Below are 56,829 nucleotides of genomic sequence, written 5' to 3' on the forward strand. Positions count from 1 at the left end.
CGTCGCCGCGTGTGCCCGGGTCGAGCGGGCGATGGAGCTGCTCGGCGACGACATCCCCGACCACCTCAAGTACGCCGGCGACCTCCGACTGGCCCACCGCGACGCCAGCCTCGACGAGCTCGGCCACCACGCCGACCCGCCCATGACGAAGGACGCGGTCGCCGGCCGGATCCGTCGTCTCCTGGCGATGGCCGACAAGAAGGCCTCCGACCTCGGCCTCCCCGGCACGGAGGCCAGTTTGCCCTCCGACCTCGACCTCGACTGAGGCCTCCGACGCAGGCGTCGCGCCCGGGGTCACGGAGGCGGTCGACTGGTACTGTCGTAGACGGACGCGAAGCCCGGTCGCCCCGGCCGGATCGTGAGCCACGGGCCTGGTCGCCCGCCCCCTCCACGCGTCCCCGCGACGCCTGATCAACAGGAGTTCCCTTGACCGTCAAGATCGGCATCAACGGCTTCGGTCGCATCGGCCGCAACTACTTCCGCGCGGCGCTCGCCAAGGGCACCGACATCGAGATCGTCGCCGTCAACGACCTCACCGACAACGCGGCCCTCGCGCACCTCCTCAAGTTCGACTCGATCACCGGCCGCCTCGACGCCACCGTCGAGCTCGACGGCGACTCCATCGTCGTCGACGGCAAGCCGATCAAGGTCCTCGCCGAGCGCGACCCCGCCAACCTGCCCTGGGGCGAGCTGGGCGTCGACATCGTCGTCGAGTCCACCGGCTTCTTCACGAAGGCGGAAGACGCCCGGAAGCACATCGACGCCGGCGCCAAGAAGGTCCTGATCTCGGCTCCCGCCACGGGTGACGACGCCACGATCGTCCTCGGCGTCAACGAGGGCATCTACGACCCCGCGAACCACCACATCATCTCGAACGCGTCGTGCACGACGAACAGCCTCGCGCCGCTCATGAAGGTCTTCCTGGACAACTTCGGCGTCGAGCGCGGCCTCATGACGACGGTGCACGCGTACACCGCCGACCAGAACCTGCAGGACGGCCCGCACAAGGACCCGCGTCGTGCTCGCGCCGCCGCGGTCAACATCGTCCCTACCTCGACCGGTGCGGCCAAGGCCATCGGCCTCGTCATCCCCGAGCTCTCCGGCAAGCTCGACGGCTACGCGCTCCGCGTCCCGGTGCCGACCGGCTCGATCACCGACGTCACGCTCATGACGAGCACCCCCGTGACCGTCGAGCAGATCAACGCGGCCTACAAGGCCGCCGCCGAGGGCGACCTCAAGGGCATCCTGCTCTACTCCGAGGACCCGCTGGTCTCGTCCGACATCACGACCGACCCGCACTCGTCGATCTACGACTCGGGCCTCACGAAGGTCATCGGCAACATGGTCAAGATCACGTCCTGGTACGACAACGAGTGGGGCTACTCCAACCGTCTCGTCGACCTCACGAAGTACGTCGCCGACCGCCTGTAGGCGTCTGCACCACGATCGACCCGGGAGGCGGTCAGGCCCTCGGCCTGGCCGCCTCCTCGTCTCACTACCGACACCTCCCACAGAATCGAGTCCCATGACCCTCCGAACCCTCGAGTCCCTCGGCTCGACGTCGGGCAGGCGCGTGATCGTGCGCTGCGACCTGAACGTCCCGCTGAAGGACGGCGTCATCACCGACGACGGCCGCGTCCGCGCGTCCGTCGGCACCCTGGCGACGCTCGTGGCCGACGGCGCCCGCGTCGTCGTGATCTCGCACCTCGGTCGCCCCGACGGCCAGTCCGTCGACGAGTTCAGCCTCCGCCCCGTGGCCGAGCGCCTCGGCGAACTGCTCGACGCCGACGTCTCGTTCGTGCCGTCCACCGTCGGCAGCGAGGCCGAGGAGGCGGTGGCCGGCCTGGCCGACGGCCAGGTGGTCGTTCTCGAGAATCTCCGCTTCAGCCCGGCGGAGACCAGCAAGGACGCCGACGAGCGCCGCGCCTTCGCCGAGCAGCTCGCCGCCCACGGCGACCTGTTCGTCTCGGACGGCTTCGGCGTCGTGCACCGTGAGCAGGCCAGCGTCTACGAGCTGCCGCAGCTGCTCCCGAGCGCGGCCGGCTCGCTGATCGAGACCGAGCTCTCCGTCCTGGAGAAGCTCACCGAGACGCCCGAGCGTCCCTACACGGTCGTGCTCGGCGGCTCCAAGGTGTCGGACAAGCTCGGCGTCATCGAGCACCTCCTGCCCCGGGTCGATTCACTCCTCGTGGGCGGCGGCATGCTCTTCACGTTCCTCGCCGCGCAGGGCCACGCCGTCGGCGGCAGCCTGCTCGAGAAGGACCAGCTCGACCGGGTGAAGGGCTACCTCGCCGACGCCGACGAGCGCGGCGTGCAGATCGTCCTGCCCAGCGACGTCGTCGTCGCCTCGGCCTTCTCCGCCGACGCCGACCACGTGGTCGTCCCCGCGGACGGCATCGAGACCTCCGAGCTCGGGGACGGGGCCATCGGCCTCGACATCGGGCCGGACACGGCGACCCGCTTCGCGGAGATCGTCGCCGCCTCGAAGACCGTGTTCTGGAACGGCCCCATGGGCGTGTTCGAGTTCGACGCCTTCGCGCACGGCACGAAGACCGTCGCCGAGGCGCTCACGCGCGTCGACGGCCTGGGCGTCGTCGGGGGAGGGGACTCGGCCGCGGCCGTCCGTGCCCTCGGCTTCGACGACGACCAGTTCGGCCACATCTCCACCGGTGGTGGAGCCAGCCTCGAGTTCCTCGAGGGCAAACGACTCCCCGGACTGGAGGTCCTCGGATGGTGACCACACGCACGCCCCTCATCGCCGGCAACTGGAAGATGAACCTCGATCACCTGCAGGCCATCGCCTTCGTGCAGAAGCTGGCGTGGAGCCTGAAGGACGCGAAGCACGACCAGGCTTCCGTCGAGGCCGCAGTCTTCCCGCCCTTCACCGACCTGCGGAGCGTCCAGACCCTGCTCGACGCCGACGGGCTCTCACTCGCCCTCGGGGCCCAGGACCTGTCCTCCCACGACAGCGGCGCCTACACCGGTGAGGTGTCCGGAGCCTCCCTGGCCAAGCTCGACGTCCGGTACGTCCTCGTCGGCCACTCGGAGCGCCGTACCCTGCACGCCGAGGACGACGGCGTCGTCGCGACCAAGGTCGCCGCGGCGCACCGGAACGGACTCGTTCCCGTCATCTGCGTCGGCGAGACGGCCGATGACCTCGAGACGCACGGGCCGAGTGCGGTCCCGGTCGCCCAGCTCCGCGCCTCCCTGGCGGAGGTCCCGGCCACGGCCGAGATCGTGGTCGCCTACGAGCCGGTCTGGGCCATCGGCTCGGGCAAGGCCGCGACGGCCGAGCAGGCCGAGCAGGTGTGCGCCGCACTCCGCGAGGCCCTCGTCGAGCTCGTCGGGGCCGACCGCGCCGCGGCGACGCGCATCCTCTACGGCGGCTCAGTGAAGTCCACCAACATCGCCTCGTTCCTCCGCGAGCCGAACGTCGACGGCGCGCTCGTGGGCGGAGCGAGCCTCGACGTGGACGAGTTCGCCCGGATCGTGCGCTTCGAGTCCCACGTCGGCGTCTGACGTCGACCGACAGACGGGTCCCTCTCCCGCCCGCGGGTGAGGGACCCGTCGCCGCGTGCGGCAGTTATACTCGTCAACGGTCTCACCGCATCGAAAGGTCCCCCTTGGAAATTCTGCAGGTCATCCTGCAGGTGCTGCTCGGAATCACGAGCCTCCTGCTGACCCTCCTCATCTTGCTGCACCGCGGTCGCGGCGGTGGTCTGTCCGACATGTTCGGCGGCGGCGTCACGAGCAACCTCGGCGCGTCCGGGGTCGCCGAGCGCAACCTGAACCGCATCACCGTGTTCCTCGGGCTCGTCTGGATCACGTGCATCGTGGTCCTGGGCCTCATCACGAAGTTCTCGGCGGTCAGCTGATGGCCTCGGGAGGAAGCGCCATCCGCGGCTCGCGCGTCGGCGCCGGCCCCATGGGCGAGCAGGACCGCGGGTACCACGCCGAGCGTGTGACCATCTCGTACTGGGACGCCCTGGGCAACGAGGTCGTCCGCCACTTCGCGGCGAACGTTCCTGACGAAGAGATCCCCGAGACGGTGGACTCGCCGTCGAGCGGACTCCCCGCGGGGCGCGACAAGGCCAACCCGCCGACCGTCGCCAAGCTCGAGCCCTACAAGACGCACCTCGCGTACGTGAAGGAGCGGCGCTCGGAGGAGGAGGCGGCCCAGCTCCTGGAAGAGGCGCTGCAGCAGCTGCGCGTCCGCAGAGGCAAGGCCTAGCCAGACATCGCGACCGGTCCCCTCCGGCCGCTCACAGGAGAAGCCCCGCAGCAGAGCTGCGGGGCTTCTCTCGTTCCCGGGCCTGGTCCTGACGAGGACCAGGCCCGTCCGTCTCAGTACGTCGAGGCGATGAGGTTCTCGGGGACCTCGGACGCGGCGTCGCTGTCCACGAAGAAGACCGTGCGCTTGCGGCCCTTCACGCCGGCCACGGGGACCTGGTCGGCACCGGCACCCGCGAGAGCAAGGCCCAGCGACGAGGCCTTCTCCGCGCCGGCCAGGATCATCCAGACACGCTGCGAGTTGTTGATGACCGGGAGGCTCAGCGTGAGGCGGACGGGCGGCGGCTTGGGGGAGTCGTCGACCGTGAGCACGGTGGGCCCGCTCATGCGCACCTGTTGCGCGTCGGGGAAGAGCGACGCGACGTGGCCGTCGGGCCCGACGCCGAGCAGGGTGATGTCGAAGCGAGGTGCGTCATCGTCGCCCTGCGCGTGCTCGAGCAGCTCTGCCCGGTAGGCGACCGCGGCTGCCTCGACATCGTCGAAGTCGCCGACCGCACCGAACCGGTGCACGTTCTGCGGCTCGACCCCGATGTGCCCCAGCAGGTCGATCTCGGCCTGACGATCGTTGCGGTCGGCGTGGCCGCCCTCGACCCAGCGTTCGTCGGCCCACCAGAACGAGACCTTCGACCAGTCGACGCTGTCGCGCGCCGGGGAGGCGTTGATCGCGGCGAGCACGACCGTGCTGACCGACCCGCCGCTGACGACGACCGAGGCGTAGTTCTGCTCCTCCAGCACGTCGATGATCTTGGTGATGAAGCGCGCGGCGACCGAGGCGCCCAGCGATTCCTTGTCGGGGTGAACCAGCACCCGGCGTTCGTTGCTCACTGTGTCAGTCTGCCTTAGTTCTCGACGGGCTCGGCCAGCTGGCGGACACCCTGCTTCACGACCTCGCCGAAGAGGTCGTCGGGGTCGAGTCTACGGAGTTCCTCAGCCAGGCAGTCACGCAACGACCGGCGTGGCAGCGACAGGTCGTGGGTGGGCTGATCGGGCTGCGTCAACGTGGCCACGTCGACGACGGCGCGCTCCAGCACGATGGCTCCGGAGGGGCGGACGAGCCTGACTCCGTGGATGCCGCTGGAGCCGTTGCCCCGCGTCAGCTCGTTCAGGACCGGCACCTGCAGCTGCAGCCGGAGCCACGCCGCGAGCAGCAAGGTGGACGGCGAGTCCGGCGCCCCGTCGACACGGACCTCGGTGACGGGCTCGTACGGCGGCTGGTCGAGGACGGCTGCCAGCTGCGTACGCCAGAGCGTGAGACGCGTCCAGGCGAAGTCGGTGTCGCCCGGCTGGTACGTCTCGGCCAGGTCGACGATGCTCTGGCGAGGGTCCTGCTGACTGGCCGCGTCGGTGATCCGGCGCTGGGCGATGCGGCCGAGAGCCGACTCGGCCACGACCTCGGGAGCGCGTCCGGGCCACCAGACGACGACCGGGGCATCCGGCAGCAGGAGACCGGTGACCAGCCCCTCCTCGTCGCTCGCGGTGTCGCCGTAGGCACGCAACAGGATGACCTCGCTGGCCCCGGCGTCGCCGCCGACCCGGATCTGGGCGTCGAGCCGGGGCTCCTCGTCGTCGCCGCCCGGAGCGGTCGACACGACGATGACGCGCATGGGGTGCTCACGAGACGCGTCGTTCGCGGCCTCGATGGCCTCCTCCTCCTCACCGTGGCTCGTCGAGATGATGAGGGTGAGCACGCGCCCGAGCGCGACGACACCGCCCTCCTCGCGGATGGTGACGAGCGTCTTCTGCACTCGGCTGATGGTGCTGGCGGGCAGATCGACGATCACGGGCGTCTCCAGGTACGGCCGTCACGGGCCATGAGTTCATCGGCGGACTGGGGGCCCCACGTTCCGGGGCGGTACTGCTCGGGCTGGCCCTGGGTCGCCCAGAACTCCTCGATCGGGTCGAGGATCTTCCAGGAGAGCTCGACCTCCTCGTGACGCGGGAAGAGGGGCGGGTCGCCCAGCAGCACGTCGAGGATGAGGCGCTCGTAGGCCTCGGGGCTCGCCTCGGTGAAGGCGTGGCCGTAGCCGAAGTCCATGGTGACGTCGCGCACCTGGGTGCCGATCCCGGGGACCTTCGAGCCGAAGCGGAGGGTGACGCCCTCGTCGGGCTGCACGCGGATGACCAGGGCGTTCTGGCCCAGCGAGGTCTGCGTGCCGAAGATGTTCTCGGGCACCTGCTTGAAGACCACGGCGATCTCGGTGACGCGACGCCCGAGGCGCTTGCCGGCCCGCAGGTAGAAGGGCACGCCGGCCCAGCGGCGAGTCGCGATCTCGAGCTTGACCGCCGCGAACGTCTCGGTGACGCTCTCGGGGTTCATCCCCTCCTCGTCGAGGAACCCCAGCACCTTCTCGCCGCCCTGCCAGCCCCCGGAGTACTGGCCACGGGCGGTGCCTGCGGCGATGTCCTCGGGGATGCGCACCGCGGAGAGCACCTTCTCCTTCTCGGCACGGAGGTGAGACGCCGCGAACGTGACCGGCTCCTCCATGGCAGTGAGGGCCAGGAGCTGGAGGAGGTGGTTCTGGATGACGTCGCGGGCGGCACCGATGCCGTCGTAGTAGCCGGCACGGCCGCCGACCCCGATGTCCTCCGCCATCGTGATCTGGACGTGGTCGACGTAGTTCGAGTTCCAGAGGGGCTCGTACATCTGGTTGGCGAAGCGGAGGGTCAGGAGGTTCTGGACCGTCTCCTTGCCCAGGTAGTGGTCGATGCGGAAGACCGAGTCGGGCTCGAAGACGCTCTCGACCACGGCGTTCAGCTCGCGGGCGGTCTTGAGGTCGCTGCCGAACGGCTTCTCGATGACCACCCGACGCCACGCGCCGTCCTTCTCCTCGGCCAGGCCGCTGCTGCGCAGCTGCTCGGTGACCATCGGGAAGGCCTTGGGCGGGATCGAGAGGTAGAAGGCGTGGTTGCCCATCGTGCCGCGCTCCCGGTCGAGATCCTCGATCGTGTCCTTGAGGCGCGTGAACGAGTCGGCGTCGTCGAAGGTGCCCTGCACGAAGCGGAAGCCCTCCTTCAGCTGCCGCCAGACGTCCTCGTCGAAGGGGGTACGGGCGTGCTGCTTGACGGCCTCGTAGACCACCTGCTCGAAGTCCTGGCCCTCGAACTCGCGGCGGGCGAACCCGACGAGCGCGAATCCGGGCGGCAGCAGGCCGCGGTGGGCGAGGTCGTACACGGCGGGCATGAGCTTCTTGCGCGACAGGTCGCCGGTGACGCCGAAGATGATGAGGCCGCTGGGCCCGGCGATCCGGTTGAGGCGTCGATCGGAGGGCAGCCGCAGGGGGTTGTGCTCCGGCGTGATCTCGACGGGTGACATCGTGGGGGTTCCTTCAGGGTCGTTCTCTCGGGCACGGTCTCACGTCACGTGGTCGTCGTGACCACGGCGAAGGGGGCCGGCGTCCTCTCGGACACCGGCCCCCTCGTGCTCAGCGGACTGCGGCGAGCAGCGCGGGCAGTGCGCCCGCCACGTCGTCGACGGTCAGCCTGAGCACCGGACGACCGTGGTCGGCGAGCACGGTGGCGTCCCCGGCGGCCTGGGCCTGGACGAGCTGACCGAACGTGAACGGGCTCTCCGGGATCTCCAGGTCGGTCGCGGCCGTCTGGGTGATCTGCAGGAACACGCCGTTGGCGGGCCCGCCCTTGTGGTACTGGCCCGTGGAGTGCAGGAAGCGAGGTCCCCACCCGAAGGTGACGGGTCGCTGCGTGCGCGCCGCGAGAACGTCGCGGAGCTCCTCGAGCTGCGGGTAGGCCACGCGGTCGGCGTAGGCCTGGATCGACAGGTAGCCGTCCTCGGTCAGCGCCGACAGGAGGGCCGAGACGGCCGACTCGAGCGAGTCGCCGAGCTCGACGCCGCCGACCTCGCGGACCTCGACGCCCTCGGCGGTGAACGCCGGGGGAGTCGGGGCAGGACGGTCGTCGAGGAGGGCACGCGTGGCGACCTTGGCCGACTCGACGTCGGGCTGGTCGAACGGGTTGATGTCGAGCAGGCGCCCGGCCACCGCGACCGCGTACTCCCAGACCATGATCTGGCCACCGAGCGAGCCGGAGATCTCGACCTCGCCGGGCGCGACCTCACGGGTCTCCGCCGCGTTCGCGACCAGGCGGACGACCTGCACGTCGTGCAGGCCCAGGCTGATCTCAGGAGCGTCCTTGCCCAGGACGACGGGCAGGAGGCCGCGGCCCTGCTTGCCGGTCGACTCGGCGATCAGCTGCTCCGCCCAGTCGGGGAACCCGATGATGTGCGTGCCGTCGGCGACGAGGGCGATCTTGTCGCGCAGCGGCGAGGTGCCGGCGAGGACGGCGCCCAGCACGAGGCCGGGGTTGTCCGCGCTGTCCTGAGACAACTCGACCGTGACGGCGTCGGCCTCGGCCAGCAGCTCGCGGATGTCGGCGCCGGCGAGGCCGGACGGCACGAGGCCGAAGGCCGACAGCGCCGAGTAGCGGCCGCCGATGGCGGGGTCGGCGTTGAAGACCCGGTAGCCGGCCTCACGAGCCTGCCCGTCGAGGGGCGAGCCCGGGTCGGTGACGACGACGATGCGCTCGACGGGGTCGATGCCGGCGTCGCGGAAGGCCTTCTCGAAGGTCTTGCGCTGGCTGGCGGTCTCGACGGTCGAGCCGGACTTCGACGACACGACGAGCACGGTCCGCTCGAGGCGGTCGTGCAGAGCCGTGAGGACCTGGCCGGGCTCCGTGGCGTCGAGCACGGTCAGCTCGACGCCGTAGGTGCGCGTGATGACCTCGGGGGCCAGCGACGAGCCGCCCATGCCCGCGAGCACGACGTGGTCGACGCCCTTCGCGGCGAGCTCCTCGCGCAGCGCGTCGATCTCGTCGAGGAGGGGCGTGGAGACCACGACGGCCTCGGTCCAGCCGAGGCGCTTGGCCGACTCCTCCTCGGCGTCCGGGCCCCAGAGGGTGGGGTTCTGCGCCGTGATGCCGGAGGCGACGAGGTCGCTGACCAGCTGGGGCACGACGGTCTCGACGGCGGTGGCCGCGTCGCCGCTCGCGGCGATCGTGATGGTCACTTGGCGTCCTCGGCGGTGGGCTTCGAGGACTCGAGGGCCGCGGTCACGGTGTCGAGCAGCTCGTTCCAGGAGACGATGAACTTCTCCACGCCCTCCTTCTCGAGCAGCTCGGTGACCTCGTCGTACGAGACGCCCTGGGCCGCGATCGCGTCCATGACCTCGTTGGCGGAGGCGTAGGAGCCGCTGATCGAGTCGCCGCGGACCTCGCCGTGGTCGAAGGTCGCCTCGAGGGTCTTCTCGGGCATCGTGTTCACGACGTCGGCGGCGACGAGCTCGACCACGTAGGTCGTGTCGAGGACGGCAGGGTCCTTGACGCCGGTCGAGGCCCAGAGGGGACGCTGCCTGTTGGCGCCGGCGGCGAGCAGGCCCTTCGCGCGCTCGGTGTCGAAGGCCTGGACGTAGGCCTCGTAGGCGAGCTGGGCGTTCGCGACGCCCGCCTTGCCCTTGAGGGCCTTCGCCTCGTCGGTGCCGACGGCCTCGAGGCGCTTGTCGATCTCGCTGTCGACGCGCGACACGAAGAACGACGCGACGGAGTGGATCTCGCTGATGTCGATGCCCGCGGCCTTGGCCTGCTCGAGACCGGTGAGGTAGGCGTTGATGACCGCTCGGTAGCGCTCGAGGCTGAAGATCAGGGTGACGTTGACGCTGATGCCCTTGGCGATCACGGCGGTGATGGCCTCGAGGCCCTCGACCGTCGCGGGGATCTTGATGAGCGCGTTGGGACGGCCCACCTTGGCGGCGAGCTTGACGGCCTGGTCGATGGTGCCCTGCGCGTCGTGCGCGAGGCCCGGCTCGACCTCGATCGACACGCGGCCGTCGAAGCCCTTGGTGTCGTCGTAGATGCCGCGGAAGATGTCGCAGGCGCGGGTGACGTCGTCGGTCGTGATCTCGAAGACGGCGTCGGTGACGCTCACGCCGGTCTTGGCGAGCAGCGCAACCTGGTCGTCGTACGCCTCGCCCTTGGCGAGTGCCGAGGCGAAGATGGTCGGGTTCGTGGTGACGCCCACGACGTTGCGCTCGGCGATCAGCTTCTCGAGGCCGCCGGCGTTGATGCGCTCACGCGAGAGGTCGTCGAGCCAGATGCTGACGCCGGCTGCGGAGAGCTGTGCGGTGTTCGTGTCGGTCATGTCGTTCTCTTCTCTCGTGCCGGCGCTCAGAGAGCGGCCAGCGAGTCCTTGACGGCGGCCACGGCGGCTTCGGTGGTGATCCCGAACTCGCGGTAGAGCGTCTTGTAGTCGGCGGAGGCGCCGAAGTGCTCGATGGAGATGCTGCGCCCGGCGTCGCCGACGATGCCGCGCCACGGGAGCGCGACGCCTGCCTCGATCGAGACGCGGGCCTTGACGGCGGCCGGGAGGACCGCCTCCTTGTACTCGGCGCTCTGCTCGTCGAACCACTCGAGGCTGGGGGCCGACACCACACGGGCGTTGATGCCCTCGCCGCGCAGGACCTCACGGGCCTCGACGGCGATCTGCACCTCGGAGCCCGTCGCGATCAGGATCACGTCGGGCGTGCCGCCGGGAGCCTCGGCGAGGACGTAGGCGCCCCTGGCGACGTTCTTGGCCGACGCGAAGGTGTCGCCCTCAGCGTCGCCGTCCCCGCGCTCGAAGACGGGCAGGTTCTGGCGGCTGAGCGCCAGGCCGGCCGGGCCGTCGAAGCGGTCGAGGATGGTCTTCCAGGCCCAGGCCGTCTCGTTGGCGTCGGCGGGGCGCACGACGGCGAAGTCGGGGATGGCGCGCAGGGCGGCGAGCTGCTCGACCGGCTGGTGGGTCGGGCCGTCCTCGCCGAGCGCGACGGAGTCGTGGGTCCAGACGTACGTCACCGGCGACTTCATCAGGGCGGCGAGACGCACGGCAGGGCGCATGTAGTCGCTGAAGATGAGGAACGTGCCGCCGAACACCCGCGTGTTGCCGTGCAGGGCGATGCCGTTCATGATCGAGCCCATGGCGTGCTCGCGGATGCCGAAGTGCAGCACGCGACCGTAGGGATTGCCCTGCCACTCGTGGGTCGACCACTCGGTCGGCACGAACGAGCCGCCGCCGTTGATGGTCGTCAGGTTCGACTCGGCGAGGTCGGCCGAGCCGCCCCAGAACTCGGGGACGACGCCGGCGATGGCGTTGATGACCTTGCCGGAGGCGGCTCGGGTCGAGACCTCCTTGTCGGTCGGGAAGACCGGCAGCGCCTCGTCGAGGCCCTCCGGCAGCTCGCCCTTGAGGACGCGGTCGAGGAGGGTCTTCTTGTCGGGGTTGGCCGAGGCCCACTCGTCGAACGACGTGCGCCACTCGGCGTGCTGCGCCTGGCCGCGCTCGACGGCCTTGCGGGTGTGCTCGAGGACCTCGGGGGCGACGTCGAAGGTCTTCTCGGGGTCGAAGCCGAGGACTTCCTTCAGGCCCGCGAGTTCTTCGGCGCCGAGCGCCGAGCCGTGGATCTTGCCGGAGTTCTGCTTCTTGGGCGAGGGCCAGCCGATGATCGTCTTGAGGATGATCAGCGAGGGCTTGCTCGTCTCGGCCTTGGCGGCCTCGATCGCGTCGTTGAGGGCGGCGACGTCCTCGACGTACTCGCCCGTCTTCTTCCAGTCGACGACCTGGACCTGCCAGTCGTACGCCTCGTAGCGCGCGTGCACGTCCTCGGTGAAGGCGATGTTGGTGTCGTCCTCGATGGAGATCTGGTTGGAGTCGTAGATCACGACGAGGTTGCCGAGCTGCTGGTGGCCGGCGAGCGACGACGCCTCGCTGGTGACGCCCTCCTGCAGGTCGCCGTCGCCGGCGATGACGTAGACGAAGTGGTCGAACGGCGAGGTGCCGACGGCGGCCTCGGGGTCGAACAGGCCGCGCTCGAAGCGTGCGGCGTAGGCCATGCCCACGGCGGACGCGAGGCCCTGGCCGAGCGGGCCCGTGGTGATCTCGACACCGTCGGTGTGGCCGTACTCGGGGTGGCCGGGCGTCTTCGAGCCCCAGGTGCGCAGCGCCTTGAGGTCGTCGAGCTCGAGGCCGTAGCCACCGAGGTAGAACTGGACGTACTGGGTGAGCGAGCTGTGCCCGACCGAGAGGACGAAGCGGTCGCGGCCGATCCACTCGCTGTCGCTGGGGTCACGACGCATGACCTTCTGGAAGAGGAGGTACGCGGCGGGCGCGAGGCTCATCGCCGTCCCCGGGTGGCCGTTGCCGACCTTCTCGACCGAGTCGGCCGCGAGGACGCGGACCGTGTCGACGGCCTTGTTGTCAATGGATTCCCACTGCAGATCTGCCACTTGGAGATGACCCTTCTTGTTGCGAACTGCGCGGGGTCGATTCGCTCCCGCGCTGACATGCGCCTGCCGAGACGTCGTCGGCTGCGGCCGCTCGGGCACGGACCGGAGGTCGCGCGACAGGGAGCCGATGGTTCGATGTCGAGGATTCCGTCGCCGTGCGGGCGTGCGACTGGCAAGCACCTGCAAGTATAGGGACGAAAGGGCTCGCTCCGCCCGCAGGAAGCGCCCCGTTCCGCCGTCAGCGTCGCCGGTCTTCGCCTAGACTCGCTGGTTCGCCTAGACTCTCCGCGCCGAACCCCACATCTCGTCAGAGGGACCAATGACCGCAGCCATCGACACCCGCCCCACCACCGGACCCCGGGGCATCCGTCGCAAGGCTGGCGCCTACGTCGCGCTCACGAAGCCCCGCGTGATGGAGCTGCTGCTCGTCACCACGGCCCCGACCATGTTCCTCGCCCAGGGCGGCGTCCCGAACCTGTGGCTCGTCGCCGCCACCCTCATCGGCGGCGCGCTCAGCGCCGGCTCCGCCTCCGCGTTCAACTGCTACATCGACCGCGACATCGACCGCATCATGAAGCGGACACAGGGCCGGCCGCTCGTCACCGGCGAGGTGACGGACCGGGAGGCGCTGGCGTTCTCCTGGATCGTGGGCCTCGCCTCCATCGTCTGGCTGGCCCTCACGGTCAACCTGCTGTCGGCGGCGCTGTCGCTCGGCGCGATCCTCTTCTACGTGGTCGTCTACACGCTGTGGCTCAAGCGCCGCACGCCGCAGAACATCGTCTGGGGCGGCATCGCCGGGTGCATGCCCGTCCTGATCGGCTGGGCCGCCGTCACGAACGACCTCAGCTGGCCGCCGGTCATCCTCTTCATGGTGATCTTCCTCTGGACGCCGCCGCACTACTGGCCCCTCTCCATGAAGTACCGGGACGACTACGCCGCCGCGTCGGTGCCCATGCTCGCCGTCGTCCGCGGCCGGTCGTCCGTCGGCCTCCAGGTGATCCTCTACGCGTGGGCCACCGTCGCCTGCTCGCTGTTGCTCGTCCCCGTCGCCCACATGGGCGTGCTCTACACGGTCGTCGCCCTCGCGAGCGGCACCTGGTTCGTGTGGGAGTCGCACCGCCTGTACAGCCGTGCGATCCAGCACGTCGCCGAGGTCCGTCCGATGCGCGTGTTCCACAGCTCGATCACCTACCTGACGCTGCTCTTCATCGCCGTCGGCATCGATCCGCTGCTGCCGTTCTAAGGCGCCCGGTGACCTCCGGCACCGAGGACGTCCTCGACTGGACCGTCCGAGAGGGGCGACCCGACGACGTCGACGCACTCGCCGACCTCAAGCTCGCCGCCCTCGAGCCCGACCTGAAGCGTGCGGGTGTCTGGCGTCCGCCATACAACCGTGCGCGCTTCGAGCGCGAGTTCGTGCCGACCGAGACCCGCGTGGTCGAGGCCGAGGGGTGCCTCCTCGGCTGCCTGGCCGTGCACCCCGAGGGTGACGACGTCTGGCTGCGCCACTTCTACCTGGCCGAGGAGGTGCGCGGCCGGGGAATCGGTACGCGCCTGCTCACGGAGGCGCTCGCCTCGCTCGGACCGCGGCCCGTCCTGCTCGACGTGCTGACGGGCAGCCGCGCGGGGGGCCTGTACCTCCGGCACGGCTTCGTCGCGGTCGAGGACGACGGCGTCGACGTCATCATGCGGCGGGACGCACCGGACGCCCCGGACGGGCCCGACGCATCGGACGCGTCCGGCGCTCCGGCCGTCGTGGCCGCTCAGACGCGGACGGACTCCGCGGAGTCGACCGTCAGCTGAGCCTCGGACGGGCTCTGGTCCTCACGCAGCGAGAGGACGAGTGCGGTCGTCGCGGCGACCAGGAGGGCTGCCAGCACCATGTGCGAGCCGACGAGGAGCGGCGGCAGGCCCGTGCGCGCCTGGGCGATGCCCACGGCGATCTGGACGAGCTCGACGCCGAGGAGCGCGAGGGGGAACCGGCGCGGGAGACCGGTGCGGAGAGTCCAGACGACGACCGCGAGGGTCAGCGCGAGGGTCGCGTAGGCGGGCCAGCTGTGCACGTGGTCCATCACGGCAGGGTCGAGGCCGTTGCGGGGCGTGGCCGCGTCGCCGGCGTGCGGTCCGGAGCCGGTGGTGAGGACGCCGACGACCACGGTCAGGAGGACGACGCCGGACAGCACGTGCACGAGCCGGGCGTAGGCCGGGGGAGTCGCCGCGTGGTGCCCGCGCGGCCCGCGGAGCACCCGCCAGACGAGCACCGTCGACAGGGCCACGAGGGCGATCGAAACGAGGAAGTGCGCCCCGACGATGTAGGGGTTGAGACCGGTGAGCACGGTGATGCCGCCCAGCACCGCCTGGAGCGGGATGCTCATGCCCTGGGCGAAGGTCAGCCAGAAGAGCTCCCGACGCTGCTTGCGCATGCGAAGGACGAAGAGGAACGCGAGCACGACGACCGCAGTGAGGACGAAGGTGAGGAGGCGGTTGCCGAACTCGATCACCCCGTGGATGCCCATCTCGGGCGTGCTCACGAACGAGTCGGCGGTGCAGCGCGGCCACGTGGGGCAGCCGAGACCCGACCCGGTCAGCCGCACCGCGCCTCCGGTGCCGATCAGCAGGACCTGGCAGACCAGCGAGGCCCAGGCGATGAACCGGACGCGTCGGTCGGTCGTCGTCGGCAGCCACCGCCAGAGACGCGTCACGGGTCCGGGTCGGGTCACCTGTGCGTTGCTCACGAGTTGCTGCCTTTCGTCACATCCGCCGCTCTGCCCTGTAGAATCGATGAGTTCAGGGACACACCCGACACGGGCGTCGACGACGACGCCCGAGGGCCGTGGGATCCGCAGAAGCGGTACGCGGACCTCACATCAGTCTAGGCAACGCCGGCTCCGCCTCCGCTCCACGCAGGCAGCCGTCGCAGCTCGACCGGGAGTCCGTCTCGCAGCGCGAGCAGCTGGGCCCCCATCCGACGGGGAATGGTCACGACCCGACCCACGTTCGGCCCAGCAGAGAAAGAGGTAGTCATGTCAGACGTGTTGATCGACCGACCAGAGCTCGAGAGCCTGGGGCAGTACGAGTTCGGCTGGTCCGACTCCGACGCAGCGGGCGCCTCCGCGCGCCGTGGCGTCTCGCCCGAGGTGGTGACCGACATCTCGGCGCTCAAGAGCGAGCCGGAGTGGATGCTGAAGAACCGGCTCAAGGGCCTGGCGCTCTTCGAGCGGAAGCCCATGCCGACCTGGGGCGCCGACCTCTCCGGCATCGACTTCGACAACATCAAGTACTTCGTCCGCTCCACCGAGAAGCAGGCGACGACGTGGGAGGAACTCCCCGACGACATCAAGAACACGTACGAGAAGCTCGGCATCCCCGAGGCAGAGCGCAACCGTCTCGTCGCGGGCGTCGCCGCCCAGTACGAGTCCGAGGTCGTCTACCACCAGATCCGCGAGGACCTGGAGGAGCAGGGCGTCATCTTCATGGACACCGACACGGCCCTCCGCGAGCACCCCGAGATCTTCCAGGAGTACTTCGGCACGGTCATCCCGGCCGGCGACAACAAGTTCGCCGCGCTGAACACGGCCGTCTGGTCGGGCGGCTCGTTCGTCTACGTGCCGAAGGGCGTCCGGGTCGAGATCCCGCTGCAGGCCTACTTCCGCATCAACACCGAGAACATGGGCCAGTTCGAGCGGACGCTGATCATCGCCGACGAGGGCAGCTACGTCCACTACATCGAGGGCTGCACGGCGCCGATCTACAAGAGCGACTCGCTCCACTCGGCCGTCGTCGAGATCATCGTGAAGAAGAACGCCCGCGTGCGCTACACGACGATCCAGAACTGGTCGAACAACGTCTACAACCTCGTGACGAAGCGCGCCATCGCCCACGAGGGCGCGACCATGGAGTGGATCGACGGGAACATCGGCTCGAAGGTGACGATGAAGTACCCCTCCATCTACCTCGTCGGCGAGCACGCCAAGGGCGAGACCCTGTCCGTCGCCTTCGCCGGCCCCGGCCAGCACCAGGACGCCGGCGCGAAGATGATCCACATGGCGCCCTACACGACGTCGTCGATCGTCTCGAAGTCGATCGCCCGAGGGGGCGGCCGTGCCGGGTACCGCGGCGAGGTCCGCGTCGACGACGCGGCACACCACTCGGCGAACACGGTGCGCTGCGACGCACTGCTGGTCGACACCATCTCGCGCTCCGACACCTACCCGGCGATCGACATCCGTGTCGACGACGTGCAGCTCGGCCACGAGGCGACGGTGTCCCGGGTCAGCGAGGAACAGCTCTTCTACCTCATGTCGCGAGGCATGGCGGAGGACGAGGCAATGGCCATGATCGTGCGCGGGTTCATCGAGCCGATCGCCCGGGAGCTGCCGATGGAGTACGCGCTCGAGCTCAACAAGCTCATCGAGATGAGCATGGAAGGATCAGTCGGCTAGATGTCCGCCGCAGCACCCACCACCACAGACACCGCGCCCGAGGGCGTCCAGCACGGCGCAGGGGCGCACAGCGACGGCGGATGGGGCCTCGTGCCCGTCCAGACCCGTTCTGGCCGCTTCCGCTCCACCGACCCCGCGGCCTTCGCGGCCGTCACCGGCCGGGAGGTCGACTGGAAGCTCAGTCCTGTCGACCGCCTCCGTCCGCTCATCGACGGTCCGCTCGACGGCTCGCCGTACGCGTACCTCGCTCGGGAGACCGGCGGGGCCGCCGTCGAATGGCTCGACCGGGCCGACGCCCGCGTCGGGCGTGCCGGCGCGCCGGAGGACAAGGCCTCGGCCAACGCCTGGGCGTCGACCGAAAAGGTCCTCGCCGTGACCCTGACCGGGGACGAGCCGTCCACGGTCACGATCGGCCGGAGCGGCCTCGACCGCGAGCCTCGTGCCGGCCACACCGTCATCCACGCGACGGCGAACACCCGCTCGATGGTCGTGCTCCGCAACACCGGCTCGGCGCAGCTCGTCGAGAACGTCGAGATCGTCGTCGACGACGGTGCGCACCTGACCGTCGTCACCCTGCAGGAGTGGGACGACGACGCGATCCACCTGGCGAGCCACTTCGCCACGATCGGTCGCGACGCGCAGCTGAAGCACTTCGTCGTCTCGCTCGGCGGCTCGGTCGTGCGGGTCAACCCCTCGGCCCACCTGGCCGGGCAGGGCTCGGACACCGAGCTCTACGGCGTGTACTTCGCCGACGCGGGCCAGCACCTCGAGCAGCAGGTCTACGTGCACCACGACGCTCCGAACAGCCGCAGCCGGGTCAACTACAAGGGCGCGCTGCAGGGCGTGGGCGCCCGCACGGTCTGGATCGGCGACGTCCTGATCGCGCGCACGGCGCCCGGGACCGACAGCTACGAGCAGAACCGCAACCTCGTCCTCAGCGAAGGCACGCGGGCGGACTCGATCCCGAACCTGGAGATCGAGACGGGCGACATCGCCGGAGCGGGCCACGCCAGCGCCACCGGCCGGTTCGACGACGAGCACCTCTTCTACCTGCAGTCCCGGGGCATCTCGGAGCACGAGGCTCGCCGTCTCGTCGTCCTCGGGTTCCTCAGCGAGGTCGTGCAGAAGATCGGCGAGCCCGAGTTGCAGGAGCGTCTCATCGACGCTCTCGAGGTCGAGCTCACCGCCGGTGAGGGCCTCCCGACGGCAGGCGGCGCCGCCTGATGGCCGGGGTCAAGGTCTGCGGCGTCGACGACGTCACGCCGGCCCAGGCGATGCGCGTCGTCGTCGAGGGGGTCGCCGTCGCCGTCGTCAAGGACAGCTCGGGCGACATCCACGCGATCGGCGACACCTGCACCCACGGCGACATCTCGCTCTCCGAGGGCTTCGTCGAGGACGACACGCTCGAGTGCTGGGCGCACGGCTCCAAGTTCGAGCTGACGACCGGCAAGCCGCTCACCCTCCCTGCCTACGAACCCGTCCCGGTCTTCCGTGTCACCGTCGTCGACGGTGACGTGTACGTCGACACCGCCGCGTCGTCCGCCGACGTCGCACAGTAAGGAAAAGAACGCATGTCCACTCTCGAGATCCGCGACCTCAAGGTCAGCATCGACACCGACCAGGGCGTCAAGCCCATCCTCAAGGGCGTCGACCTCACCATCAACGAGGGCGAGATCCACGCCGTCATGGGCCCCAACGGCTCCGGCAAGTCCACCCTCGCCTACACGATCGCCGGGCACCCGCGCTACAACGTCGACGGCGGCAGCATCCTGCTCGACGGTCGCGAGGTGCTCGACATGTCGGTCGACGAGCGGGCCAAGGCCGGTCTCTTCCTGGCCATGCAGTACCCGGTCGAGATCCCCGGCGTGACGGTCGCCAACTTCCTCCGCACCGCCAAGACCGCCCTGGACGGCGAGGCTCCCGCGATCCGCACCTGGATCAAGGACTTGCGCACCCACATGAGCGACCTCAAGATGGACGCCTCGTTCGCGGAGCGCAACGTCAACGAGGGCTTCTCGGGCGGCGAGAAGAAGCGTCACGAGATCATGCAGCTCGAGCTGCTGAAGCCGAAGTTCGCCGTCCTCGACGAGACCGACTCCGGTCTCGACGTCGACGCGCTCAAGATCGTCTCCGAGGGCGTCAACCGAGCCAAGGCCAACACGGGCCTCGGCCTGCTGATGATCACGCACTACACGCGTATCCTCCGGTACATCAAGCCCGACTTCGTCCACGTCTTCGTCGACGGCCACGTCGCCGAGCAGGGCGGCCCCGAGCTGGCCGACCGTCTCGAGGACGAGGGCTACGACCGCTACGTGTCCGCTGCGGCCGCCGCGGCTGCCGAGACGACACCGGCGGTCAGCTGACCATGGCCGTCGCCCTCGCCCCGGAGAAGTTCGACGCCACGATCGAGGCGCTCAAAGAGGTGGTCGACCCCGAGCTCGGGGTCAACATCGTCGACCTCGGCCTGATCTACGACCTCGCCATGGACGAGGAGCACGAGAACGCCCTCATCATCAGCATGACGCTGACGTCGGCCGGCTGCCCGCTGACCGACGTGATCGAGGCCGACACGGCCAACGCGCTCGACGGAGTGGTCGACGCCTTCCGCATCAACTGGGTCTGGATGCCTCCGTGGGGCCCGGACCGGATCACCGACGACGGCCGCGACATGATGCGCGCGATCGGCTTCTCGATCTGACCCACCCCGCACACGAAGAACGCCCCGGTCTATGACCGGGGCGTCCTTCGTGTGCGGGGGAGCTGGGTGCGGGTCGCGCCTACTTGCCGAGTCGCCCCAGCGCACGCCACGCCAGCGGCAGGGCCGACGCTGCGATCAGCCACTTCGCGACCCCGCCCACGATGAACGGGTACACGCCGAGCGCCAGGACGCTGCCGAGCGACGCGTCGATGCCGAGCGAGTTCAGCACGACCGCCATGTAGGGGAGCCCCGTGGCGAACGGGATGAGGCTGGCGAGGAAGAACGCGGCAGCGGACAGGGCCCACTTCTTGTCCCAGTCGCGCTGGGAGAGCCAGCCGATGACGAGCGCGGCCGGGACGAAGCCGAGGATGAAGCCGAAGCTCGGACGCAGCACGCTCAGCGGCCCGCCGGAGAACTCGGCGAAGATCGGCAGCCCGGCGACGCCGAGGACGAGGTACGTGAGCATCGACAGGGCGCCGCGTCGGGCCCCCAGAGTGGCACCGACGAGCATCACGGCCAGGGTCTGACCGGTGATCGGCACGGGCCACATGGGCACCTGCACCTGCGCCAGCGCCGAGGTGAAGGCGACCCCGCCGAGCACCAGGGCGGTGTCGGTGGCCCAGCTGCGGGCGACCAGCCGGTCAGCGAGGACCGGCCGCGAGATCGATGCGGCGGTGTCTGTCATGCGAGTCTCCTAGTATGGGAAGGTTGATCGGCCGAGCGGCTGGTCGGCAGCGCAGTGCTGCGACCCCTCTCCACGCGACGTCCTCATCCTAGAGGCGGCCCCACGCCGGGCCCCGTTGTGGACATCTCCCCAATCGATTGGACTTCTGCTGTGCTTTCCGTGCACGATCTCGAGATCCGCGTCGGCGCGCGTCTGCTCATGGCCGACGTGAGCTTCCGCGTCGACAAGGGCGACAAGATCGGCCTCGTCGGCCGCAACGGCGCAGGCAAGACCACCATGACGAAGACCCTGGCCGGTGAGACGATGCCGACCGGCGGCAAGATCGATCGCCACGGCGAGATCGGCTACCTGCCGCAGGACCCGCGCAGCGGCAACCCGGAAGACCTCGCCCGCACGCGGATCCTCGACGCCCGTGGCCTAGGGCAGCTGCTGCTGGGCATCCAGGAGGCGACCCAGGCGATGGGCGACGCCGATCCCGACGTCGCGGCCCGGGCGATGAAGCGCTACGGGGACCTCGACGACCAGTTCAACGCGCTCGGGGGCTACGCCGCCGAGGCGGAGGCCGCGTCCATCGCCAGCAACCTGAGCCTGCCCGACCGCATCCTCGACCAGCCCCTCTCGACCCTGTCGGGTGGTCAGCGACGTCGCATCGAGCTCGCGCGCATCCTCTTCTCCGCCGCGGACACGATGATCCTCGACGAGCCGACCAACCACCTCGACGCCGACAGCGTCGTGTGGCTGCGCGAGTACCTCAAGACCTACCAGGGCGGCGTCATCGTGATCAGCCACGACATCGAGCTGGTCGAGGAAGTCGTCAACCGCGTCTTCTACCTCGACGCCAACCGCCAGGCCATCGACATCTACAACATGGGCTGGCGCAACTACCAGCGCCAGCGCGCCGCCGACGAGGAGCGTCGCAAGAAGGAGCGCAGCAACGCCGAGAAGCAGGCGTCTGCTCTGCAGAAGCAGGCTGCTCGCTTCGGGGCGAAGGCCTCCAAGGCCGCCGCGGCCCACCAGATGGTCGCCCGCGCCGAGAAGTTGCTCTCCGGCCTCGAGGAGGTCCGCGCCGTCGACCGCGTCGCCAAGCTGCGGTTCCCCACGCCGGTCGCCTGCGGCAAGACGCCCCTGATGGCCTCGAACCTGTCGAAGAGCTACGGCTCGCTCGAGATCTTCACCGCCGTGGACCTGGCCATCGACCGGGGCTCGAAGGTCGTCATCCTCGGCCTGAACGGTGCCGGGAAGACGACCCTGCTGCGCATCCTGGCGAGCGTCGACGAGCCCGACACCGGCCAGCTCGAGCCTGGTCACGGGCTCCGTGTGGGCTACTACGCGCAGGAACACGAGACGATCGACGTCAAGCGCAGCGTGCTCGAGAACATGGTGTCGTCGTCGCCGAACATCACCGAGATGGAGGCGCGGCGCGTGCTGGGCTCGTTCCTCTTCACCGGCGACGACTCGGCCAAGCCGGCCGGTGTGCTGTCCGGCGGCGAGAAGACGCGCCTCGCGCTGGCGATGATCGTCGTCTCGGGCGCCAACGTTCTGCTGCTCGACGAGCCCACGAACAACCTCGACCCTGCCAGCCGCCTCGAGATCCTCGACGCGCTGGCGAACTACGAGGGCGCGGTCGTGCTCGTCAGCCACGACGAGGGGGCCGTCGAGGCCCTGAACCCCGAGCGCGTCCTGATCATGCCCGAGGGCACCGAGGACCACTGGACGCCGGACTACTCGGACCTGATCAACCTGGCGTGACCCAACTGGCCAGAGCCACCTAGTCTGATCGATCTGCCCTGAGCACCGTAACCGTCGGGCGGTGACGTCCTCAGCGCCCGGCGGCGTCGAGCAGCTCGTCTTCTTCTTCGTGGTCCGAGCGCGGACGGGAGGCGCGTCGACGCTCTCGCTCGGCCGCCTCCTCCGGGGTCTCGTCGTCCGCCGCGTCGAGCAGCCGGTTGCGGCGCTCCTGCCGGAAGACGTAGAAGAGGAACCCGAAGGCGCCTACCGCGAACATGATCCACTGGACGAAGTACGACAGGTTGAGCCCCGTGTCGATCTCGGGGGCACTCGCCTTCACGGGAGCGGTCGCAGGCGCCGGGTCCTCCGACGCGAGCAGGCCGTAGCTCGAGTCGTAGATCTCGCCGTCGACCCGCTTCTGCACCTCGCTCAGCTGGATCGTCGCGATCTGGTTGGTGCCCGGGACGCCGGTGCGGTCGCCGAGCGCGGGCTCGCCCGGCTTGAGCCGGGCCGTCACCGTGACCTCGCCGGACGGCGGCGCCGGGACGACGTCGGGGGCGTCCTGGTCGTTGCCCGTGGGCACCCAGCCGCGGTCGACCACGAAGACGTCGCCGCCGGTCACCTGGAACGGCACGAGGACGTCGAACCCGGGCTGGCCGTTGAGGGGTCTGTTGCGGACGAGCAGCTCCTCGTCGACGAGGTACCGTCCGGTCATCGAGACCGGCTGCCACTCGAGCGCTGGATCATACGAGTCCAGTTCGGGCACCGCCTCCTGCAGGGGGATCGGCGCCGCGTCGTACCGCTGCTCGAGCTGGTGGACGACCGCCATCTTCTCTTCGTGCCGGCTCCACTGCCAGTGGGCGAGGAGGCCGCAGATGATCGCGAAGACCACGACGACGGCCAGGTAGCCCAGCCACTTCGAGGCGGTCGTCGCCCCGGGGGCGCTCAACGCGCCTCCTGCTCGACCCGGTCGACCGTCTCGCCCGCAGGCGTGAGGACGACCGGGAAGTCGCGGGCCCGGAGGAACTCGGCGAGGTAGTCGACGTGCTCGTCGCAGGCCGACCAGATCTTGACACGCTCGAGGCCGTGGATCTTGGGGTTGCGCCAGTTGACGGCGTGCACGGCGGCGGCGGTGCACCCTGCCCGGGAGCACTGCACGTCTCCGGGGCCCTGCTGCCCGATGCCGAGCATCACCGGGGCACTCCGTCCGAGCCGACGACGGGGTCGTCGTCCGGGTCGTGCGCCGCTGGGGGAGTCCAGGGCTGCTGGGGCCCCCTGTACACCTCGAGACCGCCCGGTCGCTCGACGTCCTGGCCGCTCTCGTGGCCCACGTTCGCGAGGACGACGGCCACGTACGGGATCACGACGGCGCCGAAGACGGGGATCAGCGTCCACCAGCTGAGCGGGATGACGAAGCAGAAGATGATGCAGACGATGCGGATGCCCGTGGCCAGCAAGTACCGGCGCATGCGGGCATGACGGTCGTCAGCAGGCGACGGGGGGAGCGTGGTGATCGGGGTGGATGTCTTCATGGCCTCACGGGCTCGGGACGCCGAGGGTCGGCGGTTGACTAGATCGTAATCCCGGCGTCCGACAGTAGGCTGGCACGCGGTCCACGGACATGAGGACCCGCTGACGCCCACACCGAGGAGCACCATCATGACCACCCCCCGCACCGTCCTCGTCACCGGCGGCAACCGAGGCATCGGCTTCGCGATCGCCGAGGAGTTCGTCGCCCAGGGCCACCGCGTCGCCGTCACGGCGCGCAGCGGCCAGGGCCCCGAGGGCACGCTCACGGTCGTCGCCGACGTGACCGACGCCGCCAGCGTCGACGCCGCCTTCACCGTCGTGGAGGCCGAGCTCGGCCCGGTCGAGGTCGTCGTCGCGAACGCCGGCATCACGAAGGACGGCCTGCTCATGCGCATGAGCGAGGACGACTTCACCTCGGTCGTCGACACGAACCTCGGCGGGGCCTTCCGCGTCGTCAAGCGCGCGTCGAAGGGCATGCTCAAGGCCCGTTTCGGCCGGATCGTGCTCGTCTCGAGCGTCGTCGGCCTGCTCGGCGGCGCCGGACAGGCGAACTACTCGGCGTCGAAGGCGGCCCTGGTCGGCTTCGCACGGTCGCTCACGAGGGAGGTGGGCGCCCGTGGCATCACCGCCAACGTCGTGGCCCCGGGTTTCGTCGAGACCGACATGACGGCCGTCCTGCCCGACGAGCAGCAGGCCGAGTACAAGAAGAGCATCCCCGCGGGACGCTTCGGCACGGCCGCGGAGGTCGCCAAGGCGATCACCTGGCTCGCGAGCGACGACGCCGGCTACATCTCCGGCGCGGTCGTGCCGGTCGATGGCGGCCTCGGGATGGGCCACTAGGCCCCTCGGCCGCGACTGTTGCCGGCTCAGCCGCGGAGGCCGAGCAGCGGCAGCACCTGCGACAGGTCGCAGTGCGTCACGACGACGTCGGCGTGGTCCCGCACCCGGGGCTTGGCGTTGAACGCCACGGAGAGGGCGGCGGCGTCCATCATCAGCAGGTCGTTCGCCCCGTCGCCGACCGCGACCGTGCGGCCAGGGGCGACACCCGCCTCCTCGGCCCACTCACGGAGGGCGGCGGCCTTGCCCGCCGCGTCGACGACGGGGCCGTCGACGCGTCCGGTCAGGACGCCGTCGACGACCTCGAGCCGGTTGGCGCGCCAGAAGTCGAGCCCGAGGCCCTCGGCGATCGGGTCGAGCACCTCGTGGAACCCGCCCGAGACGACTCCTATCAGGCTGCCGTGGGCGTGCAGGCCCGCGACGAGCTCGGGGACGCCCGCCGTGAGGCGGATCTGCGAGGCGGCGTCGGCGAAGACCGTGGAGGGCAAGCCCGCGAGCGTGGCCACCCTCGCATGCAGGCTCTCGGCGAAGTCGAGCTCGCCGGCCATGGCACGCTCGGTGATGGCGGCGACCTCGTCCCGCGCACCGGCCGCGTCGGCGAGCAGCTCGATCACCTCATCTTCGATCAGCGTGGAGTCGACGTCGAGGACGGTGAGGAAGCGGGGCACGCGATCACCCTAGTGTCCGGCCACCGAGCGCCAGGACGCCGCCGTCACCGTTCGTCACTCGACGAACGACGACGACGCCGTCCTGGCGGGAGAGCAGGGCTACTGGTCGACGCGCACGCCCTTGCCCACGACCGTGATGCCCGACGGCGTCACGGTGAAGCCCCTGGCCCGGTCTGCCTCGGCGTCCACCCCGACGGAGGCACCCTCCGCGATCACGACGTCCTTGTCGAGGATCGCCCGGTTCACCGTCGCGTTCGGGCCGATGTGCGCCCGTTCGAAGACGATCGAGTCCACGACGCGCGATCCCGAGTCGAGCGTGCACCACGGGCCGAGGACGCTGCGCTCGACGTGGGCGCCGGACAGGAGCGACCCGAGCGAGACCACCGAGTCGATGGTCGTGCCGAGGTTGCCCAGCCCGTCGCGGACGAACTTCGCCGGCGGCGAGTTCAGCTGCTGGCTGAAGATCGGCCAGTCGGTGTTGTAGAGGTTGAAGATCGGCAGCGCCGAGATCAGGTCGCGGTGCGCGTCGTAGAACGAGTCGATGGTGCCGACGTCACGCCAGTAGTAGCGGTCGCGCTCGGTCGATCCCGGGACCTCGTTGCGGTTCAGGTCGTAGACGGCGGCGTCGCCACGGGACACGAAGTCGGGGACAATGTCGCCGCCCATGTCGTGGTCCGAGTCGGCCTTCTCGCCGTCACGGAGCACCGCGTCGATGAGGACGTCCGCGTCGAAGACGTAGTTGCCCATGGAGGCGAGGATCTCGTCGGGGGAGTCGGGCAGGCCCGTCGCGTCCTTCGGCTTCTCGAGGAAGCGCCCGATGCGGGTCGGGTCGTCGGGATCCACCTCGATGACGCCGAACTGGTCGGCCAGCGAGATCGGCTGACGGATCGCGGCGACGGTGACGCCGGCGCCCGACGCGATGTGCGCCTCCACCATCTGCTCGAAGTCCATCCGGTAGACGTGGTCGGCGCCGACCACGACGACGATGTCGGGCTTCTCGTCACGGAGCAGGTTGAGGCTCTGCAGGATCGCGTCGGCGCTGCCGGCGAACCAGCGCTTGCCGAGCCGCTGCTGCGCGGGCACGGACGCGACGTACGCACCGAGCAGTCCCTCGATCGACCAGGTCTGCGAGACGTGGCGGTCGAGGCTGTGCGACTTGTACTGCGTCAGCACGACGATCTGCCGCAGGCCCGAGTTGATGAGGTTCGAGAGCGCGAAGTCGATGAGGCGGTAGTTGCCGCCGAAGGGGACGGCGGGCTTCGCCCGGTCGGCGGTCAGGGGCATGAGGCGCTTGCCCTCGCCCCCGGCCAGGACGATCCCGAAGATCTTCTTTGATGCCATGTCGCCAGAATGGCACGTTTCTGCGACGCACGACTACGGTGATGCTCGTGCGAGTCGATGTCATCACGAAGGAATATCCGCCGAACGTCTACGGAGGCGCAGGCGTGCACGTCGTCGAGCTCGCCAAGGCGCTGAGGCAGTCGATCGAGGTGCAGGTCCGGGCCTTCGGCGACGTGGACCCGGAGCCCGACACGACGGGCTACCCCGACCTGGCGGAGCTCGCCCAGGTGAACGGTGCACTCCGCACCCTCGGGACGGACGTCCGCATCGCCCAGGACGTCGCAGGTGCGGACATCGTGCACAGCCACACCTGGTACGCCAACGCCGCAGGCCAGCTGGCCCAGATGCTGCACGACGTCCCCCACGTGCTCACGGCCCACAGCCTCGAGCCGCTCCGCCCCTGGAAGGCCGAGCAGCTCGGCGGCGGCTACCGAGTGTCGAGCTGGATCGAGCGCCAGGCGTACGAGACGGCCGATGCCGTCATCGCCGTGAGCGAGGGCATGCGCCGCGACATCCTCCGTTCGTACCCCGGCATCGACGAGCAGAAGGTCAGCGTCGTCTACAACGGCATCGACCTCGACGCCTGGCAGCGCGTCGACGACGCCGACGTCGTCCGCGAGCTCGGCATCGACCCGGACCGGCCGTCGGTCGTCTTCGTCGGCCGCATCACCCGCCAGAAGGGCCTGCCGTACCTGCTGCGCGCGGCGAAGCTGCTGCCCGCGGACGTGCAGCTGGTGCTCTGCGCCGGCGCGCCCGACACCCCGGAGATCATGGCCGAGGTGAGCGGGCTGGTCCGCGAGCTGCAGGAGGAGCGGACCGGCGTCGTCTGGATCGAGAAGATCCTGCCGCGTCACCAGCTCAGCGCCGTCCTCAGCGCCGCCACCACCTTCGTCTGCCCCTCCGTCTACGAGCCCCTCGGGATCGTCAACCTCGAGGCGATGGCCTGCGGCGTACCCGTCGTGGGGTCCGACACGGGCGGCATCCCGGAGGTCGTCGCCGACGGCCTCACCGGTCGCATCGTGCCCCTGGACCAGGCCCAGGACGGCACCGGGACGCCCCTGGACCCGGAGAAGTTCGTCGCTGATCTCGCTCGCGTCCTCACGGAGGTGGTCTCCGACCCTGAGCTCGCCCGCCTGATGGGACGTGCCGGTCGGATGCGCGCCGAGAGCGAGTTCTCCTGGACGCGGATCGCGGACCGCACCCTCCAGGTCTACGGCTCCCTGCGTCGATAGGCTGTCCACCATGCCTACCGTCCTGCAGCTGACCGATGTCTCCCTCGTCCGCGGCGGCGTGCCCGTCGTCGATTCGCTGAGCTGGACCGTCGACTCGGACGAGCGCTGGATCGTGCTGGGGCCGAACGGCGCCGGCAAGTCCTCCCTGCTCCAGGTCGCCGCGGCGCAGACCCACCCGAGCTCCGGCACCGCCGAGGTGCTGGGCGGGGACCTGGGGTCGGTCGACCTCTTCGACCTCCGCCCCCGCATCGGGTTCGCGTCCACGACCATCGCCCGGCGGATCCCGGCCAAGGAGAAGGTCATCGACGTCGTCCTGACGGCGGCGTACTCCGTCACGGGCCGCTGGAACGAGGAGTACGAGCACGTCGACGTGCGTCGTGCCCACCGCGTGCTCGACGAGTGGAGCCTCGACCACCTGTCGGAGCGCACGTTCGGCGAGCTCAGCGACGGAGAGCAGAAACGCGTCCAGATCGCACGCGCGGTCATGACCGATCCTGAGCTCCTGCTGCTCGACGAGCCCGCCGCGAGCCTCGACCTCGGAGCCCGCGAGGAACTGCTGCGGATGCTCTCCGGCTACGCCCGGTCCGAGGGCGCCCCCGCCATCGTCATGGTCACCCACCACGTCGAGGAGATCCCGCGAGGGTTCACGCACGCACTGCTGCTCGACCACGGCTCCGTCGTGGCCGCCGGGCCGATCGACGAGGTCGTCACGGCCGAGACCCTCGGCGCCACGTTCGGAGTCGAGCTCGAGGTCACCGCAGAGGACGGGCGCTACACGGCTCGTGCGGCACGCTGACCGGACGACTCCCCAGACCGTTTCGCTCCTCGGACACGGGCCCCGCGTCTGGTATCGTTGCCAGCTGGCCCGGAGCACTCGTGCGGGGCCTCCCTGAACTCAACACCACCATCCGCCGCTAGACCTAGGACTCTCATGCAGACCGACATCCACCCCGAGTACAAGCAGATCGTCTTCCGCGACCTCGCATCGGGCGCCACGTTCCTCACGCGCTCCACGACGACGAGCGACAAGACCATCGAGCTCGACGGGGAGACCTACCCGGTCATCGACGTCGAGATCTCGTCCGAGTCGCACCCGTTCTACACGGGCAAGCAGCGCATCCTCGACTCGGCCGGTCGCGTCGAGAAGTTCAACTCGCGCTACAAGAACTTCGGCAAGTAGCAGCACTTCGGGGTCACGACCCTGATGAACGTCGAGAGGCGGTCCACCTCGGTGGGCCGCCTCTCGTCATGTCCGCGAATCGGCGCGTCCGGAGTTCCGTCCGCCGCACGCCTCAGGAGACGGGCAGCGAACGATGCGGCCACTCGCCCGACGTCGTGAACGTCGGGTCCTTGCGTCGCTTGTACTCCTGGAACGACGCCGCCTGGGTCGAGCACCAGCCGACCTGGAGGTCGTGGAGGGCGGTCGTCGGCACGTCGAGCTGCTCGGGGTAGCGCTGCGCCATCGCCTGCGCCACCCGACCCGCGGCCACGGCGTCCGCGCCGGCGTCGTGCGCGTCGTCGAGGACGACGCCGTAGACGCCGGCGGCTGCCTCGAGGGTGCGCTTGCCCTTGCGGAACCGGTCGACCGCCTTGTCGATGACGAGGGGGTCGACGACGCAGCCGATCTCTCCGACCTCGCCGAGCGGCTCGATCCCGTGGCGGCGCGCCTCGCGGTCGAGCAGCGTCAGGTCGTAGGGCGCGTTGTAGACGACCAGCGGCACACCGCGGGCGAAGACGGCGCGGACCGCCGCGACGATCTCGGCGACGACCTCGGCAGCCGGTCGACCCTCGGCACGCGCACGCTCGGTCGTGACGCCGTGGACGGCACTCGCCTGCTCGGGGATCTCGACGCCCGGGTCGGCCAGCCACTCGCCGTGGGCGACCGTCTCGCCCGTCGCGTCGATGAGGCCGACGTGGGCAGTGACGATGCGGGCCGTCTCGACGTCGATCCCGGTCGTCTCGAGGTCGAACACGCCGAGCGCCTTCCACCACGCCGACGGAAGGTCGCCCGCCGCGCCAGGTGACGCGAGGACGGGAAGGGACGGCACGGTCTCGGCAGGGTCGGTCTGGCTCACCCTCTGAGCCTAGGAGGCGCCGCCGACAGCCGGGGCCGACGCGGCGGGCACGTCGCCGACGTGCAGCCAGAAGAACTGCTGCGTCCCGAGCGTGATCGTGACCTTGCCCTCGTCGTCGAACGACGGGAACTGCGCCCCGCCGAAGAGGTCGAAGAGCGTACGGCCGGCCAGGTGAGGCGCGGTGACGGTGACGGCCGACGGGTTGTGCGCGAAGGAGAACACGCAGAGGACGTCCTCCGCGGAGGCGCCGAACTGGGTGCCCTCGCCCTCGTACGACCGGACGAACGCGAGCACCGACTCCTGGTCCGTCTCGGCCACCTCGAGGGTGCCGAGCCCGAAGACGGGGTGGGCCTTGCGGACGTGGATGACGTTCCGCACCCAGTGCAGCAGCGAGCGCGACTGGGCGAGCTGGCTCTCGACGTTGACCAGGTTGTAGTTGAAGACGAGCGACTGCACGACGGGCAGGAAGAGCTTGCCCGGGTCGGCCGTCGAGAAGCCGGCGTTGCGGTCGGGCGTCCACTGCATCGGAGTGCGCGAGGAGTCGCGGTCGGGCAGCCAGATGTTGTCGCCCATCCCGATCTCGTCGCCGTAGTAGAGGAACGGGCTGCCGGGCAGCGCGAACAACAGCGCGTGCACGAGTTCGAGCTCGGCCCGCGAGTTGTCGAGCAGGGGAGCGAGACGGCGGCGGATGCCGATGTTCGAGCGCATCCGGGGGTCGTACGCGTACCAGCCGTACATCGCCTGGCGATACTCCTCGCTGACCATCTCGAGGGTGAGCTCGTCGTGGTTGCGGAGGAAGACGGCCCAGGCCGCCCCCGGCGGCACCTCGGTCGTCTCGGAGAGGATGCGCTTCAGCTCGGAGCCGTTCTGCGCCCTCAGCGAGTAGAAGATGCGGGGCATGACGGGGAAGTCGAAGGCCATGTGGCACTCGGGCTCTTCTTCCGTGCCGAAGAAGGCGGCGGTCTCGGCCGGCCACTGGTTCGCCTCGGCGATGAGCACACGACCGGGGAACTCGTCGTCGACCATGCGACGGAGGCGCTTGATGAACTCGTGGGTCGCTGGCTCGCCCTCGCCGTTGCCCTCCTCCGTCTCGAAGAGGTAGGGGATCGCGTCGAGCCGGAGGCCGTCGACGCCCAGGTCGAGCCAGTGCCGGACGACGTCGAAGACAGCCTCCTGCACGGCGGGGTTCTCGAAGTTGAGGTCCGGCTGGTGCGAGAAGAAGCGGTGGAAGAAGAACTGACGGCGCACCGGGTCGAACGTCCAGTTCGACTCCTCGGTGTCCACGAAGATCACGCGGATGTTCGAGTACTCCTCGTCGGTGTCGCGCCAGACGTAGAAGTCGCCGTACGGGCCCTCAGGGTCCTCACGCGACTGCTGGAACCACTCGTGCTGGTCGGACGTGTGGTTCAGCACCATGTCGATCACGATGCGCATGTTGCGCTCGTGGGACTTCGTCACGAGGTCGCGGAACTCGTCGAGGGTGCCGAACTCGGGCAGGATCGCCTTGTAGTCGGCGATGTCGTAGCCGCCGTCGCGCAGGGGCGACTGGAAGAACGGCGGGAGCCAGAGGGCGTCGACCCCGAGCCACTGCAGGTAGTCGAGCCGCGAGAGCAGCCCCTGGAGGTCGCCGGCGCCGTCGCCGTTGCTGTCGACGAACGAGCGGACCATCACCTCGTAGAACACGGCACGTCGGTGCCACGCGGGGTCGAGGGTCAGTCCGGGCTGCTGGATGGGTGCAGTGAAGCTCACCCGGCCAACTCTAGGACGGCGCACGGCCGAGCGCGCGCGTTCCGCCGGGACGGCGTCCGTAGACTCGGCCCGTGATCGTCAGAGAGCCCCGTGTCCCGTCGCCGTACCGGCGCCTCCTCGAGTCCGTCTCGGTGCGCGAGGACGTCGTCCGAGTCGCGGGCAGCGACACCGCCTGGTGGACCTACGACACGCCGGGGGCCGACGACGACAGCCCGGTCGTGCTCGCGGTGCACGGCTTCCGGGGCGACCACCACGGCCTCGAGCCTGTCGTGGCGCACCTCACGGGCGTGCGGGTGGTCATGCCCGACCTGCCGGGCTTCGGCGAGTCGTCGCCGCTCGACGGCGAGCACAGCGTCGCGGCCTACGCCATCTGGCTGACGGCCTTCGCCGCCGCCGTCGGGCTCGACGAGTCGGTCGTGGTGCTCGGGCACTCTTTCGGGTCGATCGTGACCTCAGCCGCTCTCGCGGACGGGCTCCGTGCCTCCCGGCTGGTGCTGGTCAACCCGATCGCCGCGCCGGCGCTGTCCGGCCCACGCGGCGTCGTGACCCGCCTCGCCGTCTTCTACTACTGGGCCGGCGCAGCGCTGCCCGAGGCCGCGGGGCTGTCCGTGCTGCAGGCCGCGCCGGTCGTGCGCTTCACGAGCCTGGCCATGGTCAAGACGCGGGACAGGGGCCTCCGCCGCTGGATCCACGACCAGCACGACTCGTACTTCTCGCGCTTCGCGGACCGGCGCGTCGTGCTCGACGCGTTCCGCGCCTCCGTGTCGAGCGACGTCAGCAGCTACGCGGCACGCGTCGCCGTGCCGACGCTGCTGATCGCCGCCGACCGGGACGACATCACGGCGCTCCCCGCTCAGCACGACCTGCGGGCGCTGTTCCCCGACGCGCGCCTCACCGTGATCGACGGCGTGGGGCACCTGATCCACTACGAGAAGCCGCAGGAGGCGGCCGCCGCGATCCAGGGATTCGTCGCGTGAGGATCGCCGTCGACTGTCGCTACGTCCGCACCGGACGCCACGACGGCATCAGCCGGTTCACGGCCGGCGTGGTCGGCGCTCTCGCGGAGATCGTCCACGGCGACGACGAGGTGGAGCTGACGATGGTCGTCTCCGACCTCCGCCAGCTCGACAAGCTGCCCGACCTGCCGCACCTGCTCGTATGCGACCCGACGAGCCCGCGCGAGCCGCTCGTCGCCCTGCAGGTCGCGGCGGCCCGCCCCGACGTGGTGTGGTCGCCCATGCAGACGATGGGATCGTGGGGCCGCCGCTACGCCCTCGTGCTGACCCTGCACGACCTCATCTACTACACGAACAGGACGCCGCCTCCCGAGTTCGCCCTCGCGCTGCGCCTGCTCTGGCGGGTGTACCACCTGGCCTGGTGGCCCCAGCGGCTGCTGCTCGACCGGGCCGACGCTGTCGTCACCGTCAGTCGGACCACCAGGTCCGAGATGGCGCGCCACCGCCTCACGCGGCGACCCGTCACCGTCGTCACGAACGCCGCCGACCCGGTGGCCGACGCGGCGCCCCGCACGGCGCCGACGCATCGCGACCTCGTCTACATGGGGTCGTTCATGCCGTACAAGAACGTGGCTGCGCTCGCCAGGGCGCTGCCCCTGCTCGACGGGCATCGACTGCACCTGATGAGCCGCGTGTCGGAGCGGGAGCGCGCCTCCTTGACGGCCCTCGCCCCTGCCGGCTCGCTCGTGTTCCACGACGGCGTGAGCGACGAGGAGTACCGCGCGGTGCTGCTGGGCGCCACCGCCGTGGTGACCGCGAGCCGCGCCGAGGGCTTCGGGATCCCGCTCGTCGAGGGCATGTCCCTCGGCACGCCGGCAGTCGTCAGCGACATCCCGATCTTCCGGGAGATCGGCGGGGACGCGGCCCTGTACTTCGACCCTGAATCTCCGTCGTCGATCGCGGCGGCGGTGCGCCGGCTCGAGGGGGAGTGGGCGGCACGGTCGGCGGCGTCGCTGCAGCAGGCGGCCCGCTTCAGCTGGGCGGCCTCGGCGGAGGTGCTGCTCGAGCTGCTGCTGGCGACCGGGCGTGCCCCGTCGCGCGGACGCGGGCGCCTTGGCCGCCGCCGGTAGTCAGTCGGCGCCGCGTCGCAGCTGACGGCGGTGCCCCCCGCACCCCGCGCCGCGCCTGCGACTCGAGGGCGGGTGTTCCGGGTCGAGGGCGGGTCGCGGAGAACCCGCCCTCGACCCGGATTACCCGCCCTCGGCAGCACTGAAGCGCGCACGACGGGTAGAGCAGAAGCACAGGAGGCGACGGCTGCTGCAGCTCAGGCACCCCTACTTCTCGAGCGCGTTCTGCCGGTCGAACGAGGGGGTGCCGGCGCACTCGGACTCGTCCTCGAGCGGGTCGTCGAACTCGCGGAGCACGAGGGCGTCGTCGCGCAGCTCGAACGAGTGGATCGAGCCGTTGCGGATGGGCGTCCCGAGGTGCAGGACGTCGTCCCCGGCCACGTGCGTGACCACCGCGCGGATCACGGCGCCGTGCGTCGCGACGACGACACGCCCGTCCCCGCTGCCGACGCCCGTCGAGCGCGCGATCTGGACCAGGGCCGGCAGCACCCGTGCGAGCAGCTCGCGACGGCTCTCGCGACCGGGCACGGGAGTGCCGACGGGGAACCTCCGCTCGACCTCGCTGCCGGTGAGGCCCTCGGCGTCGCCGTAGCGCCGCTCGGCGACGGCAGGGACCAGCTCGGGCGCGGGCAGCCCGAGCCGTGCGGCGATGATCGAGCCGGTCTCGGCGGCACGCGAGAGCGGACTGGCGACGACCCGGTCGAAGGAGCGGCGGGCGAGCAGGCCGCCCGCGTCGGCCGCCTGGGCACGACCGAGGTCGTTCAGGGGGATGTCCGTCGTGCCCTGGATGCGCCGTGCGCGGTTCCAGTCGGTCTCGCCGTGACGGACCAGGTAGAGCAAGGTCATCGCGTCTCCGCAGTGGGGTCGGGCGTGGGAGCCGGCACGAGGCGCTCGACGAGAGCGGCGAGGGTCTCCGTCGTCCCGGCGTCGATCTTCACGGCGGCCCGCGCGTCGCCCTTGGTCTCGCCCCGGTTCACGATGACGACGGGCAGGCGGCGCCTGGTCGCCTGGTCGAGCAGCCGGATGCCCGAGTTGACGACCAGCGACGACCCGACCACCAGCAGCGCCTCGGCGCCGACGACGAGCGACCGAGCCTCGGCGAACCGCTCGACGGGCACGAACTCGCCGAAGAAGACGACGTCGGGCTTCAGCACACCGCCGCAGACCGTGCACGACGGGACCACGAAGGCGTCGATGTCGTCGACCTCCACGTCGCCGTCCGGGGCGAGGCGGACGCTCTCGGGCTCGTCGATCCACGGGTTGTCCCTGGCCAGGCGCGCGGCGACCGTGTCGCGCGCGAACGACTGGCCACAGGTGAGGCAGAGCACACGGTCGACGGTGCCGTGAAGGTCGACAACGCGCCGTGACCCCGCCCGCTCGTGCAGCGCGTCGACGTTCTGCGTGACGACGCCGTTGACGACGCCGGCGCGCTCGAGCTCGGCCAGGGCCCGGTGCCCGCCGTTCGGCGCGGACGCGCTGAAGGTCTTCCAGCCGACGTGGCTGCCCGCCCAGTAGCGCTTGCGGTAGCGCTCGCTCGAGAGGAACTGCTGGAAGGTCATCGGGTTGCGCGGCGGCGCTCCTGCCCCCCGGTAGTCGGGGATGCCCGAGTCGGTGCTGATGCCGGCGCCGGTGAGCACCGCGACGCGGCGGCCGGCCAGGACCTCCACGGCGTCGTCGACGCTGTCGCCCGCCGGGGCCGAGGAGGCGCGGGCCGACCGGGCGGGACCGGCGGCGGCCGGCGGCGTGGCCGGGTCAGTCACGGTGGGGCCTCCTTCGGGGCAGGTCGACCGCCAGGAGGGGTCGACGTCAGCCTAAACGGCGCGGCCTGGCGATTCGTTCCCCTGGCGTTAGCCTGGACCTCGTCCCTGCCCCCTCGTCCTCCCGTGCCGCCTCACGCGTCGCCGCCGACCGGACGTCCTGCCCTGGAGCGCCGTGCGCATCACCCGCATCACCGATCTCGACCGCCCCGACCTCGCGGACTACGCCCGGCTGACCGACGTCGCGCTCCGCCGCGTGTCGGAGCCCGAGGGCGGGCTGTACATCGCCGAGTCGAGCAAGGTCATCGAGCGGGCGCTGCGTGCCGGGCACGTGCCGCGCTCGGTGTTGATGACCGAGCGCTGGCTGGCGGACGTCGAGCCCCTCGTGGCGCACCTCGACGGAGAGATCTTCGTCGGCGACGCGGCGCTGCTCGAGACGCTGACCGGCTACCACCTGCACCGGGGGGCCCTGGCCGCGATGCACCGGCCCGAGCTGCCGAGCGTCGAGTCCCTGCTCGAGGGCGCGCGACGCGTCGTCGTCCTGGAGGACATCGTCGACCACACGAACGTGGGCGCCATCTTCCGCGCGGTCGCCGGCCTCGGCGCGGACGCGGTGCTCGTCACCCCCCGCTGCGCGGACCCGCTCTACCGGCGCAGCGTGCGCGTCAGCATGGGCACCGTGCTCCAGGTGCCGTGGACGCGCCTCCCGGAGTGGCCCCTCGGCGCCGAGCTGCTCCGCGACGCGGGCTTCGAGGTCGCGGCGCTCGCCCTCGCCGACGACGCGGTGCCCCTCGACGAGTACGCCGCCTCCGCGCCCGATCGCGTCGCTCTGCTGCTCGGCACCGAGGGGGACGGCCTGAGCCGGGACGCGCTCCGCGCCGCCGACCGGGTCGTGACGATCCCGATGCTGCACGGGGTGGACAGCCTCAACGTGGCCGCCGCCTCCGCCGTGGCCCTCTGGGCGCTGCGCGTGCCGCCCGTCGCGGGCGCGTCGACGCCCGGCACCGGCACCGGCACCGACGCCGACGCCGACGCCGACGCCGGGGGAGCGTCGCCCTCGTGACGAGCCGCGCCGTCCTGAGACGACGCCGGGCCGCGGTCGGCGGCCTCGTCGTGCTGGTGCTCGCCGTGGGCACCTACCTGCCCCTCACCTTGCTGAGCCCGCTCGCCCCGGCGGCGGCGGCGGCGTCCACCTGGGAGGCGCCCGCCCAGCCCGGCGCACAGCTCGCGTTCCCCTCGTACGGCGCCACGGCCGTCGAGGCCCTCGGGTTCGACGAGAGCCTGACCACGAGCGGGGACGCGCAGCCGAGGCCGATCGCCAGCATCAGCAAGGTCGTGACGGCCCTCGTCGTCCTCGACGCGAAGCCGCTCGACGGAGGCGACGGGCCGTCCGTGACGCTCACCGCCGCCGACGCGGCCCTCTACGACACGTACCGCGCGGTCGACGGGAAGGTCGTGCCGATGACGGCGGGCTCGGTCCTCAGCGAGCGACAGCTGCTCGAGGTGACCTTGATCGAGTCGGCCAACAACTACGCGACCTCGCTGGCACGCTGGGCGTTCGGGTCGGACGCCGCCTTCGTCTCGGCGGCGGCCGCGTGGCTCGCCGAGAACGAGCTCTCCGCGACGACCATCGTCGAGCCGACGGGGCTGTCTCCGCAGAACACGAGCACGGCTGCCGACCTCGTGGCCCTCGGCGCCCTCGCCCTCGCCGACCCCGACGTGGCGGCCATCGTCGGGACCGACGAGACGACGATCCCGGGCGTGGGCGTCATCGACAACTCGAACGAGCTGCTCGGCCTCGACGGCGTGAAGGGCATCAAGACCGGCACCCTCGACGAGGCCGGTGCGTGCCTCCTCTTCGCGGCCGACTTCACCGTCGCCGGCCAGACCGTGACGGTGGTCGGGGTGATGCTCGGCGGCGTGGACCACGACTCGCTCGACGCGGACGTGCAGCGCCTGCTGCAGAGCGTCACCGGCAAGTTCCAGACCATCACGCTGACCGGCGAGGACGACGTCTGGGCGCGCTACGACCTGCCCTGGGGCGCCTCTGCCCAGGCCGTGGCGGCCGGGGGCGCCGACCTGCTGGTCTGGGGCGACAAGGCGGTCACGTCCACGGTGCGCACCGACGAGGTCGGGCCCGGCGCCGCCGGCAGCGAGGTGGGCACCGTCCGCTTCGACGTCGGGGGCCAGGAGGTGGACGTGCCGCTCGTGCTCGACGCGACGATCCCGGAGCCCGGCGCGTGGTGGCGGCTGACGCACCCGCAGGACGTCCTCGCAGGACGCGGCTGACGCCTCCTGCGGGCTGCGGTGCAGCCCCTACGGCTGCTGCTCGTCGCGGTAGATGACCGTGACGGCGTCGGGCCGCTTCGCCTGCCGCCCGTCGCCCGACGACTGGTGCCGGATGCGGCGGACCACCCAGGGCACGAGGTACTCGCGCGCCCAGCCCATGTCCTCGGAGCGGGCCTGGCGCCAGGGACGGCGCTCGAGCGGCTCGGGCCGCCACGGCTCGAGGTCGTTCTCGACGGCGAGGGCGCCGAGCACGGCCCTGGCGATCGTGTGGTGGCCGAGCGGGCTGAAGTGCAGCCGGTCGGGCGCCCACATGCGCGAGTCGGCGAGCTGACGCAGGGCCCACATGTCGGCGACCACGGCGTCGTGCTTCAGCGCGATCGCGTGCACGTGCTCGTTGTAGATGGCCACCTTGCCGCGGAGACGCCCGAGCACCGGCGTCAGCCCGATGTCCGGGCCGGTGAACACGACCACCGTGGCGCCCTGCGAGCCCAGCTTCTCGACGAGGGCGTCGAAGCCCGCCGCCACCTGGTCGGGGTCGGTGCCGGGGCGGATGATGTCGTTGCCGCCCGCCGAGACCGAGATGAGGTCGGGCCGGAGCGACAGGGCGGCGTCGGCCTGCTCGTCGACGATCTGCTGCAGCAGGCGCCCCCGCACGGCGAGGTTGGCGTAGGCGAAGTCGTCGGCGGACGACCCCAGCACCTCGGCCACCCGGTCCGCCCAGCCGCGGTGGCCGCCGGGCGCGCGCTCCTCCGGGTCGCCGATGCCCTCGGTGAACGAGTCCCCGATCGCGACGTACCGGGACCAGGGATGCAGCTGCGTCATGGCCTCCACGTTACCGCCGGGTGCCGAGGTGGCTACCCTCAGGGCATGACCGACGGCACCGGACCTGGCACCGCCTCCTCGTGGTCGCCCTCGGCGCTGCTGCCGGACGACCTGCTCGCCCGCTTCCGCGAGCGTGCCGCCGGTCACGACCGTGACGCGGCGTTCCCCCACGACGACTTCGCCGAGCTGCGCGAGCGCGGGTACCTGACGGTCTTCGTGCCCGAGGGCGAAGGAGGCGCGGGCCTCGGACTCGAACAGGTCGCGGCCCTGCAGTCCCGCCTCGCGGCCGCCGCTCCCGCCACCGCCCTCGCGGTCGGGATGCACCTCGTCTGGACGGGCTGCGCCGCCGTGCTGCGCGCCAGGGGAGACCGCTCGCTCGACCTCGTGCTCGCCGACGCGGCGGCGGGCGAGGTGTTCGCCTTCGGGGTGAGCGAGCCGGGGAACGACCTCGTCCTGTTCGACTCGGTCACGCGCGCCGAGCCGACGGTCGACGGCGGCTGGCGCTTCACCGGCACGAAGACGGCGACCTCGCTGTCGCCGGTCTGGACCCGGCTGGGCGTCTTCGGCCGTGACGACACCCACCCCGCGGCGCCCGTGCTGGTGCACGGCTTCGTGCATCGCGACCAGCCGGGCTGGACCTCGCTCGGCGACTGGGACACGATCGGCATGCGCGCGACCGAGAGCCACAGCACCCGGCTCGACGGCGTCGAGGTGCCCGCGTCGCGCATCGTGCGGCAGCTGCCGGTCGGGCCGAGTGCCGACCCCCTCGTGTTCGGGATCTTCGCCGTGTTCGAGACCCTCGTCGCCGCCGTCTACCGGGGGATCGCACGCCGCGCGGTCGAGCTCGCCGTCGAGTCGGCGTCCGGTCGGACGTCGCGACGGACGGGGGAGTCGCTCGCCCTCGACCCGATCGTGCGCTGGCGAGTCGCCGACGCGCGACTGGTGCTCGACGGCCTCGAGCCGCAGGTCGACTCGCTCGCCCGTGACGTCGACCGGCTCGTCGACCACGGTGCCGACTGGTCGCCGTTGCTCGTCGGCCTCAAGACACGCGTGACCGAGGCGGCACGCGCCGTGGTGGACCAGGCGGTGGCGGTCGCCGGCGGCGGATCGTACCGGGCGTCGTCAGAGCTCGGGAGGCTTCAGCGCGACGTCCTCGCCGGCCGGTTCCACCCGTCGAGCACCGACTCGGCGCACGCCACCATCGCTGCACGGCTGCTCGGTCCCTCGGAGCGGTAGCCCGCCTATCGGCACCCGCACCGGCGCCCGCGGCGGCCGCCGGCCGACGATGTCGGCGGTCCGTGTGAGGATCACCGGGTGAGCAAACAGGACGGCAGCGGGCGCCTCGTCACCGCGGACCCCACCGACGACGTGTCGGCGCCGATCCTGCACGTCGACATGGACGCCTTCTTCGCGTCCGTCGAGCTGCTCGACCGTCCCGACCTCGTGGGCAAGCCGGTGGTCATCGGCCACCGGTCCGACCGCTCGGTCGTCACTGCGGCGACCTACGAGGCGCGCAAGTTCGGCGTCAACTCCGCGATGCCCATGGCGATCGCGCTGCGCCGCTGCCCGCAGGCGATCGTGCTCGAGCCGCACGGCGAGAAGTACCGGCACTGGTCGTCGGTGGTGATGTCGATGTTCGACGACGTGACGCCTCTGGTCGAGCGGCTCGGCATCGACGAGGCCTTCCTCGACGTCTCGGGCGCGATCCGGCTGATGGGCCCGCCGTGGCAGATCGCGACCGAGCTGCGGCGACGAGTGCACGCCGAGACGGGCCTGCGCTGCAGCATCGGGGCCGCGTCGACGAAGTTCGTCGCCAAGCTCGCCTCGAGCGTCTCCAAGCCCGACGGCCTGCTCGTCGTGCCGCACGACCAGACCATCGCGTTCCTCCACCCACGCCCGATCAGCGCCCTCTGGGGCGTGGGCGGCAAGACGGAGGAGGTGCTCGCCAACCTGGGCCTGCGCACCGTCGGCGACGTGGCGACGGCCTCGCCGGACACCCTCGTCCGCGCGGTCGGGGCAGCGGCGGGTGCGAAGCTCCACGACCTGGCATGGGCCCGCGACCCCCGCCGGGTGCACACCGACACGACCGAGAAGAGCGTCGGACACGAGATGACCTTCTCGACCGACGTCGTCGACCCCGACGTCATCCGCCGCGAGCTGCTGCGGCTCAGCGACAAGGTGGGGGCTCGGCTCCGCGCGGCCGGCCTCAGCGGCCGCACCGTGGTGCTGAAGCTGCGCACCACCGACTTCGTGACTATCACCCGGTCACGCACCCTCGCCGACCCGACCGACCTCGGACGCCGCATCTACGACGAGGTCCGCTCGGTGTACGAGGCGACGGGCAAGCAGCACGAGCGCATCCGGCTCGTCGGAGTCCGCGTCGAGCAGTTGGGCGCCGCCGGCGACGGCGGGCTCTCGCTCGGCCTCTGGGACGACGACGCAGAGTGGCGCGAGGCGGAATCGACGATGGACGCCCTCCGGGCACGCTTCGGTGCTGCGGCACCCACGCCCGCGTCCCTGCTTCGCGCGGGCGGCGACGACTCCCGGCGTCGATCGCGGCACGATCGAGACCGACCGGGCCGTGACCGACCGGCCGCCGCCGGCGAGTAAGATCGGGCCAAGTGAGCACAGCGTACGAGGACGACCCGGCCGGGGGTGCCGGCGACCAGGCCGGGGCCGACGACCAGACAGGCACGGACGACCAGCTCGACCTGGGCGAGGTCGGTGCCACAGCGGGGAACTCCGCTGCCGAGCACCTGTCGCCCGCGTTCCCCGAGCGAGCAGCCTGGGGCACGGCGAGCAAGCTCCGCGCCTGGCAGGCCGAGGCCCTCGAGCAGTACTTCGCCTCGTCCCCCCAGGACTTCCTGGCGGCCGCGACGCCCGGGGCCGGAAAGACGACCTTCGCACTCCGCCTCGCGACGGAGCTGCTGTCGCGGGGTGAGGTCGACCGCGTCGTGGTCGTCGCCCCGACCGAGCACCTGAAGCGACAGTGGGCGGACGCGGCCGACCGCGTGAACCTGAGGCTCGACCCCATGTTCAAGAACGCCGATGTCTCGTTCGGCCGGCACTACCACGGGGTCGCCGTCACCTACGCCCAGGTCGGCATGAACCCCAAGGTGCACGCCGACCTGACGGCTGCCGGCCGCACGCTAGTCATCCTCGACGAGGTGCACCACGGGGGCGACGCCCTCAGCTGGGGCGACGGCATCCGCGAGGCCTACGGCCGGGCGACGCGTCGGCTCTCGTTGACGGGGACGCCGTTCCGCTCGGACACGGCTCCGATCCCGTTCGTCACGTACGCCCCGGACGAGCAGGGCATCCGCACCTCCCGGTCCGACTACTCGTACGGCTACGGGCGCGCCCTGGCCGACGGCGTCGTGCGTCCGGTGCTGTTCATGGCCTACGCCGGGCAGATGCGCTGGCGCACCCGCATGGGCGACGAGATGAGTGCGACCCTCGGCGAGGCGGTCACCAAGGACATCACGGCCCAGGCCTGGCGCACGGCCCTGTCGCCGCAGGGCGACTGGATCCCCGCCGTCCTGTCGGCGGCCGACACCCGTCTGACCGAGGTCCGTCGCGGCGTCCCCGACGCCGGCGGTCTCGTCATCGCCACCGACCACACGGCCGCGCGGCAGTACGCCGCGGTGCTGCAGAAGTTGACGGGAGAACGACCCACGGTCGTCCTGTCGGACGAGAAGGCCGCCTCCGACCGGATCCAGGCCTTCTCCGACGGCGACGCGCGGTGGATGGTGGCCGTGCGGATGGTGTCCGAGGGCGTCGACGTTCCCCGCCTCGCCGTGGGCGTGTACGCCACCTCCGCGTCCACGCCCCTGTTCTTCGCGCAGGCCGTCGGCCGCTTCGTCCGCGCGAGGCGCCGGGGCGAGACCGCGTCGATCTTCCTGCCGAGCGTCCCCAGCCTGATGGCCTTGGCGGGGCAGCTCGAACTCGAGCGCGACCACGCGCTCGACCGGCCGGAGAACGCCGACGACGGCATCTTCGCGCCGGAGGAAGACATGATGGCGGCCGCCAACCGCGAGGAGAAGGCCTCGAGCCTGCTCGACCAGCAGCCCTTCGAGGCGCTCGACTCGCAGGCGTCGTTCGACCGTGTCCTCTACGACGGCGGCGAGTTCGGCACGGGCGGCGAGATCGGCAGCCTCGAGGAACTCGACTTCATCGGGATCCCCGGCCTCCTCGAGCCCGACCAGGTGCGCGACCTGCTCCGGCAGCGGCAGGCGAAGCAGGCCACACGGTCGCGCAAGACGGGCCTGCCGACCGTGACGGCGCCTGCGGCGGAGGCACGTCCGCTGTACCAGACCATCAAGGAGCAACGACAGGAGCTGAGTCGTCTGGTGTCGATCTGGTCGCGGGTGTCCAACGAGCCCCACGGCATCATCCACGCCGACCTGCGACGGGTCAGCGGCGGGCCCTCGGTGGCCCAGGCGAGCACGGAACAGATCCAGAAGCGCATCGACGTGCTCAGGGGCCGGATCGGCAACCGCACCTAGACGACGCGCCTAGCCTGACTGGCGTGCAGACCTTCCTCCCGTATCCCGACTTCGTCGAGAGCGCGCAGGTGCTCGACCAGGCGAGGCTCGGCAAGCAGCGCGTCGAGGCCCTCCAGGTGCTGAGAGCGGTGACCCTGCCCGGCTACGGCTGGCAGAGCCACCCGGCCATAGCCATGTGGCGCGGCCATCGGACCGCCCTCACCGCCTACGCCCTCGCGATCACGGACGAGTGGATCGCCCAGGGGCACGCCGACACCGTCCGCCCGCAGGTGCTGGAGTTCGCCCCCGTCCTGGGCGACGTCGTCGCTGATCCTCGGACGGGAACGGAGCCTGGACGTCCGGCCGCGGCTGCCGCCCTGGTCACCGCCGACCTGCCGAGGTGGCTCGGCGACGACGCCGTGCACCGCAGCCACCGGTCGAAGCTCGTGCAGAAAGAGGCCGAGTGGTACCGGGGCAGGTTCCCCGGTGTTCCCGACGACCTCGACTACGTCTGGCCCGGGGCCGATCCCGGGACCGCTCCGCCCACCGACGACGCGGCCCTGTCCTCGACCCGACGCGCGTGGGTGGTCCGCCCCGGGGACGCCCAGACCGGCGACGACTGGCGCCGAGCGGGCGTCGTCACCGTCGCGGAGTCGTCGTCCAGGGGCCGGACCACGCCCGCCTGGACGACGCAGCGCGACGCGTTCGCTGCTCTCGGAGAGGGGGAGGTGGTCGCCGTCCCGGACGCCGGACAGCAGTCGTTCTCGCTCGGCCGACTCGTCGGCGACGCGGTCGCCGCGCAGGACGACGACCGGGCGCCCGTGCTGCTGCGCCGGGTCGAGTGGGACGCCCTGGAGGTGCGGCGACACGAGCTGCCCGATCCAGCACTCGCCCAGGACACCCGCACCGTGTTCCCCCTCGCGCTCGCCTGACCGCCTGGCCGACGTGGCCCGGGCCGGGCCTGGTGACCGTCGTCCGGCTACCATCGGTCCATGCTCGACCGCGCCTCCGACGACCGCTGGTTCGTCCGCCGGACGCCGGACGGAGCGGCCATGGCCGTCGTCGAGGCGTTCGGGAACGGCTGGCGGCTGCGTCGCTGGTCGTTCGTCGAGTCGGAGCAGGACGCCCTGGGGGTCTACACGTCGGCCGAGCTCGCCGAGACCGCCTGGTGGCGGCACCTCGACCAGGGACGAGGTCAGCGCACCGTGAGCTCCTCGGAGAGCCGCAGGCGCCTCGGGGAGGGCTGAGGCCGCGAGCACCGTTCGTCGTCGGGCACCGGCGCGGATCTGGCTGCGGAGGGAAGCACCACGCCGTCCGACGCGCACGTGAAGACGGCCCGGACGGCGAAACGACGGCTCTCGGCGAGGTGCGCCAGCGCGAGCCGCCAGGCGCAGTCGGGATCAGTGTCGACCCGGGGCCCTGGTCGCTCGAGGACGAACACGACGGAAGCCACGCCGAACTCGGCCGAGACCGCGTCCAGGGCGTCGCCCCAGCGCTCGACCGCGGACCGGTCCGGACGCTCGGGGATGCCCTCGAGGGGCACGACCATGGGGAGCTGGACGTCGTCGGAGTCGAGGAAGAGAGTCCAGAGCTGCCTCCGCACGGCCACAGGGACGAGGACCTCGACCCGGGTGAGCAGGTCGTGGTCGGACACGAGCGGCCGGTGCGGGTCGGCGGCAGGAGAGGACGGGGAGGCGAGGGGGACGGTCATGGGGCCAGGGTCGCCTCCCGGCGTCCGTCTCGGACCGTCGTCCACAGGCGGCGAGCCGAGACCGCTCCCGGGACGACCCTGGGGAGGGACGAGCTGAGGGGCGACCGCACCGTCCGTGACGGGGCACCTCCTCAGCGCGCCTCCTCAGCGCATCTCCTCAGCGGGCCCGCTCGGCGGTCGCCGTCTCCTGTGCCGGAGCCCCGCCCGACAACGCGCGCAGGGCACGCCGCAGCACCGTGCTGGACGTGCTCATCGTGTACGGGAAGTACACGACCTCCACGCCGACCTCGGCGAACTCCCGCTCGAGGCGGAGGCCCTTCTCGGTGCCCCGCCAGTCGTCGCCCTTGAAGAAGACGTCGAACCGCAGCTCGCGCCAGACGTCGAGCTTGTCGGGCACAGTCTCGGCGTAGGCGGTGTCGACGACGTCGATGTGGTCGACGATCTCGAGCCGCTCCGCGAGGGGAACGACGGGCGTGATGCCCTTCGTCAGGGCGAGCATCTCGTCGGACACGACCCCGGCGATCAGGTGGTCGCAGTGCTGGCGGGCGTGCCGGAGCAGGTTGAGGTGCCCGATGTGGAACAGGTCGAAGGCACCTGCGGCGTAGCCCACGCGACCGGCGCCTCCGGGGCGCTCGAGGGTCGACGTGGTGGTGGTCGTCGTGGTCGTCATGACGTCACTTCCTCGAGCACGGGGGCCCGGTGGTCGGCTGCGCGCCAGTCGGCGCGGGGGTCTCGTCGTCGGGGGAGGGGCGATCCGCAGAGCAGGACGCCGAGCGGCTCGACTCCCCTGCTGCGGAGCTGCTCGTGCATCAGCGAGAGCTGCTCGTGGGTGGTGCGGCCCTCGGCTGCCACGAGGAGGACCACGTCCGAGTGCGGGGACAGCGCCCACGCCGGCATCGGGCGCGACTTCTCGGAGGCGAGGGCCACGACCACGTCGACGCCGCTGCTCACCTCGTCCAGGAACCGAGCAGTGAGGACCGTGTCCCCGCCGAGCACGGCAGCGGCGACGTCCAGGGGCACGGGGACGTGCTCGCAGCCGGCGCCGTCCAGGGAGCGGGCCTCGGGCAGGACGTCGTCGTGGACCGTGGAGGGCCGCGACAGGGCACGGGAGTCGAAGTCTCCCTCGAGGATGGCCGTGTGGTACCCGGCTGCACGAGCTGCACGGGCCAGGGCCCCGTCGACGCCCGCGACTCCTGCGGTGCTGAGGGTCCCCGTCGAGTCGTCGGGCCGGACCAGGAGGAGACGGCGCGGAGCCAGACCGCCGCGCAGCTCGGCGACGGCCGCCAGTGCGTCGCGGGCCGCGGCACGCTGCCTGCCGGTCGAGCCGCGACCTGACGTGTCGTCACGGCGCCGGAGCGGCGGGAGGACGCCGACGACGGGGAGGCCCGTGAGGTCGCGGACGTCCGAGACCGTGGACACGCGCGGTCGGCGACGGAGCCCCGCCCAGGACGGAACGAGGCCCACGAGGACACCGGCGATCGCCCCGAGGACACCTGCTACGACGACCGCGGCCGGACTGGCCTCCACGGTGCGGGAAGAGCCGAGGACCAGGCCGGAGCCCACGGCCGCGCCGACGACTCCCGATCCGATCAGGAAGGGCCACCACGCGGTGAGCTCCCAGGCCCGCGGCTGACGGCGGTGGGTCACGAGTCCCCACCCTGCGCCGGTGCGGTCGTGGTCAACGCCGACGCCGTCCTCGGGAGCGCCGCGAGCTCGCGGAACCACTTCGGCAGGGCCAGGGCGAGGTACGCCGTGTTCGCCACGAGCAGCGCGACGTAGACCACCGTGAAGGCGGGCGACCAGGCGAGGAGGAGGAACGCGAGGCAGAGGAGGCCGTAGTCGGTGGGCACGACGGCCAGCGAGTAGAGGGCGCCCGTGCGGGGACGCACCACGGTGGGGCTGCCCCGCCTGACCGAGTCGGCGCGGCGGAGCTGCTCGGTGAGCACGATGGCGAAGAAGGCCACGGTCGCGACGGCCTGGTAGACGAGCGGGAGGGCGAGGATCGCCTCGCGACCCTCGGGCTCCCGCAGCCAGGACGCGAAGACGGCCAGGTGCAGCACGGCGATCTTGGTCGCGTCGATGACGTGGTCGAGCCACTCGCCGGCGGGGCTGCCGCCGCCTCGCAGGCGGGCGAGCTGCCCGTCCGCGGAGTCGAGGGCGTAGCCCACGACCAGGAGCAGGACGACGGCCGCGGCGACCAACAGCCCCGAGGGGAGCGCGGCCACGAGTGCGATGCCGGCGAAGGTGCAGACGGCGCTCAGGGCGGTGACCTGGTTCGGCGTGGCTCCGACGACCCAGGCGGCGGCAGCGGCCCAGCGGCCGAGGCGGCGGTTGACGAACCGAGAGTAGGCCGGCGCGCCGCTCGACGACTTCTGCGCGGTGGCGAGGGCGGCCAGCGCGGCTCCGTAGCGTCGGGGGACGACGAGGGCCTCCCCGCCCGCGACGGGTGCGGTGCGGGTCACGAGGCCACCGCCACGGGCAGCGCCGCGTCGAGGTCCTTGTGGAGGTGCAGCTCGCCCAGCACGACGCCGGCGAGGCGCCGACGCATCCGGTCGGGCGTGAAGCGCTCGGCCCATGTCTCGTGGGCGCGGACGCCGGCCGTGGCGAGCTGGTCGACGTCGAGGCCCGCGAAGAGCTCCGCGAGCCCGTCGACGTCGCGTCGGTCGAAGAGCCACCCGGTCCTGCCGTGCTCGACGACCTCCTCCGGTCCGCCGCTGCGGCTCGCGATGACGGGGCGTCCCTGGCTGAAGGCCTCGAGGGCGACGATGCCGAAGCCCTCGAGGGTGTCGGTGGGCAGCACGACCGCGTCCGCCTCGCGGACCCACGCGGACGCGTCGTCGACCTCGCCGACGACGGTCACGGTCTCGGGTCGGCTCACGACAGCCGCGACGAGCCCGGGCACGTCGACGCCCGTGCCGGCGGCGGGAGGACCGCCCAGGACGGTCAGGTGACCGGGGCAGCCCGCCGCGTTCCAGGCGGCCAGCAGGGTCGCGTGGCCCTTGTGGGGGTTCCAGCGGCTCGCGACGACGTAGTGGGGGAGGCGGTGCTCCGGCGGCGCGGTCAGCTCGGCGTCGCGACGTGCCACGCCGTTGTGCACGACCTGGGCACGGTCGTCGTCCTGCAGGCCGGAGCTCTCGAGGACGGAGCGGGACACGGCGACCAGGGACGTGCACGACCTCGCGAGCACCGACAGGCCGGTGCGGTCCCCGTCGCCCCACGGCTCCTGGAGGTGACCCACCACGCTGTCGACCCGCGCGAGGCGGGCGAGAGGGGCGACGGCGAGGCACGCGCTCGTGGCGCACCAGACGAGGTCGAAGTGCCGGCCGGCGAGACGGGCGGTCGTCTTGGCGGCGTCCCGGACGAGGCCGAACATGCCGCCGAGGCGCATCCCGCGTCGGCGCAGGATGGGAAGGGGAGCGCGCTCGACGCGCGCGCCGCGCTCACGCAGCAGCGGCCCGAGTGGGCCCGCCGCGACGTCGGTCGGCAGCCAGACGGTGACGTCGAGGTCGTCACGCGCAGCGAGCTCGCTCACGACCTCGAGCACGATGCGGTCGGAGCCGTAGAGCTCGTCGGACGAGTGCACCACGAGCACGCGCCCGCGACGAGAGCCGGCACGCCGCTGCGGCACCTCGGCCAGTGCGTGGCCGATCGTGTCGACCGGGCGGCGTGCCGCCTCCGTCGTGCTGGTCGTCCTGGTCATGTCGATGGTCATCTGTTCCCCCGTGCAGTCGTGGTGCGTGTCGTCGTGGTGCGTGTCGTCGTGGTGCGTGTCGTCGTGGTTCGTGTCGCGGTGGTGCAGCCGGTCGTCCGGTCGTTCGTGGTGCGCATCAGTACGCGCCCTCGTGCCGGACCAGCACCCGGAAGGTGCGCCAGATGATCACGAGGTCGACGGCCATCGACCAGTTCTCCACGTAGTAGAGGTCGAGTCGGACGCTCTCCTCCCAGCTGAGGTCGCTCCGGCCGTTGACCTGCCACATGCCGGTCAGCCCCGGCTTGATGTAGAGACGGCGGTGGACGTGCGTCTCGTAGTCCGCGACCTCGCGGGGCAGAGGGGGCCGAGGCCCCACGATGCTCATGTCGCCGCGGACGATGTTCCACAGCTGGGGCAGCTCGTCGAGAGACCAACGTCGCAGGACGCGGCCGATCTTCGTGACTCGCGGGTCGTCCCGCATCTTGAAGAGCACCCCCGCGCCCTCGTCGCTGGCGGACAGGTCGTGGAGGAGGACCTCGGCGTCGACGACCATCGAGCGGAACTTGATCATGTCGAAGGTGCGGCCGTCCCGGCCGACGCGGCGCTGCCGGAACAGCACGGGCCCGGAGCTGTCGAGGGCGACCAGGGCGGCGAGGACGCCGAGCAGAGGCGAGAGCACCAGGAGGGCAGTGCCGGCGAGGGCGACGTCGAAGAGCCTCTTGAGCACGTGGCGCGGGCCGTCGAAGCTGGGGATGTCGACGTGCATGAGGGGAAGGCCCTGGACGGGACGGAACGTGATGCGAGGCCCGGCGATGTTGGTCAGGCGAGAGGCGAGGACGAGCTCGGCGGCACGCCCCTCGAGCTGCCATCCGAGGTCACGCAGCCAGTCGTGTCCGAGCCCGAGGTCGCCCGCGACGATGACGCTGCTGACGTTCAGCTTCCAGACCGCCCTCGGCACGTCCTCGACGCCCGCCACGATCGGGACGACGCGGTCGCCGACGAGCACGCCGCCCGCCTCCGGGTCGAGCGTCACGGCGCCGACGATGTCGTACACGGTCCCGTGCGTGCGGTCGACTCGGTCGACGACGTAGCGGATGTCCTCGCGGCTGCCGACGACGACTGCCCGGGAGAGGAAGTGGCCCGTCCGTCGCTGGGCCTGGAGCCACCGGCGCATGGACCAGCGGACGACCACGAGCGCGCCGCCGCCGAGGGGGAGAGCGACGAGGAAGTACATGCGGCCGCCGACGCCGCCGTCCAGCGAGGCCAGCCAGATGGCGGCCACGGTGAAGGCCAGCAGCGTGGCGTTGCCCACGCGTCGGTACTCGGCCGCGCCGGTGCCGACGACCGCGAGCTCACGCGTCCGGTAGAAGCTCAGGCTGGCCGCCCACACGAGGCCGACGAGGACGGGGACCCAGACGACGTCCGCGACCCCTGCGACGACGTGGTCGACCGTGAGTCGCTCCGTGACGACGGCGGTGCGGACGCTCGCGACGACGGCGGCCGCGACCACCGAGGCCGCGACGACCGCGGTGTCCGCGAGCCGGAGACGTCGGCGGTACCGCAGGGCCCAGGGCGCGCCCGACTCGGCGGCGGCCGTCGCCTCGGCGCGGCGTCGCTCGGCGGCGGGGTCCTGGGGACGGACGGCGTGGCTGGTCGAGGTCGGGAGGTCGACGTGGACGACGGGGAGAGGGGCGGCCGATCGGTCCGTCGGGTCGACGGTGAGGCGTCTGCGCATGGGGAAGTGCTCGCTCGGGTAGGCGTGGCGTCCCTCGGCGCCTTCGGGGGCGGCCGGGGGACTGGAGGGCGACGACCGGGTTCGGGTCGGGCGTCGGCCCGGAGACGACGGCGGCACGGTGCAGGATGCTGCGACGTGCCGACGTCGCCATGGCCGCATTTCGGGTGCGGCCGTTCGGGTAGGCGACGAGCGGGAGGCTCGGAGTGCGGGTCGACGAGCCGGGGTGGGCTCGACGGGTTCGGGTTCGGGTGTCGGGTGTCGGGTGTCGGGTGTTTCGCGTCGCGTTCGGGTGCGACAGGGATCGGCGCACGGGTCGACCGTGACCGCGGGACGGTCGGGTCGACGAGAGCGTCGGTGGCTCGGTCGACGTCGGGTGGCGTCGGGAGCCGTTCGGGTGTCGAGGGCGGGTTTCGGGTCCGCCCTGCTCGGCGGTGGGGCCGCCGGTGGTTCACTGACGACTCTAGGCCGCCACGCCCCCCCGACGGGGACCCCCCGTTCTGGGGGGCAGGCACCCCGTCGGCAGGATCAGACCCTGCCGCGTCACCCGGAGGGGGGCCCAGCCACCCGTGGACCTGCTGCCCGCACCTCGGGGTCGCCCGACCCCGAACCTGCCTGGGGAACGATCCGGGCCGGCGGGGTGCGCTTCAGCAGAAGTGCTGATGGGAGACCGCTTTGGTGCCGGCCTGACGGCGTGTGCACCCGCCAGGCTCGTGTCCTCGCCTGCCCGGGCGCCGTCCCGACGCCGACCCGCGACCCGTGCCCCGATCGGACAGGGAACGACGAACGGCAGGTGTCCCCACCTGCCGTTCACCCTGCGTCTAACCCGTGTTAATCACCCCACGGGCGATGGTTCACGGGCGTGTCACGAAGCCCTTCTCGACCATCCAGTCGAAGGCGACGTCGGCTGGTTCCTCGCCTTCCACGTCGACGCGGCGGTTGAGGGTCCGCAGCTCGTCGTCCGTGAGCGACGGCGAGATCTCGTCGTAGACCTCGGCGAGCTGCGGGTACTGGCGCAGCACGTCGTCGGTCAGCACCGGCGCCACGTTGTAGGCCGGGAAGAACCCCTTGTCGTCCTCCAGGACCGTCAGGTCGAGCGAGTCGATGCGCCCGTCGGTCGTGAAGACCTCGCCGAAGTTGCAGCGGCCCCGGTCGGTGGCCTCGTAGACGGTTCCCGTGTCGAGGATGCTCACGTTGCTCGTCGGGACGCCGTCGGCGGCGCCGAGCTCGAGGCCGTAGCGCTCGAGCATCGGGGCGAACCCGTCCGCCCGAGAGTTGAACTCGGCCTCGACGCAGAACGTCCGCTGCTCGACCGGGAGTGCGGCGATCTGCGACAGGGTGGCGACGTCGCCCAGCTCGGCCACCGCCTCCGACCGGACCGCCATCGCGTAGGTGTTGTTGAGCGGTGCCGGCTCGAGCCAGACGAGGCCGTTCGCCTCGTCGGCGTCGCGCACCGCCGTGTACTGCTCCTCCTTGTCGGGGATGCCCGCGGCCTCGCCGAGGTAGGTGAGCCAGGCGGTGCCCGTGTACTCGTAGGTCATGTCGGCGCCGCCGTCCAGCATGAGCTGGCGGACGGCGACGCTGCCGGGCACGTTCGTCATGTCGGTGACCTCGAAGCCGGCGGCCTGGGCGGCGAGCACGGCGATCTTGCCGAGGATCAGCTGCTCCGTGAAGTTCTTGGCCGTGACCGTGATGGCGGCGTCGTCGGGGAGGTCGTCGATCGCCTCGATCGAGCCGGGCGCCACCGCCGGCACGAAGGCCGTCGCGGGCTGCAGCCCGCAGCCCGTCAGCAGGGCGGCGGACGAGGCGGCGACGATGCCCAGCAAGGAGGCGCGGCGCAGCGCCCGCAGGCGGACGCGCGGGGAACGGGCGGAGGTCATCGGAGGCCCTTCGGTGTGGCGACGTGCTCGACCACACGGCCGAGCCAGTCGATCAGGAGCGCGAGCAGCGCAACGAGCAGGGCACCCGAGACGAGCACCTTCGGGAGGAACAGGTTGACGCCGGTCGTGATGAGCAGCCCGAGGCCGCCGGCGCCGATGAAGGTCGCGAGTGCCGCAGAGCCGACGAGCAGCACGAGGGCAGTCCGGATGCCGGACAGCATGACCGGCACGGCGAGGGGCAGCTCGACGCGGAACAGCACCGACGCGGCGGACATGCCCATGCCTCGGCCGGCCTCGACGAGGCGCGCGTCCACGCTCTGCAGGCCGACCATGGTGTTGCGCAGCACCGGGAGCGCCGCGTAGAGGACGAGCGCGATCACGGCGGTCCAGAACGAGAAGCCGAGCCACAGGGCGAGCAGCACGATCAGGCCGACCGCGGGGGCCGCCTGCCCGAAGTTCGCGAGCACGAGCACCGGCCCGGCCGCGCGCCGGAACGGGCGGCGGGTGAGCAGGACGCCCAGCGGCACGGCCAGCACGAGGACGATGGCGGCCGACGCGAAGGTCAGCGCCAGGTGCTCGCCCGTGTACGAGACCAGCGCCGAGGGGTTCAGGGTCGTGCGCTCAGCGGTGGTCAGGTCGGCGGTCGTCAGCCAGACGACGAAGGCGACGAACACGACCGCGACGGCGGCCGGCTGCACGACGAGCCCGAGCCAGGCGGGTCGGCGGCGCCGGGCGCGACCGTCGGACGAGGAGGCGGCGGGGGCGTCCGCGACCGCAGTCACGGACGGTCCCCGGCCGGGCCGACCTCGTCGACGGGCGGAGCGTCGTGCGTCTGCCCGACGACGGGCAGCTGCCCCGTGTTCGTCCCGACCGGGGCGTCGTCGAGGTCGACGGCCGCGGCGCGCCGGGCCCGGGTGATGGCCTCCATGACGACCTCGACCGTGATGACTCCCACGAAGGCGTCGCGGCGGCCCGTGACGAGCGCGGCGCCGGCGCTCGAGACGAGCATCGTGTCGAGCGCGTCGTTGAGGGTCGCGCCGCTGCCGATGACGGGCAGATCGGGGTCGACGCCGTCCGGGACGACGTCGAGCCGCGAGAGCTGCCGCAGCGACGGCCACCGAGCAGGGCGGGCGCGGTCGTCGACGACGACGGCGTGCTCGTGTCCCGCGGCCTCGACCCGGGCGGCCACCTCGCGGCCGGACTCGCCGGCCTTGGCGACCACCGCCTCCGCCAGGTCGACGTCGCGCACCCGGGTGAGAGTCAGCTGCTTGAGCCCCGCGCCCGAGCCGATGAAGTTCTCGACGAACTCGTTCGCCGGCTCGGCGAGGATGCGCTCGGGGGTGTCGTACTGCACGATGTGCGCGCCCTCGGAGAAGATCACGATCCAGTCGCCCAGCTTCACGGCCTCGTCGAAGTCGTGGGTGACGATGACGATCGTCTTCTGCAGTTCTTGCTGGATGTTGATCAGCTCGTCCTGCAGGCGCTGGCGCGTGATCGGGTCGACGGCACCGAAGGGCTCGTCCATCAGCAGCACGGGCGGGTCGGCGGCGAGGGCCCTGGCGACTCCGACGCGCTGCTGCTGGCCGCCGGACAGCTCGCGGGGGAACCGGTCGCGGTAGGTGTCCGGGTCGAGCGAGACGAGCTCGAGCAGCTCGTCGACGCGGGCCGCGACGCGGTCCTTCGACCAGCCGAGCATCTTGGGGACGATGGCGATGTTCGCCGCCACGGTCATGTGCGGGAACAGCCCGCCGGCCTGGATCACGTAGCCGATGCGCCGGCGCAGCTCGTCGCCGTCGATGTCGGTGACGTCGTCGTCGCCGAGCACCACCCGGCCCTCGGTCGGCTCGATCAGTCGGTTGATCATCTTGAGCGTGGTCGTCTTGCCACAGCCCGAGGGGCCGACGAGCATGACGATCTTGCCGGCCGGGATCTCGAGGGTGATGCCGTCGACGGCCGGCGCGGACTGTCCCGGGTAGCGCTTCGTCACCTGGTCGAGCAGGATGCTGCGGCCCGACACCTCCGTCGCGGACGAGGAGGCGGTGGGGGAGTCAGTTCTGGACACGGATGCCTCTCGAGATGGTCAGGCGGCCGAGGCCGACGAGCAGGAGGTCGAGCACGAGGGCGAGGACGACGACGCCGACCACCCCGGTGACCACGGAGGCGAGCGCGTTCGCGCCGCCGGCCCGGGACAGGCCCGAGAAGATGAAGCCGCCGAGGCCGGGCCCCAGCGAGTAGGCCGCGACGGCGGCGATGCCCATCACCATCTGGGCGCTGACGCGCACGCCGGTGAGGATGATCGGCCAGGCCAGGGGCAGCTGCACCTGCACGAGGGTGCGGAAGCTCCCCATGCCGATGCCCCGCGCGGACTCGACCAGGGCCGGGTCGACCTGGGTCAGCCCGACCACCGCGTTGCGCAGCACGGGAAGGGTCGCGAAGAAGGTGACGACCACGACCGCCGGCACCACCCCGAAGCCGAGCGGCACGATGAGCAGCCCGACGACGGCGAAGGACGGCAGCGTCAGCCCGATGGCCGAGATGCCGTTGGCCACGGCGGTGAGGCCGGGCACCCGGTACACGAGCGACGCCACGACTACCGCGATGACGACCGCCAGCACGAGGCACTGGACCACCAACGAGAAGTGCTGCCAGGAGGCGAACCAGATCTGGTCCCACCGCCCCGTCACGTAGTCCCACGCCATCTGATCCCCGTTCCCCGTCACTCGCTCGTCGACCCGTCTGCACGGACGCCCGGCCTGGACCGGGCGATCGGCGTCCACCATAACGAGGACACGTCGGGTCCTGTCCAGGTGACAGGACCCGTCGGGGGCCCCTGCGGGCGGGGATCGTTACCTGACGAGGTGACGGAACCCCCGGTCAGGCACGGGCACGCACCGGAGCCGGGGGAAGTGTAACGATCGCGGGCGGAGACGGGGGAGGCGCGGTGCAGGTCGCCCTGCACCGCGCCTCCTGCGGTCGTCGCCTCGTGCAGCGACTAGGCCGAGGGCACCCGCGCGGACGCCTTGTGACGAGCTCCGTGGTGCTCGTCGGGCAGCCGGTCGCCGCGCCCGAACAGCTTCTGGCGGAGGGTGCCGGGCTCGTACTCGGTCGGGTAGACGCCGCGGGCCTGCAGCACCGGGACGACGTGCTCGACGATGTCCTCGAAGGTGCCGGGGGTGATGGCGTAGGCGAGGTTGAAGCCGTCGACGTCGGTCTCGGCGACCCACTCCTGCAGCTGGTCGGCGATCTGTTCGCCCGAGCCGACGATGCGGGGGCCGAGCCCACCGATGCCCGCCGCCTCGGCGATGTCACGGATCGTCCACTCCTTGCCGCTGTCGCCCGCCTGTGCCTGGAAGTTGGCGAGAGCCGACTGGATCGCGTTGCTCTCCACGTCGCCCACCGGGTCGTCGAGCGAGTACGTCGAGAGGTCGACGCCCATCCAGCCCGACATGAGGGTCAACGCGCCCTCGTGTGACGCGTACCGCTGGTACTCCGCGTGCTTGGCCTCGGCCGCCTCGGGCGTCGCGTCCGTGATGATGGTCAGCAGCGTGTAGATGCGGGCGGAGTACCGGTCGCGGCCCGCCTCCTCCAGGGCGTCGCGCAGCTTGGTGACCGTCGCGGCCAGGCGCTCCTTGGTGGGGGCGGCGACGAAGATCGACTCGGCGTTGCCGGCGGCGAAGCGGATGCCGCGCGGCGAGGCGCCCGCCTGGTAGATCACGGGCGTCCGCTGCGGGCTCGGCTCGGAGACGTGGATGCCGGGGACCTTGTACCAGGTGCCCTCGTGCCCGATCTCGTGCACCTTCGTCGGGTCGGTGAAGACGCCCGTCTCGCGGTCGCGGACGACGGCGTCGTCCTCCCACGAGCCCTCCCACAGCTTGTAGAGCACCTCGAGGTACTCGTCGGCCTGGTCGTAGCGGTCGTCGTGGTCGAGCTGGTCGTCGGCGCCCATGTTGCGGGCGGCGCTCGGCAGGTAGCCGGTGACGACGTTCCAGCCGACCCGGCCGTCGGTGAGGTGGTCGAGGGTCGACATGCGACGGGCGAACGGCACGGGGTGCTCGTAGGCGGTGCCGGCGGTGATCCCGAAGCCGAGGTGCTCGGTCGCGGCCGCCATGGCCGAGACGAGCAGGATCGGGTCGCCGACCGGCGTCTGCGTGCCGTTGCGGAGAGCCGCGTCGTGGTTGCCGCCGTAGACGTCGTAGGTGCCGAGGACGTCGGCGATGAAGAGGCCGTCGAAGCGACCGGCCTCGAGGAGGCGCGCCAGGGAGGTCCAGTAGCTCAGCTTCGTGTAGTCGGGCGAGCGGTCGTCGGGGTGCCGCCAGAGACCGGGGGACTGGTGCCCCACGCAGTTCATGTCGAAGGCGTTGAACCGGATGCGTCGAGTCATCCGGCCATCGTCGTCGCGCGCCGCGGCGGGCGCCACAGGCCTGCAACACGGCGTCACACGCGACGCCTAGTCTTGGTCGGTGACCCGCCCTGCACCGCCCCGCCGAGACTCGCCCCGTCCTCCTCGTGCGCGTCTCGGACGGGACGTCGTCGTCCTCGGCGTCATCGCCTTCTTCGTCATGGTCGGCTTCGGGGTCGTCGTGCCCGTGCTGCCCGTCTACGCCGCCAGCTTCGGTGTCGGCTACGTCGCCGTCGGCGCGGTCCTCTCGGCCTTCGCGCTGATGCGCCTCGTCGCGAGCCCGTTCGTCGGCAGGATGATCGACGTCGCGGGCGAGCGGGTCGTCCTCTCGGTCGGCATCGGCATCGTTGCCGTCTCGAGCGGACTGGCGGGCCTGGCGCACGACTACGTGCAGCTGCTGCTGCTGCGCGGGGTCGGCGGCATCGGCTCGGCGATGTTCAC

At 71.3% G+C, this 56,829-nt stretch carries 57 protein-coding genes (2 of these 57 only partly in view); 28 read left to right on the plus strand and 29 right to left on the minus strand.

What is annotated here, in order from left to right; translation table 11 throughout:
- The 6 genes from whiA to ES689_RS04765 form a co-directional block, all read left to right on the plus strand.
- On the plus strand, nt 1–265 hold the end of the coding sequence (gene whiA / locus ES689_RS04740) for a DNA-binding protein WhiA (RefSeq protein WP_146900832.1). It extends 716 nt beyond the left edge of the window; the window shows 265 of its 981 coding nt (coding positions 717–981); its start codon lies off the left edge, out of view; it ends in the stop codon at nt 263–265.
- Nucleotides 266–426: 161 nt separating this feature from the next.
- Nucleotides 427–1,431 (plus strand): type I glyceraldehyde-3-phosphate dehydrogenase, encoded by a 1,005-nt coding sequence (gene gap / locus ES689_RS04745; protein ID WP_146900835.1) that lies wholly within the window; start codon nt 427–429, stop codon nt 1,429–1,431.
- Nucleotides 1,432–1,525: 94 nt separating this feature from the next.
- Nucleotides 1,526–2,737, plus strand: coding sequence for a phosphoglycerate kinase (gene pgk / locus ES689_RS04750; RefSeq protein WP_146900838.1), 1,212 nt, complete (start codon nt 1,526–1,528; stop codon nt 2,735–2,737).
- Complete coding sequence (gene tpiA, locus ES689_RS04755; protein ID WP_146900841.1) at nt 2,731–3,519, plus strand: triose-phosphate isomerase; 789 nt, start codon at nt 2,731–2,733, stop codon at nt 3,517–3,519. The genes pgk and tpiA overlap by 7 nt, the downstream gene beginning before the upstream one ends.
- Before the next feature lie 104 nt (nt 3,520–3,623).
- Nucleotides 3,624–3,875, plus strand: a complete 252-nt coding sequence (gene secG / locus ES689_RS04760; RefSeq protein ID WP_056054823.1) for a preprotein translocase subunit SecG — start codon at nt 3,624–3,626, stop codon at nt 3,873–3,875.
- Nucleotides 3,875–4,231 (plus strand): RNA polymerase-binding protein RbpA, encoded by a 357-nt coding sequence (locus ES689_RS04765; protein ID WP_123545816.1) that lies wholly within the window; start codon nt 3,875–3,877, stop codon nt 4,229–4,231. The genes secG and ES689_RS04765 overlap by 1 nt, the downstream gene beginning before the upstream one ends.
- Nucleotides 4,232–4,344: 113 nt before the next feature.
- On the opposite strand, the gene pgl is transcribed toward ES689_RS04765, so the two are convergent.
- The 6 genes from pgl to tkt form a co-directional block, all read right to left on the minus strand.
- Nucleotides 4,345–5,115 (minus strand): 6-phosphogluconolactonase, encoded by a 771-nt coding sequence (gene pgl / locus ES689_RS04770; protein ID WP_146900844.1) that lies wholly within the window; start codon nt 5,113–5,115, stop codon nt 4,345–4,347.
- A gap of 14 nt (nt 5,116–5,129) precedes the next feature.
- On the minus strand, nt 5,130–6,071 hold the full coding sequence (locus ES689_RS04775; protein WP_146900847.1) for a glucose-6-phosphate dehydrogenase assembly protein OpcA: 942 nt from the start codon (nt 6,069–6,071) through the stop codon (nt 5,130–5,132).
- Nucleotides 6,068–7,603 carry a glucose-6-phosphate dehydrogenase gene (zwf, locus tag ES689_RS04780; RefSeq protein ID WP_146900850.1) on the minus strand — a complete coding sequence of 512 codons (1,536 nt, stop codon included), beginning with the start codon at nt 7,601–7,603 and terminating at the stop codon, nt 6,068–6,070. Before zwf ends, ES689_RS04775 begins: the two co-directional genes overlap by 4 nt.
- Nucleotides 7,604–7,712: 109 nt before the next feature.
- Nucleotides 7,713–9,308 carry a glucose-6-phosphate isomerase gene (locus ES689_RS04785; RefSeq protein ID WP_146900853.1) on the minus strand — a complete coding sequence of 532 codons (1,596 nt, stop codon included), beginning with the start codon at nt 9,306–9,308 and terminating at the stop codon, nt 7,713–7,715.
- On the minus strand, nt 9,305–10,435 hold the full coding sequence (gene tal, locus ES689_RS04790; RefSeq protein ID WP_146900856.1) for a transaldolase: 1,131 nt from the start codon (nt 10,433–10,435) through the stop codon (nt 9,305–9,307). Before tal ends, ES689_RS04785 begins: the two co-directional genes overlap by 4 nt.
- Before the next feature lie 26 nt (nt 10,436–10,461).
- Nucleotides 10,462–12,555 (minus strand): transketolase, encoded by a 2,094-nt coding sequence (tkt, locus tag ES689_RS04795; RefSeq protein ID WP_146900859.1) that lies wholly within the window; start codon nt 12,553–12,555, stop codon nt 10,462–10,464.
- A gap of 319 nt (nt 12,556–12,874) precedes the next feature.
- Between tkt and ES689_RS04800 the strand changes: the two genes are divergently transcribed.
- Nucleotides 12,875–13,798 (plus strand): heme o synthase, encoded by a 924-nt coding sequence (locus ES689_RS04800; RefSeq protein ID WP_146900862.1) that lies wholly within the window; start codon nt 12,875–12,877, stop codon nt 13,796–13,798.
- Between the two features lie 8 nt (nt 13,799–13,806).
- Entirely contained in the window at nt 13,807–14,358 is a 552-nt protein-coding gene (locus tag ES689_RS04805) for a GNAT family N-acetyltransferase (RefSeq protein ID WP_146900865.1), read from the plus strand.
- On the opposite strand, the gene ES689_RS04810 is transcribed toward ES689_RS04805, so the two are convergent.
- Nucleotides 14,319–15,290 carry a heme A synthase gene (locus ES689_RS04810; RefSeq protein WP_223269379.1) on the minus strand — a complete coding sequence of 324 codons (972 nt, stop codon included), beginning with the start codon at nt 15,288–15,290 and terminating at the stop codon, nt 14,319–14,321. The two genes, ES689_RS04805 and ES689_RS04810, sit on opposite strands and share 40 nt — an antisense overlap.
- A gap of 288 nt (nt 15,291–15,578) precedes the next feature.
- Between ES689_RS04810 and sufB the strand changes: the two genes are divergently transcribed.
- From sufB to ES689_RS04835, 5 genes are read left to right on the plus strand one after another with little or no spacing between them, the layout of a single operon-like run.
- A complete protein-coding gene (gene sufB / locus ES689_RS04815; protein WP_146900868.1) occupies nt 15,579–16,997 on the plus strand; it encodes a Fe-S cluster assembly protein SufB in 1,419 nt (472 codons plus the stop codon).
- Nucleotides 16,998–18,221, plus strand: coding sequence for a Fe-S cluster assembly protein SufD (gene sufD, locus ES689_RS04820; protein ID WP_146900871.1), 1,224 nt, complete (start codon nt 16,998–17,000; stop codon nt 18,219–18,221).
- Nucleotides 18,221–18,556: a non-heme iron oxygenase ferredoxin subunit gene (locus ES689_RS04825; protein WP_146900873.1), complete on the plus strand. Its 336-nt coding sequence runs from the start codon at nt 18,221–18,223 to the stop codon at nt 18,554–18,556. Before sufD ends, ES689_RS04825 begins: the two co-directional genes overlap by 1 nt.
- Nucleotides 18,557–18,568: 12 nt before the next feature.
- Nucleotides 18,569–19,360, plus strand: a complete 792-nt coding sequence (sufC, locus tag ES689_RS04830) for a Fe-S cluster assembly ATPase SufC (protein ID WP_146900876.1) — start codon at nt 18,569–18,571, stop codon at nt 19,358–19,360.
- A gap of 2 nt (nt 19,361–19,362) precedes the next feature.
- The gene (locus tag ES689_RS04835; protein ID WP_146900878.1) at nt 19,363–19,695 is read left to right on the plus strand and encodes a metal-sulfur cluster assembly factor; all 333 of its coding nucleotides are present in this window, start codon (nt 19,363–19,365) and stop codon (nt 19,693–19,695) included.
- 79 nt (nt 19,696–19,774) lie between these two features.
- On the opposite strand, the gene ES689_RS04840 is transcribed toward ES689_RS04835, so the two are convergent.
- Entirely contained in the window at nt 19,775–20,380 is a 606-nt protein-coding gene (locus ES689_RS04840; protein WP_146900881.1) for a biotin transporter BioY, read from the minus strand.
- Between the two features lie 150 nt (nt 20,381–20,530).
- On the opposite strand from ES689_RS04840, the gene ES689_RS04845 reads away from it, so the two are divergent.
- On the plus strand, nt 20,531–22,129 hold the full coding sequence (locus ES689_RS04845; protein ID WP_146900884.1) for an ABC-F family ATP-binding cassette domain-containing protein: 1,599 nt from the start codon (nt 20,531–20,533) through the stop codon (nt 22,127–22,129).
- A 70-nt stretch (nt 22,130–22,199) separates the two neighbouring features.
- On the opposite strand, the gene ES689_RS04850 is transcribed toward ES689_RS04845, so the two are convergent.
- The 3 genes from ES689_RS04850 to ES689_RS04860 are packed head-to-tail and all read right to left on the minus strand — an operon-like array spanning nt 22,200 to nt 23,640.
- Nucleotides 22,200–23,057 carry an SURF1 family protein gene (locus ES689_RS04850; protein WP_223269380.1) on the minus strand — a complete coding sequence of 286 codons (858 nt, stop codon included), beginning with the start codon at nt 23,055–23,057 and terminating at the stop codon, nt 22,200–22,202.
- A complete protein-coding gene (locus ES689_RS04855; protein ID WP_146901858.1) occupies nt 23,054–23,299 on the minus strand; it encodes a hypothetical protein in 246 nt (81 codons plus the stop codon). The genes ES689_RS04850 and ES689_RS04855 overlap by 4 nt, the downstream gene beginning before the upstream one ends.
- Nucleotides 23,299–23,640, minus strand: a complete 342-nt coding sequence (locus ES689_RS04860) for a DUF3099 domain-containing protein (RefSeq protein ID WP_191330178.1) — start codon at nt 23,638–23,640, stop codon at nt 23,299–23,301. The genes ES689_RS04855 and ES689_RS04860 overlap by 1 nt, the downstream gene beginning before the upstream one ends.
- A 127-nt stretch (nt 23,641–23,767) precedes the next feature.
- Between ES689_RS04860 and fabG the strand changes: the two genes are divergently transcribed.
- Entirely contained in the window at nt 23,768–24,478 is a 711-nt protein-coding gene (gene fabG / locus ES689_RS04865) for a 3-oxoacyl-ACP reductase FabG (protein WP_146900890.1), read from the plus strand.
- 26 nt (nt 24,479–24,504) lie between these two features.
- Here the strand turns inward: fabG and serB are convergent, their stop codons facing one another.
- On the minus strand, nt 24,505–25,143 hold the full coding sequence (serB, locus tag ES689_RS04870) for a phosphoserine phosphatase SerB (RefSeq protein WP_146900893.1): 639 nt from the start codon (nt 25,141–25,143) through the stop codon (nt 24,505–24,507).
- A 99-nt stretch (nt 25,144–25,242) separates the two neighbouring features.
- Complete coding sequence (locus tag ES689_RS04875; protein WP_146900896.1) at nt 25,243–26,484, minus strand: glucose-1-phosphate adenylyltransferase; 1,242 nt, start codon at nt 26,482–26,484, stop codon at nt 25,243–25,245.
- A gap of 47 nt (nt 26,485–26,531) precedes the next feature.
- Here ES689_RS04875 and glgA point away from each other — a divergent pair, with 47 nt between their 5' ends.
- The 3 genes from glgA to ES689_RS04890 all read left to right on the plus strand — a co-directional run bounded on the left by glgA (nt 26,532) and on the right by ES689_RS04890 (nt 28,896).
- Nucleotides 26,532–27,716: a glycogen synthase gene (gene glgA / locus ES689_RS04880; protein ID WP_146900899.1), complete on the plus strand. Its 1,185-nt coding sequence runs from the start codon at nt 26,532–26,534 to the stop codon at nt 27,714–27,716.
- A gap of 10 nt (nt 27,717–27,726) precedes the next feature.
- On the plus strand, nt 27,727–28,512 hold the full coding sequence (locus ES689_RS04885; protein ID WP_146900902.1) for an ABC transporter ATP-binding protein: 786 nt from the start codon (nt 27,727–27,729) through the stop codon (nt 28,510–28,512).
- Between the two features lie 135 nt (nt 28,513–28,647).
- Nucleotides 28,648–28,896 carry a type B 50S ribosomal protein L31 gene (locus ES689_RS04890; protein ID WP_146900905.1) on the plus strand — a complete coding sequence of 83 codons (249 nt, stop codon included), beginning with the start codon at nt 28,648–28,650 and terminating at the stop codon, nt 28,894–28,896.
- A 112-nt stretch (nt 28,897–29,008) separates the two neighbouring features.
- Here ES689_RS04890 and ES689_RS04895 read toward each other — a convergent pair whose 3' ends face one another.
- Entirely contained in the window at nt 29,009–29,764 is a 756-nt protein-coding gene (locus tag ES689_RS04895; RefSeq protein WP_146901862.1) for a 3'-5' exonuclease, read from the minus strand.
- A gap of 36 nt (nt 29,765–29,800) precedes the next feature.
- Complete coding sequence (gene treS / locus ES689_RS04900) at nt 29,801–31,540, minus strand: maltose alpha-D-glucosyltransferase (protein ID WP_146900908.1); 1,740 nt, start codon at nt 31,538–31,540, stop codon at nt 29,801–29,803.
- 71 nt (nt 31,541–31,611) lie between these two features.
- Here treS and ES689_RS04905 point away from each other — a divergent pair, with 71 nt between their 5' ends.
- Nucleotides 31,612–32,517 (plus strand): alpha/beta fold hydrolase, encoded by a 906-nt coding sequence (locus ES689_RS04905; RefSeq protein WP_223269382.1) that lies wholly within the window; start codon nt 31,612–31,614, stop codon nt 32,515–32,517.
- The gene (locus ES689_RS04910; RefSeq protein ID WP_146900911.1) at nt 32,514–33,626 is read left to right on the plus strand and encodes a glycosyltransferase family 1 protein; all 1,113 of its coding nucleotides are present in this window, start codon (nt 32,514–32,516) and stop codon (nt 33,624–33,626) included. Before ES689_RS04905 ends, ES689_RS04910 begins: the two co-directional genes overlap by 4 nt.
- Nucleotides 33,627–33,830: 204 nt before the next feature.
- Here ES689_RS04910 and ES689_RS04915 read toward each other — a convergent pair whose 3' ends face one another.
- Both ES689_RS04915 and ES689_RS04920 read right to left on the minus strand, forming a co-directional pair.
- Complete coding sequence (locus ES689_RS04915) at nt 33,831–34,469, minus strand: histidine phosphatase family protein (protein WP_146900915.1); 639 nt, start codon at nt 34,467–34,469, stop codon at nt 33,831–33,833.
- Nucleotides 34,466–35,290 (minus strand): NAD-dependent protein deacetylase, encoded by an 825-nt coding sequence (locus tag ES689_RS04920; protein WP_223269438.1) that lies wholly within the window; start codon nt 35,288–35,290, stop codon nt 34,466–34,468. Before ES689_RS04920 ends, ES689_RS04915 begins: the two co-directional genes overlap by 4 nt.
- A 265-nt stretch (nt 35,291–35,555) precedes the next feature.
- Between ES689_RS04920 and ES689_RS04925 the strand changes: the two genes are divergently transcribed.
- A complete protein-coding gene (locus ES689_RS04925; RefSeq protein ID WP_146900921.1) occupies nt 35,556–36,443 on the plus strand; it encodes an RNA methyltransferase in 888 nt (295 codons plus the stop codon).
- Nucleotides 36,440–37,669: a D-alanyl-D-alanine carboxypeptidase family protein gene (locus tag ES689_RS04930; protein WP_146900924.1), complete on the plus strand. Its 1,230-nt coding sequence runs from the start codon at nt 36,440–36,442 to the stop codon at nt 37,667–37,669. Before ES689_RS04925 ends, ES689_RS04930 begins: the two co-directional genes overlap by 4 nt.
- 27 nt (nt 37,670–37,696) lie before the next feature.
- On the opposite strand, the gene ES689_RS04935 is transcribed toward ES689_RS04930, so the two are convergent.
- Complete coding sequence (locus ES689_RS04935) at nt 37,697–38,491, minus strand: SGNH/GDSL hydrolase family protein (protein WP_146900927.1); 795 nt, start codon at nt 38,489–38,491, stop codon at nt 37,697–37,699.
- A gap of 45 nt (nt 38,492–38,536) precedes the next feature.
- Here ES689_RS04935 and ES689_RS04940 point away from each other — a divergent pair, with 45 nt between their 5' ends.
- From ES689_RS04940 to ES689_RS04960, 5 genes are all read left to right on the plus strand, one after another.
- Entirely contained in the window at nt 38,537–39,727 is a 1,191-nt protein-coding gene (locus ES689_RS04940) for an acyl-CoA dehydrogenase family protein (RefSeq protein ID WP_146900930.1), read from the plus strand.
- Between the two features lie 78 nt (nt 39,728–39,805).
- Entirely contained in the window at nt 39,806–41,101 is a 1,296-nt protein-coding gene (dinB, locus tag ES689_RS04945) for a DNA polymerase IV (RefSeq protein WP_146900933.1), read from the plus strand.
- A 101-nt stretch (nt 41,102–41,202) separates the two neighbouring features.
- Nucleotides 41,203–42,996, plus strand: coding sequence for a DEAD/DEAH box helicase (locus tag ES689_RS04950; protein ID WP_146901868.1), 1,794 nt, complete (start codon nt 41,203–41,205; stop codon nt 42,994–42,996).
- Between the two features lie 23 nt (nt 42,997–43,019).
- Complete coding sequence (locus ES689_RS15530) at nt 43,020–43,907, plus strand: MSMEG_6728 family protein (protein WP_223269383.1); 888 nt, start codon at nt 43,020–43,022, stop codon at nt 43,905–43,907.
- 60 nt (nt 43,908–43,967) lie between these two features.
- Nucleotides 43,968–44,222: a hypothetical protein gene (locus ES689_RS04960; protein ID WP_146900936.1), complete on the plus strand. Its 255-nt coding sequence runs from the start codon at nt 43,968–43,970 to the stop codon at nt 44,220–44,222.
- Here the strand turns inward: ES689_RS04960 and ES689_RS04965 are convergent.
- From ES689_RS04965 to ES689_RS05015, 11 genes are all read right to left on the minus strand, one after another.
- The gene (locus tag ES689_RS04965) at nt 44,171–44,686 is read right to left on the minus strand and encodes a hypothetical protein (protein ID WP_146900939.1); all 516 of its coding nucleotides are present in this window, start codon (nt 44,684–44,686) and stop codon (nt 44,171–44,173) included. The genes ES689_RS04960 and ES689_RS04965 overlap by 52 nt on opposite strands.
- Before the next feature lie 157 nt (nt 44,687–44,843).
- Nucleotides 44,844–45,356: an adenylyltransferase/cytidyltransferase family protein gene (locus tag ES689_RS04970; protein ID WP_146900942.1), complete on the minus strand. Its 513-nt coding sequence runs from the start codon at nt 45,354–45,356 to the stop codon at nt 44,844–44,846.
- A complete protein-coding gene (locus ES689_RS04975) occupies nt 45,353–46,333 on the minus strand; it encodes a hypothetical protein (RefSeq protein ID WP_146900944.1) in 981 nt (326 codons plus the stop codon). Before ES689_RS04975 ends, ES689_RS04970 begins: the two co-directional genes overlap by 4 nt.
- A complete protein-coding gene (locus ES689_RS04980) occupies nt 46,330–47,148 on the minus strand; it encodes a CDP-alcohol phosphatidyltransferase family protein (RefSeq protein WP_223269384.1) in 819 nt (272 codons plus the stop codon). The genes ES689_RS04975 and ES689_RS04980 overlap by 4 nt, the downstream gene beginning before the upstream one ends.
- Complete coding sequence (locus ES689_RS04985; protein ID WP_146900950.1) at nt 47,145–48,398, minus strand: glycosyltransferase family 4 protein; 1,254 nt, start codon at nt 48,396–48,398, stop codon at nt 47,145–47,147. The genes ES689_RS04980 and ES689_RS04985 overlap by 4 nt, the downstream gene beginning before the upstream one ends.
- Nucleotides 48,399–48,513: 115 nt before the next feature.
- Nucleotides 48,514–50,112, minus strand: a complete 1,599-nt coding sequence (locus tag ES689_RS04990) for a sugar transferase (RefSeq protein ID WP_146900953.1) — start codon at nt 50,110–50,112, stop codon at nt 48,514–48,516.
- A gap of 851 nt (nt 50,113–50,963) precedes the next feature.
- Nucleotides 50,964–51,989: a glycine betaine ABC transporter substrate-binding protein gene (locus tag ES689_RS04995; protein WP_146900956.1), complete on the minus strand. Its 1,026-nt coding sequence runs from the start codon at nt 51,987–51,989 to the stop codon at nt 50,964–50,966.
- The gene (locus ES689_RS05000) at nt 51,986–52,771 is read right to left on the minus strand and encodes an ABC transporter permease (RefSeq protein ID WP_146900959.1); all 786 of its coding nucleotides are present in this window, start codon (nt 52,769–52,771) and stop codon (nt 51,986–51,988) included. The genes ES689_RS04995 and ES689_RS05000 overlap by 4 nt, the downstream gene beginning before the upstream one ends.
- On the minus strand, nt 52,768–54,051 hold the full coding sequence (locus ES689_RS05005; RefSeq protein ID WP_146900962.1) for an ABC transporter ATP-binding protein: 1,284 nt from the start codon (nt 54,049–54,051) through the stop codon (nt 52,768–52,770). The genes ES689_RS05000 and ES689_RS05005 overlap by 4 nt, the downstream gene beginning before the upstream one ends.
- A complete protein-coding gene (locus tag ES689_RS05010; RefSeq protein WP_146900965.1) occupies nt 54,038–54,688 on the minus strand; it encodes an ABC transporter permease in 651 nt (216 codons plus the stop codon). The genes ES689_RS05005 and ES689_RS05010 overlap by 14 nt, the downstream gene beginning before the upstream one ends.
- Nucleotides 54,689–54,981: 293 nt before the next feature.
- On the minus strand, nt 54,982–56,370 hold the full coding sequence (locus ES689_RS05015; protein WP_146900967.1) for an LLM class flavin-dependent oxidoreductase: 1,389 nt from the start codon (nt 56,368–56,370) through the stop codon (nt 54,982–54,984).
- Between the two features lie 79 nt (nt 56,371–56,449).
- Here ES689_RS05015 and ES689_RS05020 point away from each other — a divergent pair, with 79 nt between their 5' ends.
- Nucleotides 56,450–56,829: the 5' portion of an MFS transporter gene (locus ES689_RS05020; protein ID WP_223269385.1), read on the plus strand. 844 nt of this gene lie beyond the right edge of the window; the window shows 380 of its 1,224 coding nt (coding positions 1–380); the start codon lies at nt 56,450–56,452; its stop codon lies off the right edge, out of view.

Origin of the sequence: Frigoribacterium sp. ACAM 257, from assembly GCF_007954365.1 — a bacterium.
In the GTDB taxonomy this organism is placed as follows: domain Bacteria; phylum Actinomycetota; class Actinomycetes; order Actinomycetales; family Microbacteriaceae; genus Frigoribacterium.

Bases quoted from the DNA above. Each gene is read 5' to 3' on its own strand.
- pgk (WP_146900838.1), top strand. From the start codon at position 1,526: ATGACCCTCCGAACCCTCGAGTCCCTCGGCTCGACGTCGGGCAGGCGC.
- ES689_RS04965 (WP_146900939.1), bottom strand. From the start codon at position 44,686: ATGACCGTCCCCCTCGCCTCCCCGTCCTCTCCTGCCGCCGACCCGCAC.
- ES689_RS04875 (WP_146900896.1), bottom strand. From the start codon at position 26,484: ATGGCATCAAAGAAGATCTTCGGGATCGTCCTGGCCGGGGGCGAGGGC.
- ES689_RS04960 (WP_146900936.1), top strand. From the start codon at position 43,968: ATGCTCGACCGCGCCTCCGACGACCGCTGGTTCGTCCGCCGGACGCCG.
- ES689_RS04825 (WP_146900873.1), top strand. From the start codon at position 18,221: ATGGCCGGGGTCAAGGTCTGCGGCGTCGACGACGTCACGCCGGCCCAG.
- sufC (WP_146900876.1), top strand. From the start codon at position 18,569: ATGTCCACTCTCGAGATCCGCGACCTCAAGGTCAGCATCGACACCGAC.
- ES689_RS05015 (WP_146900967.1), bottom strand. From the start codon at position 56,370: ATGACTCGACGCATCCGGTTCAACGCCTTCGACATGAACTGCGTGGGG.
- ES689_RS05010 (WP_146900965.1), bottom strand. From the start codon at position 54,688: ATGGCGTGGGACTACGTGACGGGGCGGTGGGACCAGATCTGGTTCGCC.
- ES689_RS04985 (WP_146900950.1), bottom strand. From the start codon at position 48,398: ATGACCATCGACATGACCAGGACGACCAGCACGACGGAGGCGGCACGC.
- ES689_RS04970 (WP_146900942.1), bottom strand. From the start codon at position 45,356: ATGACGACCACGACGACCACCACCACGTCGACCCTCGAGCGCCCCGGA.
- ES689_RS04860 (WP_191330178.1), bottom strand. From the start codon at position 23,640: ATGAAGACATCCACCCCGATCACCACGCTCCCCCCGTCGCCTGCTGAC.
- ES689_RS04840 (WP_146900881.1), bottom strand. From the start codon at position 20,380: ATGACAGACACCGCCGCATCGATCTCGCGGCCGGTCCTCGCTGACCGG.
- tpiA (WP_146900841.1), top strand. From the start codon at position 2,731: ATGGTGACCACACGCACGCCCCTCATCGCCGGCAACTGGAAGATGAAC.
- ES689_RS04940 (WP_146900930.1), top strand. From the start codon at position 38,537: ATGACCGACGGCACCGGACCTGGCACCGCCTCCTCGTGGTCGCCCTCG.
- ES689_RS04855 (WP_146901858.1), bottom strand. From the start codon at position 23,299: ATGCTCGGCATCGGGCAGCAGGGCCCCGGAGACGTGCAGTGCTCCCGG.
- ES689_RS04835 (WP_146900878.1), top strand. From the start codon at position 19,363: ATGGCCGTCGCCCTCGCCCCGGAGAAGTTCGACGCCACGATCGAGGCG.
- sufD (WP_146900871.1), top strand. From the start codon at position 16,998: ATGTCCGCCGCAGCACCCACCACCACAGACACCGCGCCCGAGGGCGTC.
- ES689_RS04885 (WP_146900902.1), top strand. From the start codon at position 27,727: ATGCCTACCGTCCTGCAGCTGACCGATGTCTCCCTCGTCCGCGGCGGC.
- zwf (WP_146900850.1), bottom strand. From the start codon at position 7,603: ATGTCACCCGTCGAGATCACGCCGGAGCACAACCCCCTGCGGCTGCCC.
- ES689_RS04765 (WP_123545816.1), top strand. From the start codon at position 3,875: ATGGCCTCGGGAGGAAGCGCCATCCGCGGCTCGCGCGTCGGCGCCGGC.
- ES689_RS04990 (WP_146900953.1), bottom strand. From the start codon at position 50,112: ATGCGCAGACGCCTCACCGTCGACCCGACGGACCGATCGGCCGCCCCT.
- ES689_RS04935 (WP_146900927.1), bottom strand. From the start codon at position 38,491: ATGACGCAGCTGCATCCCTGGTCCCGGTACGTCGCGATCGGGGACTCG.
- fabG (WP_146900890.1), top strand. From the start codon at position 23,768: ATGACCACCCCCCGCACCGTCCTCGTCACCGGCGGCAACCGAGGCATC.
- ES689_RS04800 (WP_146900862.1), top strand. From the start codon at position 12,875: ATGACCGCAGCCATCGACACCCGCCCCACCACCGGACCCCGGGGCATC.
- tal (WP_146900856.1), bottom strand. From the start codon at position 10,435: ATGACCGACACGAACACCGCACAGCTCTCCGCAGCCGGCGTCAGCATC.
- ES689_RS04890 (WP_146900905.1), top strand. From the start codon at position 28,648: ATGCAGACCGACATCCACCCCGAGTACAAGCAGATCGTCTTCCGCGAC.
- sufB (WP_146900868.1), top strand. From the start codon at position 15,579: ATGTCAGACGTGTTGATCGACCGACCAGAGCTCGAGAGCCTGGGGCAG.
- ES689_RS04915 (WP_146900915.1), bottom strand. From the start codon at position 34,469: ATGACCTTGCTCTACCTGGTCCGTCACGGCGAGACCGACTGGAACCGC.
- ES689_RS04995 (WP_146900956.1), bottom strand. From the start codon at position 51,989: ATGACCTCCGCCCGTTCCCCGCGCGTCCGCCTGCGGGCGCTGCGCCGC.